The following is a 57671-nucleotide window of genomic DNA, read 5'->3' on the forward strand; positions in this document are numbered from 1 at the left end:
TGCGCGCCGGGACAGCAGCCCGACCCGGTCCTCGCCCGGTTCCAGACCGGCGGCACGCAGCACGGCCTCCTCGCCCGCGTACTGTTCGAGGCACCCGCGTCCGCCGCACGGGCACTCCGGTCCCTCCGGACGCACCGGAACATGCCCCAACTCGCCCGCGAAACCACGGGTCCCGCGCAGCAGCCGCCCGTCCACGAGCACCGCGGCGCCGATGCCGATCTCCGCGGACACGTGCAGAAAGTCTCGCGGGGTCGCGTCACCGAGCCAGAGCTCCGCGAGACCGCCGAAGTTCGCCTCGTTGTCCACGGTCAGCGGCAGCTCGGAGGGCAGCAGCTCACCGAGGTCCGTGTCGTGCCAGTCGAGGTTCGGGGCTCGCACCACGGTCCGGCCGTCGCGGGCCACGAGTCCCGGGACGGCGACGGCGAGGCCCGCGGGCCACAGCCCTTCCCGGTCGGCTTCGGCGATCACCTGACGCACCAGCGCCGTCAGCTCCTGGATCACGGGCCCGGCCGGCCTGCCGCGGTTCGTGCCGTGGCGTACGGCACGGGCTCGCACCGCGCCGCGGAGATCGACCGCGCACACGGCGAGATGGTCGACGCCCACCTCCGCTCCGATTCCGGCGGGGCCGTGCCCGCTGACGGCGAGGGCGGAGCCGGGCCGCCCCACCGTGCCCGGACGCTCGGGTCCGAGCTCTTCGAGGAGCCCGGCCCGGATCAGCTCGTCGACCAGAGTGGACACGGCCGCCCGGGTCAGACCTATGTGGGAGGCGACGGCGGCACGCGACAACGGTCCCTCGTCGCTGACGGTGTGCATGACCCGGGAGAGGTTGCGGCGGCGCATCCCCTGCTGGGTGTCGGGCAGTCGTCGGCCGGAACCGGTCGGGTGGGCTTCGTGCAGTGGTGCGGTCATGCCTCCGTCAATCCTCGTCCGGCCGGCCCCGCCGGCCTCTCTCGGCGCCGGTCGCCACGGGGCGGTCCCGCGTCGCACGGAGCCCCACCGGGCCCCGGCCGGTACCGCTCTCGCGGGACGCCATGCGTGAGAGCCGGTCCCGCCGGGACGGCACGGTCGGTCCTGGTCAGTTCGTGTTCGGCTCCCGTTCGAGCAGAGGGGCCGCGTCGGAGAGTACCCCGGTGATCCTCGCGAGCGTCTCCTCGTCCCGCTCCACGGCGTCGAGCACCGGCCCGCGGGCGGTTCCCCAGCGCCGGGCGACCGCAGCCGGGTCCTCGCCCGTCAGCAGACCCGCCGCCTGGGCGGCGGCGCCGAGCGCGACCAGTTCCCTGGCCTCGGGCACCTGAACGGGCCGGCCCGAGAGCCGGCGTACGGTCTGCTGCCAGGCCTTGCCCCGCGCCCCGCCGCCGATCAGCAGCACCGGCGCCGAGCGATCGGCGTCCGCGTCCAGTACCAGGTCGAGGGCGCCCAGCAGGGAGTGCACGGCGCCGTCGTACGCGGCCTGGAGCAGTTGCCCGCCCGTCGTGTCGTGCCGGAGTCCGTGCAGCAGTCCCGCGGAGTGCGGCAGGTTCGGTGTGCGCTCGCCGTCCAGATAGGGCAGCAGCGTCACCGAGGCGCCCGGCTCGACGGCTTCGCGGTCCAGGCCCAGCAGCGCGGCGATCCGGTCGACGGCCAGCGTGCAGTTCAGCGTGCAGGCCAGCGGGAGCCAGTCGCCGCGCGCGTCCGCGAAACCCGCCACCGTGCCGGTCGGGTCGGTCGGTCGGTGCGTCGAGACGGCGTACACCGTGCCCGAGGTGCCGAGGCTCACCACCGGGGTGCCGGGGCGCAGCCCGAGGCCGAGCGCGGCGGCCGCGTTGTCCCCGGTGCCGGCCGCCACCAGGGTGCCCCTGGAGAACGGCAGCTCACCCCTGGCGTGCACCGTTCCGGCCACCTCGCCCGGCCGGGCGACGCGGGGGAGCAGAGCGGGGTCGAGACCGATGTGCGCGAGGACCTCCTCGTCGTACGCCTCGCTCCCGGAGGCCCACCAGCCGGTGCCGGAGGCGTCGCCGCGGTCCGTGGTGCCCTGCCCGGTGAGCCGCTCGGTGAGGTAGTCGTGGGGCAGCCGGACCGCTGCCGTCGCCCGGACGGCGTCCGGCTCGTGCTCGGCCAGCCAGGCCCACTTCGTGGCCGTGAAGGACGCCGCCGGCACGCTGCCGGTCCGCTCGGCCCAGGATTTCGGGCCGCCGAGCTCCTCGACCAGCCGACGTGCCTGCGGCGCCGAGCGCACGTCGTTCCAGAGCAGGGCGGGTCGTACGGGTTCGCCCCGGGCGTCGAGCGTCACGAGCCCGTGCTGCTGCCCGCCGATCGACACCGCCGCCGCTTCGTGCGCGGCGTCACCGCACTGGCGCAGCGCTTCGCACAGCGCGTCCCACCACTGGCGGGGGTCGCTCTCTCGGCCCGCCCCCGTCGAGACGGTGTGCGGCGCCTGTCCGCTCGCCACCACCAGCCCGGTCGAGGCGTCGACGACCAAGGCCTTGGTGGACTGGGTGGACGTGTCCACGCCGACAACGAGCGGACCCTCGGCTGCTGACATCGAGCTCTCCCTCTTCCGCGGCTTTGCGGAATCTGTGCTGGTCACGGGGCCATCCGGACCGTCACGGCCAGGGCCCCGCAGTTCGTCCCTGGACCGATGTGACCAGGGTTTCCTACTTCGTCTCTTCCCAGAGTCGCGTCCGCATACTAATTTGTAAACCGCCATGACGAAATCGTCGGAGCTAGCAAGGAGCCGCGAAATGAACTACCAGCCCACCCCCGAAGACAGGTTCACCTTCGGCCTGTGGACCGTCGGCTGGCAGGGAAGGGACCCGTTCGGCGACGCCACCCGGCCCGCTCTGGACCCGGTCGAGACCGTGCAGCGTCTGGCCGAGCTCGGCGCCTACGGCGTGACCTTCCACGACGACGACCTGATCCCCTTCGGGTCCTCGGACAGCGAGCGCGAGTCGCACATCAAGCGCTTCAGGCAGACCCTGGACGCCACGGGCCTCAAGGTGCCGATGGCCACCACCAACCTGTTCACGCACCCCGTGTTCAAGGACGGCGCGTTCACCTCGAACGACCGCGACGTACGCCGCTACGCGCTGCGCAAGACCATCCGCAACGTCGACCTGGCGGTCGAGCTCGGTGCCGAGACGTACGTCGCCTGGGGCGGCCGTGAGGGCGCGGAGTCCGGGGCCGCCAAGGACGTACGCGTCGCCCTCGACCGCATGAAGGAGGCTTTCGACCTCCTCGGCGAGTACGTGGTCTCGCAGGGTTACGACCTGAAGTTCGCGATCGAGCCCAAGCCGAACGAGCCCCGCGGCGACATCCTGCTCCCCACCGTCGGCCACGCCCTCGCGTTCATCGAGCGCCTGGAGCGCCCGGAGATGTACGGCGTCAACCCGGAGGTCGGTCACGAGCAGATGGCCGGCCTGAACTTCACGCACGGCATCGCGCAGGCCCTGTGGGCGGGCAAGCTCTTCCACATCGACCTCAACGGCCAGTCCGGCATCAAGTACGACCAGGACCTGCGGTTCGGCGCGGGCGATCTGCGGTCCGCGTTCTGGCTGGTCGACCTCCTGGAGAGCGCCGGTTACGCGGGCCCGAAGCACTTCGACTTCAAGCCGCCGCGGACCGAGGACTTCGACGGGGTCTGGGCGTCGGCGGAGGCCTGCATGCGCAACTACCTGATCCTGCGCGAGCGTGCGGCGGCGTTCCGGGCCGATCCCGACGTCCAGGCGGCGCTGCGCGCCTCGCGTCTGGACGAGTTGGCGCAGCCCACCGCGGCGGACGGTCTGTCGGCGCTGCTCGCCGACCGTGCCGCCTTCGAGGACTTCGATGTCGAGGCCGCGGCCGCGCGCGGGATGGCCTTCGAGCAGCTGGACCAGCTGGCGATGGACCATCTCCTGGGCGCGCGAGGCTGATCGGGGCGCACCCAAGGGCACGGACCCGCCTCAGGCGGGTCCGGTCCGCCCTCCGCGGCTGCTGATCCGCGCGTGGAATTTCCCGGAATCATGCGATCCATGGCATGAGTCCGTATCAACTTCCCCACAGGGGTCGCGCGATGAACCGGTTCGAGGCGACTCTTGGCGGTATGGCCATGCCGCCCGAACCGCCTCAGCCTCCACGGTCGCAGGGAGATACACACCCTCCTGGGGGTGATGTCCAGGGCCCGCGTTCCGGGAGCTACGGCCCGCCTGCCTCCGGCGGTTACGGTCCTCCGTCCTCCGGCGGCTACGGCCCGCCTGCCTCTGGGGATTACGGAACGCCGTCACAAGGCGGCGATTGGCCTCCCGGGCAGAGCGGCGGGGGTTGGCCGCCGCCACCACCTCCGCCACCCGGACCGCCGGACGGGCCCGGCGGCCACCGTGGAGGGCGGCGCCGCAACACCCTGCTCCTCGTCATCGCCGCGATCGTCGGCGTCGGCGTCATCGTCGCCGTGGCCGTGGCGGCCACGGGCGGTGGCGGGAAGGGCAAGAAGTCCCCCACCGAGAGCAGTGGGCGGTCGCCCAGCCCCTCGCTGAGCATCCCGTCCGAACTGCCGTCGCTGCCCTCGGGCCTGCCCAGTGTCGTGCCGTCGCTGCCCTCGGACCTGCCAACAGGGCTGGTGCCCAGCGACCTGCAATCGTTGTTCCCGTCCCTCGCGGACGACGAGTTGCCCTACTACATGCTCCGGAAGGGCGATTGTTTCGACACGGACGACAGTCTGCCCGGACAGGCCGCCAAGCGCCGGTGCACCCAACCGCACGACGCCGAGGTCGTGAAGGTCTCCGAACTCAACGGCACCTACACGACCGACTCCGCGCTCAAGAAGGCCGCGTCCGCGCTGTGCAAGGCTCCTCTGGAGCGAAAGGCGGCCGCCCAGGCCGCCGGTACGGTGCGCGACACCGTCGTGCAGTACCCGGACACCGGTGGCTACAAGACGGGGTTCGACAAGGTCGCGTGCAGCCTGTCCGCGGGCGTCGGCAAGGGCACCCACAAGCTCACCGGGCCGCTGAAGTGAGCGGCACGCGTGCGTGGCCGCTGTCCGTCGTCCACGCACGCGTGCCGGGCTCATGGGGTTCCGGGATCAGATCCCGCGCGGCAGCCGCACATAGGTGACGGTCGTCTCGATACCGCTGTCCACCAGCCGGCCCTGCGTGTCGAAGGCGCCCGACCCGTCGGTCATCCCGAAGTCGTTGTCGTTGATGAGGGCGAGAGTGCCGTGGTCAACGCGTGCGACGCCCTCGATCTTGCCAGGCACCCCCGCGACGGTGCCCAGGTCGACGACGAGACGCTTGTCCAGCACCGGAACGCCGGACGACGCCGGGTCGTCCAGCTGCTCCAGCGAGGGCGACGTGGTGTCGCTGTCCCAGGGGCCGCCGAGGATGTTCGCGTCGCGCGTGAGCCGTACCGACTGCAGACGGGCCGCCTTGTCGGTGCGCTCCTCGACGAGCAGCCGGTCGCGGCCGACAGCCACCACGGAGGAGATCTTCAGCTCGGACGTGTCGTCCTCGCTCGGGTCGACGACGTTCACCGGGTCGAAGCGGTACGCGTATTCGGCGGTCACCGCGCGCTTCTTGGGCGAGAAACGCAGCAGCCGCGTGTTGCGCGACACGTCCCCAGCGTCCCCGTCCGGCAGGGAGAGCGGGCTCTGCAAGGCCATCACCAGGTCACCGTCGGGGAGTTGGGCGAGTCCTTCGAGGCCACGGTTGATCTTGCGGTGGAGCAGGACGGCGGGCAGCGCCTCGACGACCGGGTAGTCCGTGCCGGTCAGGTTGAGACCCTTGGGCACGTAGCGCGTGAGCACCTTCCCGCGCGCGGAGACATGGACCAGTGACGGGCTGTACTCGTCGATGAGCCAGAACGAACCGTCCTTCGCCCGCACGATGCCCTCGGTGTCCAAGCCGTTCGGGTTGTACGCGAGCGGGGCCTGCGCGTCGTAGGAGTACGGAGCCTCGTCGCGTCCCGCCTGGTTGGACAGGCCGGTGACCGGCTTCTCCGACGAGGTGGTGATCGGGATCGCGTCGATCACCTCCACGGCGTCACCGCGCACCCGGATCTTCACGATCGCCGGGTCGAAGCCCGGTACCGGGAACGTCCGGCGCTTCTTGCCGTCCACCTTGATCTGGCCGTTGGGCCCCCGGTCGGTGATCGTCCAGAACTCGCCCTTGCGACCGGTCGGGTAGATGTCGCTGCCGATGCCGCCGAGGTCGACACCGCGGTCGTTGTCCACCGTGCCGGGCAGCAGCGCGTTGCTGAACGCGCCGAGGGGGAGGTTGCCGAGCGTCGCGGTGTGCGTCACCCGCGGCTGCGCGGGTCCGGACGTCGCGCTCGCGCTGCCGCCCACCAAGCAGGCGGCCAGCACGGCGATCGGCACGCCCAGGGTGACGGACCGGTGGATGTGGCGCCGGCCGACGGCATGCGGGGACATCAGGCCTCCAGAGTCACAAGTTCGTTGCCAGCGGCCAGAGTTGGCCCTGGCGTCGAACGGATCGCGACCTGAAGGTGAACGCAGCGCGTCAAGCAATCATCGGGTCTCCTTCGGTCGTGGCGAGGGCGGTCGACGGGGTCCTCGCCGCCGGCCTCGCACGGGTCTCAGGCCTCCGCATGCGCCGCGCTCATCTGCGCCGGCGTTCAACCCCTGGTGCGCGTGCGCTGTCTGGAGTTGGGTATTCCCTGTGCGGAGACCGGGCTCGTCGATTGCTCCCGGCGGCCCTGTGCCCTGCGCTTGAGGCCGGGGACCCTCTCAGGGTCGAGTAGGGGGCACGGGTCAGGGACGTATCAGGGTCGCGGTCCGGAACCGTGGGACGCGGGGACCCGTTCTCAGGACAGAGAGCGGCAGCAGCCGCGGAGGAGGCGACACATGTCGAAGAACGCGAAGATCGCCGCAGGAGGTGTGGCGGTCGGCCTGATTCTGTTGATCTGGCTGCCCTGGTGGGCCGCCTTCCTGATCGTGCTGGGAGTTCCGGCGGCCGCGTATCTGGCGCTGGACCCCTCGCAGCGGCGCAGGCTGCGCCGTGCCACCCGCAAGGAGATCGGCCGCTGAGGAGCGACCGTCCAACCGTTCGGCCCCTCTCGGCTCGCCGCGGCCGGTGAGCGCAGGAGAGACCGACACAGGGGACTGACCAAGGGCCGCGTCACCGGGATTCCGTGTGACGCGGTCACTCAGCTGGGGCGGACCGCCATCTTGTCCAGGGCCTCCAGGAGCCCGGGCAGTTCCGGTCCGCGACCGACGGGCAGGACCTCGCCGGGTTCCTCGTCGAGCAGGACGAACGCGATGTCATCGGTCCTGGCGACGAAAGACCACCCGGGGCCGTCGGCGCGCAGGGTGCGAGCGTCGCCCGTGGCGAAGGACGAGCGGACACGGCCCAACGGGGGCGGTGTGTCCACGTACGAGCGCGCCTCGGCGAGAACGCGGCGGACGCCGACGCGGTTACCACCCTCGCCGTCCTTGTCCGGAGAGTTCTCGGTGTCGTCCGAGGCCTGCCCCGCACCGTCCGAGGGGGCGAACTCGCTGTCGTCGATCTGCTCGCGCCACATCGCCCACTGGAGCGCGATCTCGTCCGCGCCGAGGCGTCGCTGGGCCGGTCCCCAGGTCGAGGTGTCCGGAGGGCTGAGCGGTGGCCGGTCCGTGAGCTCGGTCGACGGATCGTGCGGAGCGGGCACCCCGGGGGCCGAGACGGCTACCTCGAGGGGCCAGCCGGGCAGTGCGGCGACAACCGTCCGCTCGTCCGGAGACAGCTCGTGCTCCATCCCGCAGTCCCAGGACGCGATGGCGACGGCGACCAGGGAGACGTCGTCGATGACGACGGTCCAGCGCGCGCCCTCACTGTCCTGGCCGAGCACCAGCCCGTACCCCTCCGCGAGGGGTGCGAGGTCGAGCGTCGCACAGGCCTCCGGGTAGTCGTCGCCGAGAACGCTGGGGAACTTCGCCGGTGTCAGCAGCACCGCCGTCAGCACATACAGCGCGTCGTCGTCCCCGGTGGCGACGGCGTCTTCGTCCGTCCCGGCCATTCCAGCCTCCCGATCGCTCCATCTGTCGGCGCACCCTAAGCGACCGGAAGGCGCTTGTCACGGGCCCGAAACGCATGCGGAGCTGCAGCTATCCGGCTGGACAGGGGCGAAACGCCCTCCCGGGCCCGTCCAGGTCAGGCCGCGGGCAGTCCGAGCAGCGTGCGGGCGACCGCTTGGGGCGACTCGTCGCGTTCGCGGGCGAGAGCGACAACGGCCCGGCAGGCAAGCTCGTTCACCCCGAAGGACAGCGCCTCAGGCGACACCCAGGTGGCCGCCTCGTCGATCTGCTCCTGGTTGTCCTCCGCACACGCGGACACGTACACAGCAGCCGCCTCGAAGAGGTTGTATGTGCGCTTTCTCTCCTTCGGTGTCGTCTTCTGCGGGTGCCCCTCGGGCCGTTCGGCCGTCTTCCCGCGCCCCATCGTGCGGAGCCTGCCGAATATGCCGGACATCAGGTCACCATCCCCCTGCGCTCGCTGATCGTGCGGTTGCTGCTACTCAACGTAGAGATGGAGTCGCGGCGACAGAAGAGGGACGGTCCGGTGAAGGTCTGCCCCGTCTCAGCGGCCGACCGCGTCGAGGGTGTCGAGAGTGGTCCGCAGCCAGGTCGGTTCGGCCTGGCTGGTGGCCCGCGCGATGGTGAGGATGCCGCGCCGGAAGGGGTCGTCCAGCTCCTCGGCGCGCAGCGGCCGGTCGCCTTCGTGGAAGAAGCTCGCGGGTTCCTCCAGGAAGGCCAGCCTGCGCCGCAGTACGGCGGCCTGCGCCTCGGGGTCCCGCAGGCGTCCGAGGAAGGCGAGCACCGTGAACCAGCGGTTCTCGTCCGTGATGTCCCGCCGTGCCGCGTTGGCCAGTCTGCGGCGCAGCTCGCGGCCGCCTTGCTCGGTGAGAGTCAGGACGTGACGCGGGGCGGCCACCGAGCCCGGCTGTGTGGCCCGTTCCAGCAGGTGCGCGTTCTCCAGCCGCTCGATCGCGGGATACAGCGTGCTCCCCGCCGGTGCGCGTCGTGACCGTGCCGGGTGCCGGACACAACATCATGTTCGACAACCCCGACGCGTTCGCGGCGGCCGTCGCCGGCACGGCCTGACGACCGATCACCGGATCCAGCCGGCGGTCATCCCCGGCGTAGGGCCAGCGCGAGGAATCGGGAGTCCTCGTCCACGTACGAGGTCATGTCCCAGCCCGAACAGGCCAGCAGGGGGCCCAGGCTGGCCTCGGCGCGCAGGTCGTCCGGAGTGATCCGCCGTCCCTGGCGGGCGGCGAGCGCCGCTCGGCCGATGGGGTGGAAGAGGGCCAGGGTGCCGCCGGGCCGCACCACCCGGGCCAACTCCCGCAGATTCTCACCCGGGTTCGGCAGGTGCGCGACGAGTCCGGCCGCGAACACCGCGTCCAGGGATTCCGTACGCAGCGGCAGCCCGGTGACATCGGCCAGCAGCAGCTGCCCCTCGCGGTCCCGTCCGGCCCGAACCGCGGCCTCCAGCATGGCCGACGTCAGATCGGCTCCGACGACCACGCCGGCGCCGCCCACGGCCGTCCGCAACGGAGGCAGGGCGCGCCCGGTGCCGCAGCCCGCGTCGAGTACGCGGTCACCCGCGCGCAACCGCATGCACGCCACCGCGGCCTCGTACGCGGGCCCGTCGTCGGGGAACCGGCTGTCCCAGTCGGCGGCGCGCGCGCCGAAGAACTCCTGGACGTGCGTGTGGTCGTCGCTCATGTGTCGCATGATCTCTCACCGACACGAAGGATGACGCGGCGCACACGTTCGAGCCCGACGCGATCGCTCAGGTGCACCTCTTCGTCACTTTGCAACAGCTTTCGAAATGCGCCCCAGTCGTGCGCCCCAGCGCGCACTAGCGTCCCTGGGTCATGGGACACCTGGACCACGCCGCCTTCGGCTGGCTGACCCCCGTACTGTCGTACGCGATGGCCTGCACAGGCTCCGCACTGGGGCTGCGCTGCACGGTCCGCGCGCTCGACGCCACCGGACGGTCGCGCCGCAACTGGCTCTTCGCCGCGGCCTCCGCGATCGGCACCGGCATCTGGACGATGCACTTCGTGGCGATGCTCGGCTTCGGCGTCACCGGCACGCAGATCCGCTACAACGTGCCTCTGACCATCTTCAGCCTGCTGGTGGCCGTGGCCGTCGTCGGCGCGGGCCTCTTCGCCGTCGGCTACGGCCGCGACCGGCACCGCGCACTCGTCCTCGGCGGGCTCACCACCGGGTTCGGCGTCGCGAGCATGCACTACCTGGGAATGGCGGCGCTGCGGCTGCACGGCCAGGTGCGCTACGACCCGGCACTCGTCGGGCTCTCCGTCGTGATCGGTGTGATCGCGGCGACCGTTGCCCTGTGGGCCGCGATCTCCATCAGGTCCCCCGTGGCGGTGGCCGTCGCCTCCCTCGTCATGGGCGGCGCGGTGAGCAGCATGCACTACACCGGAATGATGGCGGTGAGCGTACGCGTGAGCCCATCCGGCGGCACACTGCCCGGGGCCACGGCGATGCAGTTCATCTTCCCTCTCGCCGTCGGGCTCGGGTCCTACCTCTTCTTGACGGCGGCCTTCGTCGCCCTGTCCCCGATGTCCGGCCGAACCGAAGCGTCCGCGTCGGCCCAGCGGCCGGTCCAGGGCGTCGCCCGCTGACGGCCCGTCCCGGGGCCGCGCGGCCCGGACGGCACGCCCCGAACCTCTCCGATCGAGGAGGCCATGCGTACACCCCGTAGGACCACCAGAGCCGGCGCCCAGCCACCGCCCCCGGTGCGTGGCCGGCGCGCGCACGCGGGCCCGCCGGCCGACGAGGGCGCGGACCTCGGTGAGCCCGCCGCCGGGCCTTCGCCGGAACAACTCGCTCGCGTGATGCGGTGGCACATCCGGCCCCGCACCGTCCGGGCCAAGATCGTCAGCCTGCTGATGGTGCCGATCGTCTCCCTGCTCGCGCTGTGGGCCTACGCCACGGTGAGCACGGCGCAGGACGTCGCGCGGCTGCGTCAGCAGCAACGCGTGGACTCGACGGTCCGCGCCCCCGTCGACGCCGCGGTCGCCGCGCTCCAGGCCGAACGGGCGGAAGCGGTCCGCTACGCGACCGACCCCGCCACGGTGCCGCCGAGCGACTTCAAGGACCTCGCACGGCTCACCGACCGCGCCGTCGCGAAACTCCGCCTGGGGGACCACGACACCGTCGCCGACGGCGCCGACCTGCCTTCCGGAGCCGCCGGGCGGCTCACCGCTTTCGTCGCCGAGGCGTCGCGGCTGCGGTCGCTGCGCACCGCCGTGCTGGACCGCCGTACCGGATGGGACGAGGCGTACAGCGAGTACACCAGGACCATTTCGACGGCATTCGGTGTCGACGGAGCACTCACCGGCATCTCCGGCGCGGGCCCGCGCTCCGACGCGCGCGTCCTCCTCGAATTCTCCCGGGCGGGGGAGGCGCTCGCCCAGGAGGACGCCGTACTCGGCGGGGCCAGGATCGCCGGGACCCTCGACGGCGAGCGGCTACGGCTGTTCACCGGGGCCGTCGATACCCGCCGCACCCTGACGGAGGCCGCCGCGCCTGATCTCGGCGGGCCCGAACGAGCCGCCTGGAACGACCTCGCGGAGGGGAGCGCGTACGACGACGTGCGCGCCGTCGAGGACAAGGCGCTCGTCTCTCGCCCCGGCGCCAAGGCCCTCGACGCCGCGCCGGAGACCGTCTGGAACATCGCTCATGAGCGCGTGAGCGACGGGATGCGCACGGTCGAGGCCGACGCGGGCCGTGGTGTCGCGGACGGGACCGACCCGCTCGGGCACGCCCTGCTCAGCCCCGCCGGTGCCGCGGTTCTCTTCGGGCTCGCCGCCGTCATCGCCTCGCTGATCATCTCCGTACGCATCGGACGCGACCTCGTCGTCGAGCTCGTCGGCCTGCGCGACAGCGCCCTGGACGTCGCCCGCCGAAAGCTCCCGGCGGCCATGCGCAGGCTGCGCGCGGGTGAGGCGGTCGACGTGGACGACGAGGCCCCGCCGGGACGGCCCTCGGAGGACGAGACCGGACAGGTCGCCCAGGCGCTCAACACCGTGCACCGGGCCGCCCTGCGCGCCGCGGTCGAGCGAGCGGAGCTGGCAGGTGGCATCTCCGGGGTCTTCGTCAATCTCGCCCGGCGCAGCCAGGTACTCGTGCACCGCCAGCTGAATCTCCTGGACGCCATGGAGCGCAGGTCCGAGGACCCGGACGAGCTGAGCGACCTGTTCCGGCTCGACCACCTCACCACGCGGATGCGGCGCCACGCGGAGAGCCTGATCATCCTTTCCGGAGCCGCGCCCGGGCGGGCCTGGCGAAGGCCCGTCTCGCTGACGAACGTGGTCCGGGCGGCGGTCTCGGAAGTCGAGGACTACGCGCGCGTGGAGGTACGGCAACTCCCCGAGGCGGCCGTGGCCGGGGGAGCGGTCGCCGACCTCACCCATCTTCTGGCGGAAGTCGTCGAGAACGCGGCCCAGTTCTCGCCCCCGCACACCAGAGTGCGGATCACCGGTGAACCGGTCGGAAACGGCTACGTGATCGAGGTCGAGGACCGGGGCCTGGGCATGGGCAAGGAGAGGATCGCCGAGGCCAACCGGCGTATCGAGCAGTCCGAGGCGCTCGACCTGTTCGACAGCGACCGACTCGGCCTCTTCGTGGTCAGCAGGCTCTCGGCCCGGCACGGCATCAGGGTGCACCTGCAGACCTCGCCCTACGGGGGCACCACCGCGGTCGTCCTGCTGCCCAAGGCACTGCTGCACGACGGCCCGGCGGAACGTTCCCTCCACAAGGCCGACAGGGACAGGCCGTTGGAAAGGCAGTACGCGCGCGTGTCGGTCGCTCCCGAACACGACGCCGTCCAGTCCGCCACCGAGCGGCCCGCTCTGGTCTCTCCGAGGCCGACTGCCTCCGAAGCCCCGGCGAACGGTTCACAGGAGACCTCGCCTCCGCCGAAGGGTGCGAAGGAGACCGCGCGTCCGGCGAACGGCTCCCGGGAGACCGCGCCTTCGGGAGTCGCCGCGATCCGTCCGCACCGTCCCCCGGACGACTCCGCGGGCTCCGACGAACTTCCACGCCGTGTCCGCCAGGCGAACCTCGCCCCCCAACTGCGCGGACAGCGTTCCGATGAGCCGGCGGAGCCCCCCGCGTCCACAGCGGACGAAGAGCGCACACCCGAACTCGTACGGGCGCGTATGGCCGCGTACCGGGCCGGCTGGGTACGCGGCGGCGGCCGGTCACCCGGCGTCGGCGCCACCCCCGGCCCCGAAGCGGGCAGCGACAGCAGCGAAGGAGACCCCGCATGATCCAGGACCCGAGCACGGGAGGCGCCCAGCGGTCCGGTGAACTCGACTGGCTGCTGGACGACATGGTGCTTCGTGTGACCGAAGTACGACACGCCGTGGTGCTGTCGAACGACGGACTGGCGGTGGGCGCGTCCACCGCCCTGCGGCGCGAGGACGCGGAACACCTCGCGGCCGTCGCCTCCGGATTCCACAGCCTGGCCAAGGGAGCGGGCCGCCACTTCGGCGCGGGCGGGGTACGCCAGACCATGGTGGAGATGGACGAGGGCTTCCTGTTCGTGGCCGCGGCGGGGGACGGTTCGTGCCTCGCCGTCCTGACCGCGGTCACCGCCGACATCGGCCTCGTGGCGTACGAGATGGCGCTCCTGGTCAAGCGCGTCGGCGAGCATCTCCACGCCCCGCCGCGCGTCGCCGCACAGCCGCCCGCGGCAGGATGACCGAGGACGGCCTGTGCGGATGACCGAGGACACACCGGGCGCCCCGCCACAGCCGGGCAGCCAGTGGTACGACCAGGAGGCGGGACCACTCGTCCGCCCCTACGCGATGACGGGCGGCCGCACCAAAGCCGGTCCGACCGGAATGTACTTCGATCTGATCGCCCTGGTCACGCTCGACAGGGCCGCGCCAGGAGCCGACGCGGACACCTCACTCGGTCCGGAGCACCGGACACTGATCGAACTGTGCCGTACCGAGCCCCAGTCGGTCGCCGAACTGGCCGCGGGCGCCGATCTTCCCGTGGGCGTGGTCAGGGTGCTCGTGGGTGACCTCGTGGAACGAAGCTGCGTCACCGTCAGCCGTCCGGTGCCGCCCGCACAACTGCCTGACGAGCGAATCCTCCGCGAGGTGATCGAGGGACTGAGGGCCCTCTAGCTGATCCACATCGGTCGGCGCCGCGGCCACTCGCGTTCACTCCCGGGCACCGAACGGGCGTGTTCCGGCCGCAAGGGGCAATGTGCGGTCCAACACCATTCGTCGGAACCGCAGTTGTCATGATGCTGACTTCCGACTTCGCGCACCCGTACGGACGCACCGATGCCGACGCTTGTCGGCACTCCCGAGAGAAGTGATCGATGGTCTCCGAGAACTCCGATGCCTCGGGTGGCGACTCGACCGCCCTGGCGTTGAAGATATTGGTCGCCGGTGGGTTCGGCGTGGGAAAGACCACCTTGGTGGGCGCGGTCAGCGAGATCCGACCGCTGCGCACCGAGGAACTGCTGAGCGAGGCAGGTCGGTCGGTGGACGACACCGACGGAGTGGGTCAGAAGGTCACCACGACCGTGGCCATGGACTTCGGACGCATCACCATCAGGTCCGGCCTCTCGCTCTATCTGTTCGGAACCCCCGGCCAGGACCGCTTCTGGTTCCTTTGGGACGAGCTGTCGACAGGCGCTCTGGGTGCTGTCGTCCTCGCGGACACCCGCAGACTCGAGGACTGCTTCCCCGCGGTGGACTACTTCGAGCACCGCCGCATCCCGTTCGTGGTGGCCGTCAACTGTTTCGCGGACGCCCGCGCGTACGGGGCCCAGGACGTTTCCCGCGCCCTCGACCTCGACCGGGGTACGCCGGTCGTTCTCTGCGACGCCCGTGACCGCGACTCCGGGAAGGAGGTGCTGATCCGGCTCGTCGAATACGCCGGGAGGGTACACACCGCCCGGCTGCTCGACTCCGTCGGCTGAGGGCGCTCATCGACACCTGTTCAGGCACGGTCCCGCCCCGGCAGCATGGCACGGCTCCCTGCGGCGGCGCCGCCGCCCGCGCCCGCTCGTCGGCCATCTTCTCTGCCATGCCGCCCGTCCGCCTTGCCCGGACGGCTGCTGTGGTGAAGGCTTGTTGGTCGAATCCTCCGGCCAGGGGGAACGACACACGGGGAGACCGGATCATGGAGCAGAACACGGGACTTGGCTGGTTGCTGGACGACCTCACCCAACGCGTCCCGCACGTTCGGCACGCGCTGGTGCTGTCCAACGACGGGCTGGTGACGGGCGCGAGCACAGGACTTCGACGCGAGGACGCCGAACACCTCGCCGCGGTGTCATCGGGACTGCACAGCCTGGCCAAGGGCTCCGGCCGGCATTTCGGTGCCGGACAAGTTCGGCAGACGATGGTCGAGTTCGACGACGCGGTGCTCTTCGTCACCGCGGCCGGCGCGGGCAGTTGTCTGTCCGTCCTCAGCGGTGCGGAGGCGGACATCGGCCAGGTCGCCTACGAGATGACCTTGCTGGTGAACCGCGTCGGCGAACACCTGCGCGTGGATGCGCGACAGCCGGAAGGCAAGCCCGCTTCAGAACTCTGACCTGGCGGTATGTCGTCGCGGCCGGAGTTATCCACAGGCTTGCCACGATGTCCGACGAGCCGGATACGGTTTTTCCCGAGGCGAGCGCACACCGGCGCGAGCCTCCGACACCACAGGGGAGACCGTCATGCCCGGCAGCGCCATCACCCAGTCCGCCACCTCATCACTCAGCCGAGCCGCACGGGAACTGGAGCTCAGGCGAGGCGAGTTCGACCTCGCTCTGCACCTCGGCTGTGTGCGCTCGGTTCCTGACGAGGGAGGCGGGGGACGCCGGGTCGCCCGCGCCGAGATCGACCGGGTGCGCGCCGAAGCCGGCTTCCCGGAATCGCTGCGCGAGCGGGTGAAGGCCGTCGGCACCACGGAGGGCGCCGCTCTCATGGACGTCACGAGCACCCGGTTCACCCGCCTCGCGCGCCTGGGACTGGTGGTGCCGGTGAAATTTTACTTGAATCGCTACCGGGTAGTCGTCTGGCTCTACCTCGCCGACGAACTGCGGCAGTTCGCCGCCGACCAGCAGAACGCGCCGCTGATGAGGGGTCGGACGCCGGAAGGTCTCCGCGATCAGCTGGGCGAAGGCATGGACCTCCGTCCTCGCAACTGGCGTGGCCGTCACATGGGGTTCCTGCTGAGGCAGACCGAGGATCCCTGGGCCCGCGCCGCGGTGGTGGCGTCCCTGCTCGACCCCGTCCAGGTGGCCGGGACCGTCAAGGACCCGTACGAACGCGCCCATCTCAACCGCCTCCGGCCCGCGCCTGTCTCACAAGCCGCCCCGGACTCGCCCGGAGCCCGGATCGCCGAGCGCATCACGACGGCGGACGACCCCGACGAGATCAGCTGGCTCAGGGCCGACCTGGGGCAGAGCGTGTCCGAAGCCAGGGAAACTCGCCCGGCGCCCCGTCCGACCTTGGCGGCCTCGTCCGGCACAGCCCCGAGGCCGGCCGCCACATCGTCGGCGGGCCGATCGGCGGGGGCACCACGGTCAGCGGCCCCGCCGTCACCGATCGGTGCTCCGCGCGCCCCGCGAGAACGGCACGCCGCCGTGGACGACCAGCTCATGCCGCCGGAGTCCTCGCGTTCACGGCGGCTGCTCGGATGGCTGCGCCGCAGGAACCCGGACGCGCGTCCGCCTACAGCGCCCTGAAAAGGCCCTCCTGCACGACCGAGACGAGCAGGCGTCCCTTCAGGTCGTAGATGCGCCCGCGGGCCAGACCGCGGCCACCCGTCGCGATCGGCGACTCCTGGTCGTACAGGAACCACTCGTCCGCGCGGAACGGCCGGTGGAACCACATGGCGTGGTCCAGCGACGCCATGTCGAAACCGCGCTGACCCCACAGCGGTTCCACCGGAATGCGGACAGCGTCAAGCAGAGTCATGTCGCTCGCGTAGGTGAGAGCACATGTGTGCACGAGCGGGTCGTCGCCCAGCGGTCCGACGGCGCGCATCCACACCGCGCTGCGCGGTTCGGCGTCCTTGGTCTCCTCGGGCGTCCAGCGCAGCCGGTCCACATAGCGGATGTCGAAAGGCTGGCGTCGCGCCATCCGCTCCAGCGCTTCGGGAAGAACACCCAGATGGTCCTCGATCTCCTGCGTCAACGTCGGCAGGGACTCGGGGTCCGGCACCTCACGCGCCGGCGGCAGCTGGTGCTCGAAGCTCCCTTCCTCAGGCTTGTGAAAGGAGGCGGTCAGATTGAAGATCGTGCGGCCCTGCTGCACAGCGGTGACGCGGCGGGTGGTGAACGACCGTCCGTCCCGCACCCGTTCGACCTGGTACACGATCGGGACGCCCGGGCGGCCCGGACGCAGGAAGTACGCGTGCAGCGAGTGCACCGGCCGGTCGCGCTCGGTGGTGCGGCCGGCGGCGACCAGTGCCTGGCCCGCCACCTGGCCGCCGAAGACCCGCTGCAGGGACTCCTGCGGGCTGCGGCCCCGGAAGATGTTGACCTCGATCCGCTCCAGGTCGAGCAGGTCGACGAGCCTCTCGGCCGGGTTCGTCATCGGTGGGATTCTCCTGTGCTCACAGCTGTCCGACGTCGGTGACCTTGACGATGGCACGACCCTCGGCGTCGGAGGCCGCGAGGTCGACCTCCGCGCTGATACCCCAGTCGTGATCGCCGTTCGGGTCCGAGAACGTCTGCCGGACGCGCCACAGTCCGTTCTGCGGCTCCTCCACGATCGACAGCAGCTTGGGGCCACGGGCGTCAGGCCCTGTACCGAGGTCCTCGTACTCGTCCCAGTACTTGTCCATCGCCTCGCCCCACGCATCGGCGTCCCAGCCGGATTCGCCGTCCATCTCGCCGAGTTCGACGACGTTGTCCAGAGCGGCGAGCTCGACCCTGCGGAACATCGCGTTGCGCACGAGGACACGGAAGGCACGGGCGTTCGACGTGACCGGCTTGACCTGGTCGGCCTTTTCCTGGGCCTCTTCGGCCGTCATCACCTCGGGGTTGGCGAGCTGTTCCCACTCGTCGAGGAGGCTGGAGTCGACCTGTCGCACCATCTCGCCCAGCCAGGCGATCAAGTCCTCCAGGTCCTCGGACTTGAGGTCGTCCGGGACGGTGTGCTCAAGGGCCTTGTACGCACTGGCCAAGTAGCGCAGGACGATGCCCTCGGTACGGGCGAGCTCGTAGAAGGAGACGAACTCCGTGAAGGACATGGCCCGTTCGTACATGTCACGGATGATGGACTTCGGCGACAGGGGGTGGTCGCCGACCCACGGATGGCTCATGCGGTAGGTGTTGTACGCGTGGAAGAGCAGTTCCTCCAGCGGCTTGGGGTACGACACGTCCTGGAGCCGCTCCATGCGCTCCTCGTACTCGACGCCGTCGGACTTCATCGCGGCCACGGCCTCGCCGCGGGCCTTGTTCTGCTGGGCCGCGAGGATCTGCCGCGGTTCGTCCAGCGTGGACTCCACGACGGACACCATGTCCAGGGCGTACGACGGGGATTCGGGGTCCAGCAGCTCGAAGGCCGCGAGGGCGAACGTCGACAGGGGCTGGTTGAGGGCGAAGTCCTGCTGGAGATCGACGGTGAGCCGCACGACGCGGCCGGTCGGGTCGGGCTCGTCGAGCTTCTCCACGATGCCGCCGTCCAGGAGCGAGCGGTAGATCGCGATGGCCCGCCGGATGTGCCGCAACTGCTGCTTGCGCGGCTCGTGATTGTCCTCCAGCAGATGCCGCATCGCCTCGAAGGCGTTCCCGGGCCGGGCGATCACCGAGAGCAGCATGGTGTGCGTCACGCGGAAGCGCGAGGTCAGCGGCTCGGGGTCGGAGGTGATGAGCTTCTCGAAGGTGGCCTCCGTCCAGCCGACGAAGCCCTCGGGAGCCTTCTTGCGCACCACCTTGCGGCGCTTCTTCGGGTCGTCGCCGGCCTTGGCGAGCGACTTCTCGTTCTCGATGACGTGCTCCGGCGCCTGAGCGACGACGTAGCCCGCCGTGTCGAATCCCGCGCGCCCGGCCCGGCCGGCGATCTGGTGGAACTCGCGGGCGCGCAACGTGCGCACCCGCGTGCCGTCGTACTTCGTCAGCGCGGTGAACAGCACGGTGCGGATGGGCACGTTGACGCCGACACCGAGGGTGTCCGTACCGCAGATGACCTTCAGGAGACCGGCCTGGGCCAGCTTCTCCACCAGCCGACGGTACTTGGGCAGCATGCCGGCGTGGTGCACACCGATCCCATGGCGTACGTAGCGCGAGAGGTTCTGGCCGAACTTGGTGGTGAAGCGGAAATTGCCGATCAGGTCGGCGATCCGGTCCTTCTCCTCGCGCGTGCACATGTTGATGCTCATCAGCGCCTGCGCCCGCTCCACGGCCTGCGCCTGGGTGAAGTGCACGATGTAGACCGGGGCCTGCTTGGTGGCGAGCAGTTCGGTGAGCGTCTCCGTCAGCGGAGTGAGCATGTACTCGTAGGACAGCGGGACGGGCCGGGTCGCCGAGCGGACCACCGAGGTGGGGCGGCCGGTGCGTCGCGTGAGGTCCTTCTCGAACATCGAGACGTCGCCGAGCGTCGCCGACATCAGGATGAACTGCGCCTGGGGAAGTTCAAGGATCGGGATCTGCCAGGCCCAGCCGCGGTCGCCCTCGGCGTAGAAGTGGAACTCGTCCATGACGACCTGACCGACGTCGGCGTGCTTGCCGTCCCGGAGCGCGATGGACGCCAGGACCTCGGCGGTGCAGCAGATCACCGGTGCGTCGGCGTTCACGGAGGCGTCGCCGGTGAGCATGCCGACGTTCTCGGTGCCGAACATCTTGCACAGCTCGAAGAACTTCTCCGAGACGAGCGCCTTGATCGGCGCTGTGTAGAAAGTGACCTCGTCCCGGGCGAGCGCGGCGAAGTGCGCACCCGCGGCGATCATGCTCTTGCCCGAGCCGGTGGGCGTCGAGACGATCACGTTCGCACCCGAGACCACCTCGATCAGCGCCTCCTCCTGATGGGGGTAGAGCGTGAGACCGCGTTCCCCGGCCCACGACTCGAAGGCTTCGTAGAGGGCGTCGGGGTCTGCGGTCTGCGGCAGCTGATCGATAAGGGTCACGCCCCCATCTTGCCTGTCGATGCATGGGATGGGGGAATCGGATGTTCGGGGGAAGATCACGACCGCTACGCTGTGGCGCCGGCGACGCGTCAGCGCGCACGGACAACTGGACAGCGGTACAAGAGGAATGGGGCGGGGAACGGCCATGATGGGACCAGCACACTCACTGTCGGGGGCTGCGGCCTGGCTGGGCGTCGGAGCGGCGGCCGCGGCGGCCGGCCACACGATGCCCTGGCCGGTCCTGCTCGTCGGCGCCCTTATCTGCGCGGGCGCCGCTCTCGCCCCGGACCTGGACCACAAGGCCGCCACCATCTCGAACGCCTTCGGACCGGTGTCACGAAGGCTCTGCGAGATCGTCGACAAACTCTCCTACGCCGCCTACAAGGGGACCAGGAAGCCGGGCGACCCCCGGCGCAACGGCGGTCACCGCACGCTGACCCACACCTGGCTGTGGGCGGTGATGATCGGATCGGGTACCGCGGTGCTGGCGATCACCTGTGGCCGCTGGGCGGTCCTGGCCATTCTGTTCGTGCACATGGTGCTCGCCATCGAGGGTCTGCTGTGGCGGGCCGCCCGCGGTTCGAGCAGCGACATCCTGGTCTGGCTGCTCGCCGCGACGACCTCGTGGATCCTCGCCCAAACCCTGGACAAGCCGGGCAACGGCGCGAACTGGCTGTTCACGGCGCCGGGCCAGGAGTATCTGTGGCTCGGCCTGCCGGTCGTCCTCGGCGCCCTGGTGCACTGCATCGGGGACGCGCTGACGGTGTCCGGCTGCCCGATCCTGTGGCCCATCCCGGTCGGCCGCAAGCGCTGGTATCCGATAGGCCCGCCCAAGGTGATGCGCTTCCGCGCGGGCAGCTGGGTCGAGCTCAAGGTGCTGACGCCGGTGTTCATGCTGCTGGGCGCGGTGGGCTGCGCGGCCGCGCTGAACTTCATCTGAGTTCGGCGCCCCCCGGGGCGCACCGGCGCTCGTTTGCCGCGGGGCCAGGTGGGCGCTCGGCTCTTCCCGGGCCACGTCGGCGCCCGGTGCCTCCCCGGCTGCCTCGGCGCTCGGTTTTGTCGGTCTCGCGGGCCGGCACCGGGCGGCTCGCGCCCGCAGTGGCCGTCTGCGGTGGCGGGAGTGGCGGTCCGTCCGGGTGTCCGGCTCGGGCGGCGGCGGGACGTCCTTGGCTCAGGGGAGGGCGCCCGTCGCGCTCAGCCGTTCTCCCCCGCGCCCGCGCCCTGCTCCCCGCCTCCGAACCGTCGCTCGAACTGGGCGATGCGGCCCTCCGAGTCCACTGTGCGGGCCTTGCCCGTGTAGAAGGGGTGGCTCTCCGAGGAGATCTCGACATCCACGACCGGGTAGGTCTCGCCGTCGTCCCAATCGATGGTCCGGTCACTCGTCGCGGTCGAGCGCGTGAGGAAGGCGTAGCCCGCGGTGCGGTCGCGGAAGACCACGGGGTGGTAGTCGGGCTGCTTGTCCTGCTGCATGGGAGCTCCTTGGGGGAGACGCCGGACGCGTGCCGGTCAGCCGGACACGGCGTCCTCGTCGACGATGTGCATCGCGGCTTCCTCCGCCGAGGCCGCGGCGCCGTCGATGCCGATGTCCGTGGCGATGAGCCCGCTCTCCTCGTCCTCGTGCGCGCCTTCGTTCGGGGCCACCAGACGGCCGGAGCGGAGGGCGCCCACCTCGTTGTCGAGGGGCTCTCCGTCGGTGCCCTGGCAGTCGCCGATGCCGTCTCCGTCGGGTTCGGCGATGTCGGGCATCTCGTCGGCGAGACGCTGATCCAGGCTCTCGCCCGCCCGGCGTTCCGAGGCGGTCACACCGCGGTGCTCCACCGCCCATGGCCGGTCCGGCGGGGACCAGCCACGGTCCAGGGGGTCACTGACGCCGTCGGTCACCAGAGTGTCCTCGGCGTCGAGCAGCCCCGCGTCGTCCTGTACCTCGGATCCGTCGGGCTGGTAGACGTCGTCTCCCCATCCGTCGGCGCTGTCCACGGGTACCTCCAGGGGGTGCGGACGGGACCGGAGCCGCCGTACTCGACGGCGGGCGCGCGGGCCCGAGGACACAGGCGTCGCCCCGCGCGAACCGGGTGGTTCCCGGGAGTCCCCCGAGCGGGTGCCCACGTCCAGACTTCCACCCCCCTTCGGCACCGCGCAACGCCACAGAGGCTGACCGGCGGCGCCACAAGGGCTGACGTCCGGCCCGCCCGGCCTCTGGCGGGGTGTGCCGAGGGCGGCCGCGACCCCGCGCTCGGCGACCGGTGGGACGGCAGCGGCCGAGCCCGTCACAGGGGCCGGGCACCGTCGACCCACACCGCTGAGCTGCGGGAGGACACCGGCGCACTACGCCGAGCGGACGGTTCCGCGCCGGTCCGGTCCGCCGTGGCGGCGGGAGCGGTCCAGCGCGTCGTGGGGGCGGGTGCGGACCGGCGCGACGGCCGCACGGCCTGGAGGCCCCGGCCGGCACCCTGCTCACGCGCGGCGGCCAGATGGCCCCGCTCGGCCCTCCTCTCGCGCGCGGCGGCCGAGTGGTCCCCGCCGGCACCCCGCTCACCCGTGCCAGGACCTCCACAGGGCCGCGTACGCGCCGTCCGCGGCGACCAGCTGCTCGTGGCTGCCGAGTTCACTGATGCGGCCGTTCTCGACGACGGCGATGACGTCCGCGTCATGGGCGGTGTGGAGGCGGTGGGCGATGGCGACGACGGTTCGGCCGTCGAGAACGCGGGCCAGCGAGCGTTCCAGGTGGCGGGCCGCCCGCGGATCCAGGAGCGAGGTCGCCTCGTCCAGGACCAGGGTGTGCGGGTCGGCCAGCACCAGCCGGGCCAGCGCGATCTGCTGGGCCTGGGCCGGAGTGAGCGCGAACCCGCCCGAGCCGACCTCGGTGTCCAGACCGTCGTCCAGGGCCCGCGCCCAGCCGTCCGCGTCGACCGCGCAGAGAGCCGCCCACAGCTGGGAATCCACGGATCCGACACCTTCGGCCGGAGTCGCGGTCCGAGTTCCGGCCGACGCCTCCTCGTCCGTGCGCTGCCGGGAGCGCGGGACGGCGAGCAGCAGGTTGTCGCGCAGGGAGCCCACGAAGACGTGGTGCTCCTGGTTGACCAGGGCCACGTGCGAGCGGACCGCCTCGGCGGGCATCCGGGACAGTTCGGCACCGCCGAGCGTGATCCGGCCGTCCCGGGGCGCGTAGATCCCGGCGAGCAGCCTGCCCAGCGTGGACTTGCCCGCGCCGGACGGGCCGACCAGGGCGAGCCGGGTGCCGGGCGCGACCGCCAGGGAGACCTCCCGCAGTACGTCCACGCCCGCGCGGTAGCCGAAGTGCACCCGGTCCGCGTGGACGTCGCGTCCGTCCGGCGCCACGCCCGGGTCGCCCGCGTCCGGCTCGATGTCCCGGACACCGACCAGCCGCGCCAGCGAGACCTGGGCGACCTGCAGCTCGTCGTACCAGCGCAGGATGAGTCCCACGGGGTCGACGAGCATCTGAGCGATCAGCGCACCCGTCGTCAGCTGGCCCACCCCGATCCAGCCCTGGAGGGCGAAGAACCCGCCGATCATCAGGACCGAGCAGAGCACCGTCACATGCGTGACGTTGACGACCGGGAAGAGAACCGACCGCAGCCAGAGCGTGTACCGCTCCCACGCCGTCCACTCCCGGATCCGGCGGTCCGACAGCTCGATGCGGCGCCTGCTCAGACGGTGCGCCTCGACCGTGCGTCCGGCGTCGACCGTCTCGGCGAGGACGGCGGCGACGGCGGCGTATCCGGCCGCCTCCGAGCGGTAGGCGGCCGGCGCGCGCTTGAAGTACCAGCGGCAGCCGACCACCAGCACGGGAACGGCGACCAGCACGGCGGGGGCGAGCGCCGGGGCGGTCACGGCGAGCCCGCCGATCAGCAGTGCCGCCCACACCACACCGATGGCCAGCTGCGGCACGGCCTCGCGCATCGCGTTGGCGAGCCGGTCGATGTCGGTGGTGATGCGGGACAGCAGGTCGCCCGTCCCGGCCCGTTCCAGGACGCCGGGCGGCAGACCGACCGACCGTACGAGGAAGTCCTCGCGCAGATCGGCCAGCATCCGTTCGCCGAGCATGGCACCGCGCAGCCGCACCTGCCGTACGAACAGGGCCTGGACGACGAGCGCGACGACGAAGAAGGCGGCGGTGGCCCCGAGATGGAGTTCGCGCGTGTGGTCCGAGACGCGTTCGACGACCGAGCCCAGCAGATAGGGCCCCGCCATCGAGGCCACGACGGCCACGGTGTTGACGGCGACCAGGAGCAGGAAGGCCCTGCGGTGCCGTCGGAACAGTTCGGTCACGTAGGCGCGTACGGTCGCGGGCGCGCCGACGGGCAGCGTGTTCGCCGTCGTCGGGGCGGCCGGGTCGTACGCCGGTGGCGCCACGCCGATCATGCGGTCTCCTCGATTTCTTCCAGTACGCCGTCAAGAACGGCCTCGTCGTCCACGGTCACGCCGCCGAGAACGGCCTGGGCGTCCGCCGGCACGGTGCCGGGAGGGGCCTCGGCGCCCACGGGCACGGCGTCCGGAGCGGTCCGGTGCGGGGCTTCGCCGGGGACCTCCTCCTCGGGGTCCCGGGTCACCACGGCCCGGTACCGCGGTTCGCTGTGGATCAGTTCGCGGTGCACGCCGACCGCGACGACCTCGCCCTCGTGGACCAGGACGACCCGGTCCGCCTGGTCCAGGAGCAGCGGTGAGGAGGTGAGGACAACGGTCGTGCGGCCGGCGCGCAGGGAGCGCACCCCGTCGGCGATCCGGGCCTCGGTGTGCGAGTCGACCGCGGACGTCGGCTCGTCCAGGACGAGTACCTCCGGGTCCGTGATCAGGGACCGGGCCAGAGCGAGCCGCTGGCGCTGGCCGCCGGACAAGGAGCGCCCGCGTTCGGTGATGCGGGCGTCCATCGGGTCCTCGGCGTCCAGTGAGCCCTGGGTGAGCGCGTCCAGCACGTCGCCGCACTGCGCGGCGGACAGGGCCGCCTCGGCGCTCACGAGGCCCGACGCGGGTACGTCGAGCAGTTCGCGCAGGGAGCCGGACAGCAGCACCGGATCCTTGTCCTGGACAAGGACGGCGGTACGGGCGCACTCCAGGGGCAGTTCGTCCAGCGGTACGCCCCCGAGGAGCACCGAGTTGCTGGTCGGCACGCCCTCGACGAGCGTCTCCTCGCCCCGCTCGTCGGCGTGGCCGCCGAGCCGCTCGGCCAGCAGCCCCGCCGCGTCCGGGTCGCCGCACACCACGGCGGTGAGCCTGCCCGCGGGAGCGAGCAGCCCGGTCACGGGGTCGTACAGATCGCCGCCCGGGACCTCCGCGGCGAGCGATCCGGCGCTGTCCATGGCCCGTTCCAGGGACAGGACCCGGGCGGCCCGCCTGGCCGACGGACGCGAGAAGGAGTAAGCCATGGCGATTTCTTCGAAATGCCGCAAAGGGTACGCGAGCAGCATCACCGCGCTGTACACGGTGACCAGTTCGCCGATCGTGATCCGGCCGTCGCGGGCCAGCTGCACACCGCGCCAGACGACGGCGATCATCAGCAGACCGGGCAGCAGCACCTGGATCGCCGAGATCAATGACCACATACGGGCGCTGCGCACGGCGGCGCGGCGGACCTCCTGGGAGGCGCGGCGGTAGCGGTCGAGGAAGAGCTCCTCGCCGCCGATGCCGCGCAGCACCCGCAGGCCCGCGACGGTGTCGGAGGCCAGCTCGGTGGCGCGGCCCGCCTTCTCCCGCTGGAAGTCGGCGCGGCGGGTGGCTCGGGGCAGCAGCGGCAGCACGGCCACCGCCAGGACGGGCACGCCCATGGCGACGATCACGCCCAGCGCAGGCTGGTAGACGACCAGGGCCACGCAGACCAGCACCACGGTCACGGCGGCCGCCGTGAACCGGGACATGCCCTCCACGAACCAGCCGATCTTCTCGACGTCGCCGGTGGAGACCGCGACCACCTCACCCGCCGCGACGCGCCGCGTCAGCGCGGAGCCCAGCAGCGCGGTTCTGCGGGCCAGCAACTGCTGCACGCGCGCGGCCGCGGTGATCCAGTTGGTGACCGCGGTGCGGTGCAGCATGGTGTCGCCCAGGGCGATGCACACGCCGCACAGCACCATCAGCGCGCCGGTCAGGGCGAGCCGGGTGCCTGAGTGGTCGACGACGGCCTGGACGGCCAGGCCGACGCAGAACGGCAGCGCGGACACGGCCAGGAAATGCAGCAGACCCCAGGCGAGGGCCTTGAACTGTCCGCCGAGCTGATTCCGCCCGAGCCACCACAGAAATCGGGAACCTGAGCGCACGTCGGGCACGCCAGGGTCGGGATACGGAAGGTCTTGGATCTGCATGACGTCCCAGTGGCTCGTGTCAGGGGATGGAGGGAGCCGCGGATTTCGGCAACCGTCCGGCCGCGGGGGCCGGTAGCAAACCGTGAAAGGTTCGCGTCGCAGCGTGGTCGAAAGCAAACGATTTTCCGCTACGAGGCGTGGAGCCGGCCGGGAATCGGCCGGGAGTGACCGCGACTGGCCAGGGAACCCGGGGGGAGGATGATTCGCCCGATACGTGATGCGAGGATGGGCGGCATGCGAAAGAACGGTGCGATGCGTACGGGGTTCGCCGCCATGGTGTGCGGGGCCGTCGCCGTCACACTCTCGGCCTGCGGTGGCCCGGAGGGGGGAGGCGGGAGCGGTACGAAGGGGCACTCGGGAGCCGGTGGCGCGGTCGCCCGAACGAGTGCGCCCGTGGTCGACCCGAAACGCATCCCCGACGTGGGCGACCGGCTCCAGCGCCGGATCCCGTCCGACTCCCGACAGGTCCTGGCGGTCTACGGCGACGGCAAGGACTCCGCGGACTCCACGGCCGTGCTGTACACGAAGTCCGGCGCGACCTGGGAGAAGACGCGCAGCTGGACCGCGCACAACGGGAAGAAGGGCTGGACCACCGACCATCACGAGGGCGACAAACGCAGCCCTGTCGGGGTGTTCACGCTCAGCGACGCCGGTGGTGTGCTCGACGACCCGGGCGCCCGGATGCCGTACACGCAGTCGGAGACCTTCCAGGCGCCGCACTACTGGGCGAAGTCGTACTGGCACGACTTCGACTACGTCATCGCCATCGACTACAACCGTCTCAAGGGCAATCCGCCGGACGACCCGACCCGCCCGTGGGGCGACGACAAGGGCGGCGGTATCTGGCTGCACATGGACCACGGCAGCGGCACGTCGGCGTGCGTGAGCCTGCCCAAGCCGGCCATGGAGTACCTGCTGCGCACGCTCGACCCGGAGCAGCACCCCGTCGTGTTGATGGGGGACAAGGCGGACCTCAAGGCCGCCTAGCCACAGGCGCGGTGCCCCGGTGCGCCATTGCGGTCGGCTCAACTGCCCCGTAGAACACCGCACATGAGTAGACCGGTCATCATGTCCATGCTTGCCGGAGCGATCCTCGTGGCGAGCGCCCTCCTAGGGGCGGGCCCGGCTCCGGCGGCCACCGCACCCGGCGCGGTTCCTGTGTCCGCGGCCTCCGCCCCCGCCGCCGCTCGATCAACCGACGTGCCCGCAGAGTTCGGCAGCGACTGGAACGACCCTGTCACCGCCGCCCCGCCCGTCGCGAGGCCCACCGTGCCGTCCTGTGAGGTGACGCTCGCCGAGGCGCAGTTCCGCGACTTCACGCCCTACACGGGTACGTACACCCCGTCGAAGGGCTGCGGCGACCGCTGGAGCAAGGTCGTGCTCCGGCTCGAGGGCAAGGTCGAGGGGCGCCAGTTCGACCGCCTCGGGTATCTGCACGTCGGCGGCGTGGAGATCCTCCGCACCTCCACCCCGGAGCCGTCGCCCGACGGGATCGCGTGGTCCGTCGAGAAGGATGTGACGCGCTACAGCGACACGTTCCGCCGGAGCCGGGACGTCGAGATGCTCATCGGGAACGTCGTCGACGACACGTACACCGGCGTTCTCGACGTCAAGGCCACGCTGACGTTCTACGCGGGCAGGCCCGTCGCGACTCCCGACCGTGTCCTGACCCTCCAGGACGGCACGCTGACCACCCCGCGCAACAGTGAGCGCGTGATCGCCGAGGTGTACGCGACCGGGTCAGGCGGCGGCTGCGAGGAGTTCTGGTATCTGACGGTCCCGGACACGGCACCGTATTCCTGCAAGGCGGACAACGGCCCCTACCGCGAGGTGCAGATCAAGGTCGACGGCCAACTCGCCGGAATCGCCGAGCCGTTCCCGACCGTGTGGACCGGCGGCTGGTCCAACCCCTTCCTCTGGTACGTGATTCCGGGGCCCCGCGCCTTCGACGTCAGACCCGTCGAGTACGACCTGACCCCGTTCGCCGGACTCCTCGACGACGGGCGCCCGCACCGGATCGACGTCTCCGTCGTGGGAGTTCCCGAGGGGCGGACCGGCTGGAGTCTGCCGGTGAATGTGCTCGTCTGGCAGGACGCGCGGCGCGCCCACGTGAGCGGTGCCCTCACCCGGGCCGACGCGGGCGACCTCGCCAACTCCTCCACGTACACGCCCGGTTCGGAGAACCGGGTCGACACCAGGGGAAGGCACCGGCTGACGGTCGCCGGATACCTCGACACCTCGCACGGCCGGGTGCTGACCACCGTCAGCCGCACCCTCGCGCAAAGCTCCGCGCACCACTGGACCGACGGTGAGAACACGGACGGCCTCGAAGCGACGTGGACCGACGACGAGGCGGTGACCGTCGACGGACGCGGACCCGCCGCGACGACGCTCACCCGGCGGACGTACACGATGGACGGCACGACGACCCTCGACGCGGACGACCGGCTGCGGACCGTGCTGACGCTCGGCGACCGGGCCGTCGTGGCCGAGGCGCGGGGCGGCCGGCGGACGGCGTGGTCACGACTCGACGACACCTACACGGGCGACGCGACGTACACGGCGAACGTGCCGCGCGACCAGCGTCACGCGGTCGCCACGACGAGCGAGCGCTTTCGCCTGTACGGCTCGTCCGGCTGCTACGACCGCTCCCTGGTCACCGTGCAGGGGGTGCTCACGGAGGGCCGAGCCGGCTGCTGAGCCCGGTCGTCCGCGGTGTGCGGGACATCGCGGACGTCGGCCGCCCGCGTCGGCGGCCCGGGCTACTCACCGGAGTCCGGGGCGAAGGCGAGGAGCGGACACCGGCGTCCGCTCCGGTGTCCGGCGGCCCGGCTGGTCATCAGGACCGGTCTGCCGGCCGGGTGCCGGGGCGGGTCGCGTGCTCCAGCGCCAGCAGGGCGGAGTAGTAGCCGCGGCCCGTCGCGTGATCCATGCCCACCTCGCACATGCGGTTGGCCGACAGATGCGCGTCGAACTCGCGGGAGGCCACGAACTCCGCCTCCTTGCGGGTGGCCGACTCGGTGAGTTCCCTGTGGAGCATGCCCCGGTCGCCCGCGAACGCGCAGCACCCGGCGTCGTCGGGCACCACCACCTCGTCGGCACACGCCTCGGCCACCGCGCGCAGTTGCGCCTCATCGTCCAAGTGCCGCATGGAGCAGGTCGGGTGGAGAACAGCGGAGCCGAGCGTGCGGTGCACGGTGAGGTGGGGGAGAAGTTCCCCCGCGGCCCACACCAGCGAGTCGACGACCAGCAGCCCGTCGTGCAACTCCCGGTTGTCGGCGGTCAGATACGGTACGACCTCCCGCGCGATGCCGAGCGTGCAGGACGAGGCGTCCACGACGAGCGGCAGTCGGCCACCGGCGGTCCAGCCCCAGGCCGCCTCGACGATGCGGTTGGCCATCACGGCGTTGCCCGCGTCGTACCCCTTGGAGTGCCAGATCGTCGCGCAGCACGTCCCCGACACATCGTCCGGGATCCACACCGGCTTTCCCGCGCGTGCGGAGACCGCGACGACGGCCTGCGCGAGCGACACGTCTCCGGGACCGCCGAAGATGCGGTTGACGCAGGCCGGGTAGTAGACGGCGACCGCCCCCACGCGCGCGGTGCCGGGAAGGGCGGAGGCGGCGGCGCCCGGCATCCGGGGCAGCCACTCGGGTACGAGATCGGGGCGTACGACCTTGCGTACCGCCCGCGTCACGGCGTTCACCCGCCGGTCGCCGATCCGGTCCACGGCGGCGACGGCCAGCCGCGCGGAGCCTTCGAGCGCGCGGAAGTGCCGCGCGGCCAGCGCGGCCGCCTTCTCCTCGCGCGGCGAGTGCCGGGCGTGCCGGAACTCCTTCATCAGGGCGCCCGTGTCGATGCCGACCGGACAGGCCAGCTTGCACGTCGAGTCGCCCGCGCAGGTGTCCACGGCGTCGTATCCGTACGCTTCCAGGAGCCCTTCCTCGACGGGGGAGCCGCAGGGCTGGCGCATCATCTCCCGCCGCAGCACGATCCGTTGGCGGGGTGTGGTCGTCACGTCCTGGCTGGGGCAGGTCGGTTCGCAGAAACCGCACTCGATGCAGGGGTCGGCGATCGCCTCCACCCGCGGGATCGTCTTCAGGCCCCGGACGTGCGCGCGGGGATCACGGTCCAGCACGATGCGCGGAGCGAGCACTCCGTCCGGATCGATCAGCCGTTTCGTGCGCCACATCAACTCCGTTGCCCTGGGGCCCCATTCGAGTTCCAGGAAGGGCGCGATGTTGCGCCCGGTGGCGTGCTCGGCCTTCAGCGAGCCGTCGAAGCGCTCGACGGTGAGCCGGCAGAACGCGTCCATGAAGGCGGCGTACCGCTCCACATCGGCCGGCCTGGACGCGTCGAAGGCCAGCAGGAAGTGCAGATTGCCGTGCGCGGCGTGGCCCGCGACGGCGGCGTCGAAACCGTGCCGGGTCTGGAGTTCCAGCAGCGCCTCGCAGGCCTCGGCGAGCCGCCCGGGCGGCACCGCGAAGTCCTCCGTGATCAGCGTCGTGCCGGACGGACGCGCACTGCCGACCGCCGTGACGAACGCCTTGCGGGCCTTCCAGTAGCCGGCGACGGTTCGCTGATCGCGGGTGAGGGAGTTCGTCACCGAGGGCACGGGCGACACCAGGGGGAGCCCCTTCAGCACCGCGCGGGCCCTCTCCTCGTACGTCTCCTGCGCGGCCTCGTCCGGGGCGCGGAACTCGACGAGCAGCGCGGTCGTCGGACCGGGCAGCCCGGCCCAGTCCCCGGGCACGCCCTCGACGCTCACCGAGGCGCGCAGCGTGTTGCCGTCCATCAGTTCGACGGCCGAGGCGCCCGCGGCGGTGAACAGGGGCACGGCGGCGGCCGCGGCCGGCAGTGAGCCGAAGAAGAGCAGCGCGGCGGAGACCCGGCGGTCCAGCGGCAGCGTGTCGAAGACGACCTCCGAGATGAAACCGAAGGTGCCCTGCGAGCCGACCATCAGACCGCGCAGGATCTCGACGGGTGTCGCACCGTCGAGGAAGGCGTCCATGCGGTATCCGTTGGTGTTCTTGATCGCGTACTTGGCCCGGACGCGCTCGACCAGCCCGGCGTCCGCCTCGATCTCCGCCTTGAGCTCCATGAGCCCCGCGCACAGGGCCGGTTCCGCGTGAGCCAGTCGCTCGTCCGCGTCCGGTTCCGCCGTGTCCACGACCGTGCCGGTCGGCAGCACGAACGTGAGTGAGGCAAGGGTGACGTAGGCGTTGCGGGTGGTGCCCGCCGTCATGCCGGAGGCGTTGTTCGCGACCACACCGCCGACGGTGCAGGCGATCGCGCTGGCCGGATCGGGACCGAGCACACGGCCGTGCCGGACGAGTGCGGCGTTGGCGCGGGCGACGGTCGTGCCCGGAGCGATACGGATCCGCGCGCCGCCGTCGAGGACCTCGACCCCCGTCCAGTGCCGGCGTACGTCGACGAGGATGTCCTCGCCCTGCGCCTGGCCGTTGAGGGAGGTCCCTGCCGCGCGGAACACCACCTCGCGGCCCTTGCCGTGCGCGTACGAGAGCACGGCCGAGATGTCGTCGATGTCCTCGGGGACCACGACGACCCGCGGCACGAAGCGGTAGGGGCTGGCGTCGGACGCGTAGCGCACGAGGTCGGAGATCCCGGTCAGTATCTTGCCGGCGCCGAGCAGCGCGGTCAGGTCGCCGCGCAGTGGCTCGGGGGTGCCCCCGGCCCGGTCCTCGGGGACCCGGTCGGCCGCGGGGGCTTCGGGGGGCGCGTCGGGTCGCAGCGCGTCGGGGTCGGGCTCCAGCAGAGGCATCGCGCACCACTCCTCACGGGCTCACCGAGCGGCGCTGCCCGGTCGGCCGCCTGCCGCAGCCGACCGGTGGCGGGCGGCGGGCGACCGAATCGGCCGCCCGGCCGTTGGCCGGCGGTGGCGCGGTGCGCCGTGCTCAACCGGTCCAGCGGCGGCAACTCCGCCCTGAACCGCTTCAGCGGCCGTGCACCGCCCGAGCCGTCGCGGCAGGCGGTGCACCGTGCCGGGCCGGCTCAGCGGCGATGTTCCGCCCCGGGCCGTCTCAGCAGCGGTGTTCCGCCCTCGGCATGCCGTCCACCAAGGTGTCCAGCAGCCCGCCGAGCACCTCGCGCTGCTCGTCCGTCAATGGAGCCAGGATCTCCTCCGCGGCGCCGCGGCGCGCGGCGCGCAGTTCCCGCAGCGCCTTGCGCCCCTCCTCCGTGACCTCGATGCGGATCACCCGGCGGTTGGTGGGATCGGGTGCCCGGCGCACCTTGCCGTTCGCCTCCAGACCGTCGACCAGCGTGGTCACGGCCCGCGGCACCACTTCCAGGCGCTCCGCGAGATCGGCCATGCGGGGCGGTGAGCTGTAGTGCGCGAGAGTGCGCAACAGCCGAGACTGGGCGGGGGTGATGCCCAGCTCGCGCTGCTCCAGATGGCGCTTCTGGATGCGGTGCACGCGGCGCGTCAGACGCAGCAACTGCTCGGCGAGCAGGCCGTCGGCATCGGGGGTGGTCATGCGGGAACAATATCAGGATGCCGTTCATTGTGAGTATAGGTAACAATGAGCTAGGCTCCGTCAGTCGTCGGATCCTCACTGATGTCCTCGTAGTCCGATTTCCTCAGTCGTCCCGTTTTCCTAGGAGTCCATTGCGTCCCGAACAGCCGACCTGGAGCCCCCCGCCTGCCGACAAGGAACAGCCACGGCAGGTGCGCCGCATCCTGAGTCTCTTCCGGCCCTACCGCGGCCGCCTTGCGATCGTCGGCCTGCTGGTCGGCGCCGCGTCCCTCGTGGGCGTCGCCACGCCCTTCCTGCTCAGGGCGATCCTGGACACGGCGATCCCCGAAGGGCGTACGGGTCTGCTGACCCTCCTCGCGCTCGGCATGATCCTGAGTGCCGTCCTGAGCGGCGTCTTCGGCGTCCTGCAGACGCTGATCTCCACGACCGTCGGCCAGCGCGTGATGCACGATCTGCGCACGGCGGTCTACGGCCGCCTCCAGCGCATGTCGCTCGCCTTCTTCACGCGGACGCGCACGGGCGAGGTGCAGTCCCGCATCGCCAACGACATCGGCGGCATGCAGGCGACCGTCACCTCCACCGCCACCTCGCTGGTCTCCAACCTCACCAGTGTGATCGCCACGATCATCGCGATGGTGGCCCTGGACTGGCGCCTGACCGTCGTCTCCCTGCTCCTGCTGCCGGTGTTCGTGTGGATCAGCCGCCGGGTCGGCAACGAACGCAAGAAGATCACCACCCAGCGCCAGAAGCAGATGGCCGCGATGGCCGCCACCGTCACCGAATCGCTCTCCGTCAGCGGCATCCTGCTCGGCCGCACCATGGGCCGGGCCGACTCGCTGACGAAGTCCTTCGCGGAGGAGTCCGAGGGCCTCGTCGACCTCGAAGTGCGGTCGAACATGGCGGGACGCTGGCGCATGTCGGTCATCGGTATCGTCATGGCGGCCATGCCCGCCGTCATCTACTGGACCGCGGGCGTCGCCCTTCAACTCGGCGGCCCGTCCATATCGATCGGCACGCTCGTCGCCTTCGTCTCCCTCCAGCAGGGCCTGTTCCGGCCGACGGTCAGCCTGCTGTCCACCGGTGTGCAGATCCAGACCTCGCTCGCGCTGTTCCAGCGCATCTTCGAGTACCTCGACCTGCCCATCGACATCACCGAGCCCGAGAACCCCGTCCACCTCGACGAGGTCAAGGGCGAGATCCGCTTCGAGGACGTCGAGTTCCGCTACGACGACAAGGGCGCCCCGATCCTCGACGGCATCGACATCACCGTCCCGGCCGGCGGCAGCCTCGCCGTCGTCGGACCGACCGGCTCCGGCAAGTCCACGCTCAGCTATCTGGTGCCGCGGCTGTACGACGTCACGGGCGGGCGCGTGACCCTCGACGGGATCGATGTCCGCGACCTCGACTTCGACACCCTCGCGCGCGCGGTCGGCGTCGTCTCCCAGGAGACGTACCTCTTCCACGCCTCGGTCGCCGAGAACCTGCGCTTCGCCAAGCCGGACGCCACCGACGAGGAGCTCCACACGGCGGCGCGGGCGGCCCAGATCCACGACCACATCGCGTCACTGCCCGACGGGTACGACACGGTCGTCGGTGAGCGCGGCCACCGGTTCTCCGGCGGCGAGAAGCAGCGCCTCGCCATCGCCCGCACGATCCTGCGCGACCCGCCCGTGCTCATCCTCGACGAGGCGACCAGTGCCCTGGACACCCGCACGGAGCATGCCGTCCAGGAGGCCATCGACGCCCTGTCGGCCAACCGCACCACGCTCACGATCGCGCACCGGCTGTCCACGATCCGGAGCGCCGACCAGATCGTGGTCCTCGACTCGGGTCACGCGGTCGAGCGCGGCACGCACGAGGAACTGCTGGCCCAGGAGGGGCGCTACGCCGCCCTCGTCCACCGGGACGCCCAACTGGAGCCGACAAGATGACGATATGCCGGGTTTGTGTGCATTAGAGGGCTACCGTGCCCGGTATGCAGATGAACACTCCGCCACGGAGAACGATTCGACTGACGCGCCGGGGCCGGGTCGCCCTCATCGCGACCGGAGCCGTCGTGGCGGCCGCCGCCGTGGCGGTGCCGCTGCTGAGCATGAGGAACGACGCGCGCCCGACGTCGCTCGTCGTTCCGGAGGGCTGGCGCTCCGGACAGGTCTACGCGGCCGTCGACAAGGCTCTCCGGGTGCCCGCCGGCACCACCAAGAAGTCCCTGGCCAAAGCCGACCTCAAGCTCCCGAACGACGCCCGGGGCAACCCCGAGGGCTATCTCTTCCCGGCGACGTATCCGATCGGCGAGAAGGCGACTCCGGAGTCGTTGCTGACGTTCATGGTCGACACCGCCAACAAGAGGTTCAACGGAGCGCCGATCGCCGCGGGCGCGCAGCGCAACGCGATGAACGTCTATCAGGCGGTCACCATCGCGAGCATCGTGCAGGCGGAGGCCGCGACCAAGGCGGACATGGGCAAGGTGGCCCGGGTCATCTACAACCGCCTGGAGCGCGGTATGCCGTTGCAGATGGACTCCACCATCAACTACGCGCTGAACCGCTCCACCCTGAGCACCAGCCAGGCCGACACGAGGCTCAACAGCCCGTACAACTCCTATCGGCGCATGGGCCTGCCGCCCACACCGATCGCCAACCCGGGCGAGGACGCGATGCGCGTCGCGATCAACCCGCCCCCGGGTGACTGGCTGTACTTCGTCACCGTCAAGCCGGGCGACACGCGCTTCACGGCCAGCTACGAGGAGCACCAGCGCAACGTCGCCGAGTTCAACCGGAACCACAGGAGCGCGTCCCCGGCGGAGTCGCCCTCGGCGTCCCCCGCCGAGTCGCCCACGGACTCGCCCGCGGCCTCTCCCACGGTCCCTCCCGCGCCCTCTGTCACGGTCCCTCCCGTGGCCACTCCCGCGGTCCCTCCCGTGGCTGCTCCCACGATCCCTCCCGTGACGTCTCCGCCGGTCACGCCCGCAGTCACCGTCACACCCGCGGTCACCCCCACGAACTGACACGAACCGAGTGGCGTACGGGGCATCACACGGCGACCGGCGCGTCAGACGTGAGCGGTGCGACCGGCGCGTCCGCCAGCAGTCGCCTGATGTCCCGTACGGCGGCCGGTCCGGCCCGGTTGGCGCCGATGGTGCTCGCCGACGGCCCGTAGCCGACCAGGTGGATCCGTGGATCGGCGACCGCGCGCGTCCCCTCGACGCGGATGCCGCCGCCCCGCTCGCGCAGCCGCAGCGGGGCCAGATGGTCGATGGCGGCCCGGAAACCGGTCGCCCACAGGATCACGTCGGCGTCCACGCGCCGCCCGTCCGCCCACTCCACGCCGTCCGGGGTGATCCGGTCGAACATCGGCAGCCGGTCCAGCACACCGTCGGCCAGTGCCCGCCGGATCGCGTCGTTCAGCGGCAGTCCGGTGACCGAGACGACGCTCCGGGGCGGAAGCCCCTGCCGGACCCGCTCCTCGACGAGCGCGACGGCGGCCCGGCCGAACTCCTCGGTGAACGGGCCCTCGCGGAAGACCGGGGGCCGCCGGGTGACCCAGGTGGTATCCGCCGCGTGGGCGGCGATCTCCATCAGATGCTGGGTGCCGGAGGCGCCGCCGCCCACGACGACCACGCGCCGCCCGGCGAACCACTCGGGGCCCGGATACCGCGCCGTGTGCAACTGCCGTCCGCGGAAGGTCTCCTGGCCCGGATAGCGCGGCCAGAACGGGCGGTCCCAGGTGCCCGTCGCGTTGATCAGCGCCCGGGCCGACCACGTACCGTCGCCGGTCTCCACGAGCAGCCGCCCGCCGGGCCCCTCCCGGACCGCCCTGACATCGACCGGCCTCCGTACCCGCAGGTCGAAGGTGCGCTCGTAGGCGTCGAAGTACTCCGAGACGACCTCGGAGGAGGGGCGGGCGGGGTCGGCGTCCGTGAGGTCCATGCCGGGCAGGGAGTGCATCCCGTGCACCTTGCCGTACGTCAGCGACGGCCAGCGGAACTGCCAGGCTCCGCCGGGGTGCGGCGCGTGGTCGAGCACGACGAAGTCCCGCTCGGGCTCGAAGCCGGTGCGCCGCAGATGGTAGGCGGCGGCCAGACCGGCCTGGCCCGCGCCGATGACGACCACATCGACCTCGCGCACGCTTACCCAGGTGTCGTTCACGCTTCTACCAACCGGACCGGGTTCCGGGATCTTCCCGTCGGACGCCGCACTGTGAGCCACCCGACGAACCCGCCCCAGCGGCTGCCCCCGACCGGCCGCCCCCGACCGGTCGGACGGACCGTCGCCGCAGGCCGGGACCAGACCTCCGGCGACATCGTGCGCGAGAGCCCGTGCCGCCCGCAACACCGGCGGGGCGCAGGGGAACCGGGCGGGCCCGCGGCGGCCTCGATCGGGTGCGGAATCCGGCGTATGGGAGAGGATTGAGGCATGTCCGATGCCTTCACCACGCAGGTCCTGAACATCTCCTCCGGTACGTCGGAGACGGTCGTCGACCTCACCCGCGACTGCGAGGCCTTCCTCCGCGAGGTCGCGGCGGGCCGCGACGGTCTCCTGAACGTCTTCGTCCCTCACGCCACCGCCGGAATCGCCATCATCGAGACGGGCGCCGGCAGCGACGACGACCTCCTCGCCGTGCTGCACTCCCTGCTCCCCGCTGACGACCGCTGGCAACACCGTCACGGCAGCCCCGGCCACGGCCGCGACCACGTCCTCCCCGCCATCGTCCCGCCGCACGCGACCCTGCCCGTGGTGGACGGAAGCCTGGAGCTGGGGACGTGGCAGTCGGTCTGTCTGGTGGACACGAACAGGGACAACCCCAACCGTCACGTGCGGTTGAGCTTCCTGGGATGAGCTGGATCGTCCTGGGGGTGGCCGTCGGCTGCTGGGAGTGCGTCGGCTGTCGCGGTGGAAGGCGGCCACGTCCTCCCCTGAGCGGCAGCGTGACGACGTTCTCACGGCGGCGGAAGCGGTCGGTGGACATCATCGGCTGGGCGGACGACTGGGAGGTCTCGGGAGCCACCGATTCCGTGCGGCGGCCCAAGTCCCGGAACCGCCGAAGTCCGGTGCGGGGAGGCGTGGTTCAGCGGGTGGGGGGGGGCGACGGGTGAAGGCGGCCGCGCTATCGTGAGGGCTCGGCTGGGCGGGTGGGACGGGCGGTCCGCACCGTAACCCCGGCCGGGTCACGCGCTCAGCGCGGACCACCTCCGGGGTCGTCCTCCGGCTGCCGGGGGACCTGGGTCATCGAACGGTCGTGGCCGTGCGCCATGCCGTGTTGCGGAGCTGCCTGCGTCGTCGCGTCGGCGGTTCTCTCCGGTCTCGGCATGCCGTGCGTCCACGGGCATCTCTCCGCACGTCATGCCCGACGACCACAGGAAGGCCCTCCCGTGCACGCCTCCGCCCCTGAGGAGACCGCCGCCCCCGCACCCCGGCCGGCTACTCGCTCTCGCTTCCTGTCCTGGATCCCCGGACTGCTGTACGACACCGCGTTCCGCCGCTACTGGACGGCGCAGACGGTGTCGTACCTCGGCGACCAGGTATCCGCCCTCGCCATCCCCCTCATCGCCGTCACCGTCGTGCACGCCGACGCGGCCCATATCGGCTATCTCGGTGCCGCGGTCTGGCTGCCGCACCTCCTGTTCGGGCCCTGCGCCGGACTGTGGGCGGACGGTCGCAGGCACCGCCGCCGTGTCATGATCGCCGCCGACCTGGGCCGCTTCACCCTGCTCCTCGGTCTGCCCCTCGTGTACGCCCTCGGCACGCTGACGTTCACCGTCCTCTTCACGGTGGCCTTCGGCGTCGGCCTGCTGTCGGTACTTTTCGAGGTGTGCAATCCGCCGCTGTTCAAGGCGCTGGTGCCGCCGGGCGATTACGTGGCCGGCAACGCGCTCGGCAGCGGCAGCCGGGCCATGGCGAAGGTCGTCGGGCCCAGCGCCGGTGGCTTTCTGGTGCAGCTGTCTTCCGCGCCGATCGCTCTGCTCGTGGACGCGCTGTCGTACCTCGTCTCGGCGGCGTTCCTGGCCCGTATCGCCCCGCAGGAGGCGCCGCCCTCGCAGAACCGCGTACGACTGCGGACAGCAGGCCGGTTCATTGCCCGCTCCCGGGCCATCCGGGCGGCGCTGGCCGCCACGGCCACGCTCAACTTCTTCTGCTTCGTCACCACCACCCTCTTCGTCCTGTACGCCACCACCACCCTGGGCCTCGGCGCTGGGCTTCTTGGCACGGTGCTGGGCGCGGGAGCCGTCGGCGCGGTGGTGGGGGCCGTCTCCGCGACCCCGCTCACCCGCCGTCTCGGGGTGGGCCGGACCCTTCTGCTCGGCTGCCTGGCGACCCCCGCTCCACTGCTGTTGATCCCCGCGGCCCACGGGTCCGGACCCGCGGTCCTGCTCATGCTCGTCGGCGCCCAGTTCGGTTCGGCGATGGGCGTCATCTGGATCGACATCACCGCAGCCACCCTGCTGACCTCGCTGGTCCCGGACGCCATGCGGTCCAGTGTGTTCGGCGCCTACCAGGGAGTGAACCTCGGTATGCGGCCACTCGCCGCGCTGCTCTCGGGTGCTCTCGCCGGACCACTGGGACTACGGGCCACGCTGTGGATCGCGGCGGCCGGGGCACTCACCGCCTGCCTGTGGATCCTGCCCTCGCCACTGTCCCGCGTGACCTTGCCTGCCGCGGGCCGGGAGGTGTGAGTGGCGCGACCCGTGTCCCGAAGTGCCGCTCAGAGTGCCTGTGACAGTGCCGTTCTGGCTGTCCTCGCGCGGTTAGTGTGACCACACCGATCGATGATCGCCCTCGCACACACCCTCCCTCCGGGACGTCCGCCCACGTCCACCCATGTCTGCCCGCAACCGCCGAAGCAGGGAGACCGGGACGACAGACCGGCTCCCTGCCGGCTCTGTGGTCATCGCCCGTCCGTCACCGCCCTCATGGAGATTTCCGTGACACCAGCAGATCCCGGACATTTCCTCGACACATTCCTGCGCCAGGCAGCCGCGACCCCCGACCTCCCCGCGGCAGAACTCGGCGACCACCACCTGACCCACGCCGAACTCACCGCCCGCGTCAGCGGCTCGCGGACGGCGAGGCCGGCAGCGCCCGCCCTGTGAGCCTGCGTGAGCGCCCGGCCGCGCGGTCCTCCTCACTCATGAAAGGCACCCCTGTGAGACCGTTCGCCACCGACACCCTGAACCTCCTCAGCGACCGCGAGCTGGAAGTGCTCGGCCATCTCGCCGAGGGACACACCTACACCTCCATCGCGCGCCGGATGAACCTGAGTCCGCACACGGTGGACACCTATTTGCGCCGTATCCGCGGCAAGGCGGGCGTCAGCAACCGGGCGCACCTGATGCTGCTGGCCCTGCAGGCCACCCGGCTCCACGAGTTCGGTCTCACACAGATCTGAGTCTCTCCACCTGTACGAAGGCCGGGGGCACAGGCGGTGTTCACCGTCACCGCCCCCGGCCTTCGTGCAGCGCATCCCCCGGGTGACACGATCTCAGCCGGCCACCAGCGCCGGCCGTCCCCTCCGTTCGACTTCCTGGCGCACCAACGGCAGCAGCGACCTCCCGAACTCCTCGGCGTCCCGCAGCGGTTCGTAACCACGCAGCAGGAATGTGGTCACGCCGATGTCGACGTAGTCCAGCAGCGCCTGCGCCACTGTCTCCGGAGTGCCCACCAGGGCGGTGGAGTTGCCGGCCGCTCCGGTGGCGGCCGCAGGCGCCGTCCACAGGGCGCGATCGTGCCGCTCGCCCATCGCGGCAGCGGCCAGCAGCCGCTGTGATCCGGTGTTCTCCGGGCTCGCCGACGGGCCGAGCGGCAGCGGCGGACGGCTGCGGTCGAAGAAGGAACCCGCGGTCCCCCGCTGCCGGATGGTGTCCAGAATGCCGTAGGCCCGCTCCCAGGCCTCGTCCTCGGTCCGGCCGAGGATCGGCCGGAACGACACACTGATCCTGGGCGGCTCGGCGCGTCCGGCCGCCCGGGCCGCGGCCTGTACGGCGGCGATCTGCTCGGCGGTCTGCGCCAACGGCTCGCCCCACAGCGCGAACACATCCGCGTGCCGGCCGCCGACGCGCAGGGCAGCGGCCGACGAGCCCCCGAAGTACAGCGGCACACGCGGCCGTTGCAGGGGCCGGACCTCGGAACGGAAGTCGTCGAAGCGGTAGAAGCGGCCCTCGTGGCCGAAGCCTTCCGGCTCGCCCCACGCGCCCTTCAGCACGTCGAGGAACTCGTCCGTACGGGCGTAGCGGTCGTCCTTGTCCAAATAGTCCCCGTCGCGCCGCTGTTCGGCGTCGTTTCCGCCGGAGATGACGTGAACGGCGAGCCGGCCGCCGCTGAAGTGGTCAAGAGTGGCGAAGGACCGGGCGGCCATGGTGGGCTCCACCACACCCGGACGGTGGGCCAGCAGCAGACCGAGGCGCTCGGTGCGGGCCGCCACATAGGCGGCGATCTGCGCGCCGTCGGGCGAGCTGGAGCTGTGGCCGATGAGCACGCGGTCGAACCCGGCGTCCTCGTGCACGCGTGCAGAGCGCAGCGTGAACTCCGGGTCCACGTCGGGCCCGTGCGGACCGCTCTCGGAGTCCTTGGTTCCGATCATTCCGATGAATTCGATGGGCATGAGGGTCTCCACTTCGTGTGGTGGGGTTGTCAGGGGATGGAGACCCGGGCGGCGCCCGGGTCCCGGCCGCCGGTGCGCGCCGCCACGAGGGCGGTCCGGTCGAGCTTGCCGTGCGGGGTGACCGGGAGCCGATCGAGATAGTGCAACGCCTGCGGCAGCATGTGGACGGGCAGCCGCCCGGCGAGCAACTCTCGTACCCGCGCCGGAGGGAGCGTGTCGCGGTCGGCGACGACGAAGGCGGCGAGTGCGGGTGTGCGGCCGGCGTCGTCGACCAGGCAGGCGGCTCCGAGCACCCCGGGCAGCGCTCGCAACGCGGCTTCCACCTCGCCGAGTTCGATGCGGAAGCCGCGCAGTTTCACCTGGCCGTCCATCCGGCCGACGTAGTGGAGGAAGCCCTCGGCGTCGGCGACCGCCCAGTCGCCGCTGCGGTAGCGGCGACCGCCGCCCTCGGGGGCCCGGGGGAAGCGTTCCGCGGTCAGTTCGGGCCGGCCGAGATAGCCGTGGCTCACGCCGGCACCGCCCACCCACAACTCGCCACGCTCTCCCGGTGGCACCGGCCGGCCGGTCTCGTCACGGAGTTGGACGTCCAGATGCTCCAACGGTCGTCCGATCGGGGTGCGTCCGGGACCGGCCTCGCGGAGTATCTCCGGGGTCAGCCGACAGTGGGTGACGTGCACCGTGGTCTCGGTGATCCCGTACATGTTGGTCACCGCCGCGCCGGGTGCGACGCCGGCCGCCCACCAGCGGCGGATGTCGTCGGGGACCAACGCCTCGCCGCCGAGGACGACATGGCGCAGCGCGGGCAGCCGCAGACCGCTCGCGGTCGCCTCGGTGACCAGGTTGCCGAACGCGGAGGGCACCTGGTCGAGCACGGTGACCCGTTCGGCCGCCAGCAGGGCCGCGAAGGCGTCCGGATCCGTGGCTGTCTCCTGGTCGACCACGACCGCCCGGCCGCCGTACAGCAGGGCGCCCCAGATCTCCCAGACACTGAAGTCGAAGCTCCACGAGTGGAACAGGGACCACACGTCGTCGGCCCCGCTGCCGAAGAGCGGCACGGCCGCGTCCAGCAGGGCGAGGACCTGGGCGTGCCCGACGACGCACCCCTTGGGGACACCGGTGGAGCCGGAGGTGTAGATGATGTAGGCCGTGTCGGGTGGGAGCACTGCGGAGCCGGGCACGGGCGGCCGGGCGGCGAGCCGGAGCGGTCCCAGTTCCGCCAGCGGTGTCTCGTCGGGTGCCAACGCCCCGTCGGTGACGACGAGTTGGGTGCCGGAGTCCTCCAGGAGGTGGCGCCGCCGTTGTTCCGGGTAGCCGGGGTCTATCGGCAGATAGGACGCTCCGGCCCCCAGGATGCCGAGGAGCGCGGCCAGGGCGTGCCGGGAGCGGCCCGCGCGCAGCGCGACAGGCTGCCCGGGAGCCACCCGGTCGCGCAGGGCACGGGTGACGGTGGCGGCCTGCTCGGCCAACTCGCCGTAGGTGAGCGGGCCGTAGGTGTCCGTAACGGCGGTACGGGCGGGTCCGCGGGCGGCCACCGCCCGGAAACGGGAGTCGAGGCGGTCGGTGGGGGCGGGGCCGCCTGCGCGGCGGGGCGGGGTCATACGGCGTCTCCGATCCGGGCCCGCGTGCCCGCGGCGACCTGGCCGTCACGGGCCGCGGTGAGGGCGTGGGTGAGATAGCTGGCAACGTCGTCGGGGGTCGTTCCGCGGCCGAAGACCCGGTCCGCGCCTATCTCGGCGGCCATCGCCGGATCGAAGCGCGGTCCGCCGACCACGAGCAGCGGCCGGGTGCGGCCCGCGAAGGCCACGTCCAGTTCCGCGCCGAGTTCGCGCACATTGGCCAGGTGGGCGTCGCGCTGGGTGACGGCCTGGGAGACCAGGACGGCGTCGGCGCCCTCGCTCACCGCCCGGCGCGCCAGGTCGGCGACCGCGACCTGCGCGCCGAGGTTCACCACGCGCATCGAGTGGTAGTACTCAAGGCCCTTCTGGCCCGCGAAGCCCTTGATGTTGAGGATGGCGTCGATGCCGACGGTGTGGGCGTCGGTGCCGATACAGGCGCCCACCACGACCAGTTCTCGGCCCAGTCGCCCGTGCAGCGTCTCGTCGACCTCCTGGGCGGACAACAGCGGGTACTCCCGCTCCATGACGTCCACCGAGTCCAGTTCCACCCGGTGCACGACGGGGCCGTAGACGACGAAGAAGGTGAACTCGGCGCCGACCGGGCGGGCGTGCACCAGCAGCGGGCGCTCCAGGCCCATCCGGCGCGCCAGTTGGAGAGCGGTCGCCTCGGCGAGCGGCCCGTGCGGCAGCGGGAGGGTGAACGACAGCTGAACCATGCCGTCGTCGGTCGTGTCGCCGTAGGGGCGGACCGCGGACGGTGGACCGGCGGGTGTGGTCATGGCTGGTCTTCCCCTTCGCGTTCACAGTCGAAGTCCGCGGACTTCTCCAGCAGTTCGATAGCGGGATTGCGGTATCCCGGGGCCCGTTCGGCGACTCCGTCCCGGCCGCGGCCGCCGTCGACGGGCCGGCGCATGCCGCCGAAGGTGCCCGCGGCGATGGCGTCCAGCAGGCCGCGGTCGCAGATCCGTTCCAGCAGGTCGACGGCCTCGCGCAGCACGTGGTCGGCACGGCGGGCGATCATCCCGCCGGGGGCGGGGCGGAAGTCCTCCTCCAGGGCGCCGGCGGCCTCCCTCACATAGCGGACGTTCTGCAGCGCCAGGTCCCGGTCGGAGAGGAACGGTGTGACGACCGCCTCGGTCATCATGCCGACGAGCAGGATGTCCTGCCGGGTCAGCGCACCGGCCAGGTTGAAGAACCCGTTGAGCAGGTAGCCGCGGAAGACGTCGCCCGTCATGTGCCGGGTCGGCGGCATCCACTTCAAGGGGGCGTCGGGGAACAGCTCACGGGCCAGCAGGGCGTGGGACAACTCCATGCGGAACGAGTCCGGCAGGTCCGGATCGATCTCGAAGGCGTGGCCGAGGCCGAGTTGGGCATCGCTGAGCCCGGCCTCCTTGCCGAAGTACTCGTTCAGCAGCTGACTGGCCGTCACGGTGTGTGCGGCCTGCACGGCGTCGGCGGTGGTGAGGTAGTTGTCCTCGCCGGTGTTGATCACGATGCCCGCGCGTGCGTGCAGTTGGCGGGAGAACCGCTGGTCGACGAAGGTGCGGACGGGGTTGATGTCGCGGAAGAGGATGCCGTACATCGAGTCGTTGAGCATCATGTCGAGGCGTTCGAAACCCGCCAGGACGGCGATCTCCGGCATGCACAGCCCCGACGCGTAGTTGGTCAGGCGGATGTAGCGGCCGAGTTCGGCGGAGACCTCGTCGAGCGCGGCCCGCATCAGGCGGAAGTTCTCCTGGGTGGCGTAGGTGCCGGCGTAGCCCTCGCGGGTGGCGCCGTGGGGCACGTAGTCGAGCAGCGACTGCCCCGTGGAGCGGATGACCGCGATGACGTCGGCGCCGCCGCGGGCCGCGGCGGCCGCCTGGCGGATGTCCTCGTAGATGTCGCCGGTGGCCACGATCAGGTAGACGAGCGGTCCGCGGGCCCCGCCCCATCGACTCACCAGGCGTTCGCGTTCCCGGCGGCGGGTGTCGATGACGCCCAGTCCGCCGGCCATGGCCCGGTGGGCGGTCCGCACGGCCGCGGTGGCCTCGGCCCCCTCGGGCAGCCGGAAGGACACGTCCCGGGCGGTGGCTCGGGCGGCGAGGTCGGTGAGGTCACGGCCCGCGCCGGTGCGCAGCGCGTGCCACACCGGCAGGGCGACACCGTGTTCGAGACCGACCTGGTCGCGTACGGCGTCCACCAGGCGGTTGGCCCAGGGGATGCCCTCGGCGTCGGCGCCGGAGAGCCCCGCCAGGCGCAGCGCGGCCCGTTCGACGGCGACGGTGGTGTGGGACCGCGCGAGGTCCACCACCGGGCGCCCGGCGCGAACCGCCAACTCCCGCGCACGGCTCACCAGCTGAGGATCGAGCCCGAGCTTGCCGGTGGGGGTGGCGGGCCGGTGGGCGACGGAGTCGAGGGCGGAGCGGGACTCAGCGGACCGGGACACGGCCGGGGCCCCGACCGGGGGGTCCTCGCGTCGCAGCCGCCGGTCGAACAGCCCCCGCACACCCGGGTTCGTGCGCACGAGGTCCAGCGCCTGCTGGGCGTGTCCGGGCTGGTAGCCGTTGCCGATGAGCATGGTGACGTCGGCCCGCAGGCCCTCGGCGCCGAGCGCGGCGGCGGGGAAGGACGTCGCCATCGAGAAGAAGATCACGGTGCCGCCGTCGCGGGTGGCGAGGATCGCCGCGTGTTCGCAGCCGGGGACATCGGTGCAGACCACGGTGATGTCGACCGGGCCGCCGCAGTCCGCCAGGCGCTCGCCGAGCGCGACCGCGTCGCGGGCATCGGCCCGCACGACCGTGTCGGCGAGGCCGGAGCGGGTGAGCGCGGCCTCTTCGGCCGCGTCGGGCACGACCCCCACGAGACGGCGGGCACCGGCCCGGCGGGCCGCCGCGAGGGCCAGGCTGCCGGACTTGCCGGCCGCGCCGAGTACCGCGACCGTGGGCGTGACACCGGTGCGGGCGGTGTGGTCGGCGACGGTGCGGGCGGTCAGCGCGGGTGCTCCGCACACGTCCAGGACCGCGAGGGACAGTTCGTCGGGCAGGTCGGCGGGGAGCGCGGCGGCGATCGAACGGCCGAAGAGGACGGCGTGCCCGCGGGCCGGTGCCCGCTCGCTCAGCCCGTCCCAGTCGCGCAGCCCGTCGGTGAGCGTCAGCGGGGTCAGGGTGAGCGAGACCAGGCTCGCCACCCGGTCGCCCGGCTTGAGGCCCAGCGGGGAGCGCGGTCCGGTCTCGGCCACGGTGCCGATCAGCATTCCGCCGGAGCCGGTCACCGGGTTGTGCATCTTGCCGCGCTCGCGCACGATGCGGCACACCGCCTCGCGCACGGCCTCCCCGTCACCGCCGTGGGCCTCGTGGAGCTGGCGGTAGGAGGCCGCGTCGAGGTTGAGGTGCTCGACGTCGACGCGCACCTCGTCCTCGTGCAGCGGGGCGTCGGGGTCGAGCCGGCGGGCGGCCTGGGGCAGCACCCCGGCCGGTTCCACGACCCGGTGCAGTCCGAGGGGCGAACTCGGCTCGCGAGCGGCGCCGTTCACCGGTCGTCCCCCGGCTGCCACTGCGCCCAGTGCGCCTGTCCCGCCTCGGGCAGGGTGTGCAGCGGGTCGTAGTAGTGGTGGACGCGGCGCAGCGCCTGCGGGTCGCCGTGCTCGACCGAGGTCAGGTAGTTCTTCGACCAGTCGGAGATGCCGAGTTCGCGGTCGTAGCCCTCGGCCTGGTGCACCCAGCGCTTGCCGACATAGGGCACGTCGCAGACCAGGCGGGGGGTGGCGAAACCGGGCAGGTAGCCCATGATGGCGTGCTGCAGGCGCTGGGCCTCGGCGAGTGGGAGCCGCCAGTGCTCGGCGGACGGCACGATGTCGCAGAGGTAGAAGTAGTACGGCGTGATCTGGGCGCTGTCGAGGAGCGCGAAGCACAGGTCGAGCAGGGCCTCGGGCGTGTGGTTGACGCCGTGCAGCAGGACGCCCTGGTTGCGTACGTCGCGCAGTCCGGCCGCGAGCAGTGCGCGGGACGCCTCGGCGACCAGGGGGGTGACCTGCTGGACGTTGTTGGCGTGGGTGTGCATGGCCAGGGAGACACCGCGCACGGACGCCTTGGCGGTGAGTTCGGCCATGCCGTCGAGGACGTCGGGGGCGAGCCAGTGCTGGGGCAGTCCGATCAGGCCCTTGCTGGCGAGCCGGATGTCGCGCACGTTGTCCAGGTCGAGCAGCCGGTCGACGAACGAACGCAGCCGCGGCCAGGGCACGTTGGCGACGTCCCCGCCGGAGACGACGACGTCGCGGACCGCGGGGGTGGCCTTGAGATAGGCGATCATCCGGTCGAGGCGGTCGGTGGGGCGCAGTACGAAGCGGTACTTGTCGACCTGTGGGGTGGAGGTGCCGACCAGGTCCATGCGGGTGCAGTGCCCGCAGTACTGGGGGCAGGTGGTGACGAGTTCGGCGAGGACCTTGGTCGGATAGCGGTGGGTGAGCCCCTCGACGACCCACATCTCGGCCTCGTGCAGGGAGTCGCGGGAGGCGAGCGGATGGCTGGGCCACCGGGGGTGCCGGTCGCTGGCGACGGGCAGCATGTAGCGGCGGACGGGGTCGGCGTACCAGGCGGCCGCGTCGGGTGCGGTGAGCGGGGCGACGGTGTTGAGGACCTGCGGGGTGAGCAGGATCGGCATCGTCGCGAACTGCTGCTGGTCGGTGGCGAGATCGGCATAGAAGGTGTCGTCCAGCCCGGCTCCGGCCACCTCGCGCAACTGTCGTACTCCCTTCACGCAGTGCGCGCGTTGCCACTGCGGGTCGCGCCATTGCGCGGCCGTGACGTGCCGCCAGGCGGGGAAACGGCGCCAGTCGGGCTCGATCGCCTCGTGGCGCCGGTAGCCGTAGGGCTGGGTCGGCGCGTCGGCCGCCTCCAGGGCGAGCGGCGGGGATGCGGTTCTCACGGATGCCTCGGTTTCTCCCGGCCGCGGGCGGCGGGTGGATCGGGGGCGGGCGCCGTGCGCCGCCGGGCGGTGGCGCACGCGGGTGTGCGGCGCCACCGGTAAGTCGTGGACTGGTGACCCGTCAGCCGGTGAGGGCGTACACGAGCGTGCCGTCGCGGTCCGGGCGGCGGTCGAACCCGGCTCGTTCCATGACTCGTTGGGAGGGAACGTTGTCGGCGGTGGTGGTCGCGAAAACGGTGTCGACACCCGGGTCACCGAGCGCCCGGTGGGCGAGCGCCGCCAGGGCCTCGGTGGCATAGCCCCGGCCGCGGGCGTCGGGATGCAGGTCGAAGCCGATCTCGACCGACCCGTCCTGCGGCGGACCGTGGAAGCCCATGCCGCCGACGACGAGGCCGTCCTCCTGCCGGATGAGTGCGTACATGCCCCAGCCGGGGCGGTGCAGTCCGGCCGCGTGGGCTCGCACGAGCAGACCCGCGGCCTCCTGGGAGCCCTCTCCGGGCGTGCCGCCGAGCCAGTCCAGGCCGGCGGCGCGCCCCTCCTTCAGCTCCTCGGCCTCGGCGGGCTGCACCTCGCGCAGCCGAAGACGGTCGGTGGCGAGGGCGGTGGGCTTGATCACTGGTGCTCCTGAGGGGGGTTGAGGGGTACGGCGAGGGGGGCGACGGTATCGAGCGCGTCCAGCAGGCGGCTCTGCTGCGGCGCTTCGCCGACGGAGATCCGCAGGTGACCGGCGAGACCGAAGCGGCCGGCGTCGCGGACGAGGATCCCGTGGTCCTGTTCCAGCAGCCGTTCGGCGGCCGCGGAGTCGGACACCGGCACGGCGAGGAAGTTGGTCACGGAGGGCAGGGCGTGCCGGCCGCGCGCGGCGAGGCCGGCCCGGAACCGCTCGCGGGCCACCGCGTTGTCCCGCCGTACGCGCTCCAGGTGGCCGCGGTCGGCGAGCGCGGCGACGGCGGCGGCCTGCGCGGCCCGGTTGACGCTGAACGGCATGGTGCCCTGGACGTCACGCAGCCGTGCGACCAGATCGGCACGGCCGACGGCGTAACCGATACGCAGCCCGGCCAGACCGTGCGCCTTGGAGAAGGTGCGCAGGGCCAGCACCGGTGCGCCGCTGTCGAGATAGTCCAGGACCTGCGGGGTGCCGGGCGGGGCGAAGTCCAGATAGGCCTCGTCCACCACGAGCGGGGTGCCGGTGGCGCCGGCGCGCTCGACCAGCAGGTCGAACGCGCCCCGGTCCAGGACGCCGCCGGTGGGGTTGTGCGGATTGCAGACGTAGGCGATACCCGCCGTGCCGAGGGCATCGGCCAGAGCGGCGACGTCCGGTGACGGGACCTCGCGGCAGCCGCGTCCGACGTTCTCCAAGCAGATCCGGTAGCCGGGGAAGGTGCCCGCGGTGGTGACCCCGGGGCGCTGCCGGTCGCCGAGGGACAGCGCGCTCAGCAGGACGAGTTCGTCGCTGCCATTGGCGACGGCGACCTCGTCGGCCCGTACGCCCAGCAGTTCGGCGATGGCCCCGGCGGGCGCGGCGCGCGTGGGGTCGGGGTAGACGCCGGTGGCATCGATCGCCTCGTGGGCCGCGCGCAGGGCATGCGGGCTCGGGCCGTAGGGGCTCTCGGACAGATGCAGCCTCAGCACCGTGCGGGGCACGGCGGGGGCGGTCACCGTGCACCGCCGAGCAGCAGGCCGAAGCAGTAACTCCCGGGCTCCGCCGCCAGAGTGAGGAAGCGGTGCTCGGCGCCGGCCGGGACGCGCAGCAGGGCGGGCGAGGTCAGCTCGTGCCGCTCGCCGTCGACGAGGACCTCGATGCGCGCGCCGCCGGCGTTGGGCGAGACGAGGAAGTAGATCTCGTCGACCTGGTGCCGGTGCGGGTCGGCCACAGGCCTGCCGACGAGGTGGGTGATGGAGCCGCCCGCGAGCTCGACCGGGACGCCGCCGAACATGTCGGCGGTGAGGTAGAAGGGCGCCGGGTCGTGATGCCCGGCCACCGGAAGGAAGCGCGGTATGTCGGTGCGGACTTCCGCTCCCGGGGGGCGGGCGGTGCCGTTCGGCGTCTCGGTGGTCATCGGGGGGCCTTTCGTCGGTCGAGGGGGCCGGAGGGTCGGCGGGCGCCGAGCTCGTGGGAGCGCAGGCTGCGTTCGCCGGGGCCCGCGGGAGCGCCGGCGAAGGTGTAGGTGAGCGCGTCGAGGGCCTTGTCGAGCACGTCGACCATCGCGGCGTGGGTGGCGGCGATGCCCCACAGGACCGCCAACTCGCCACTGGCGACACCTGGTTCGACGAGGGTGCCGGGTCGCACCCGGGTCTCGTAGCCGTCGAGGCCGGGCAGGGCGAGTGCGTCGGCGACCCCGTCCACGCGGGTCAGCAGACCGCCGTCGGCGGGTGTCGGCACGGCACGGGCGAACACCACCCGGTCCTGCGGCACCCATGTCGTGGGCGCGGGTCCGCCGAGCGCGAGGCCGGCCGCAAGGGCCACCGGGTCCAGCCCGCCGGCGAGCCGCCCGAGCCCGGCCTGGAAGCCGCCCAGGCGTCCGTTGACCTCGATCAGCCGCGGGCCGTCCGCCGTCAGCTTGACCTCGGTGTGGGTGACGCCCGTGCGCACACCGAGCGCCCCGACCGCACGGCCGGCGAGGTCTGCCACGGCAGCCTGCTCGTCGGCCGCGAGCAGGGCCGGCCAGTAGTGCCCGACCTCCCGGAAGGGCGGCGCCAAAGGGAACTTTCCGGTGACCGCCCAGTGCGTGACCCGGCCCTCGACCACCGCGCTCTCAACGGAGACATGGTCGCCGAACGGCGCGCGGTCGACTCCTGCCAGGTACTCCTCCAGTACGAGGGCCCCCTCGCCACCGGGGCCCGCGAGCAGGCGCTCGGCAAGCGCGGAGCCGGTGGCGGCGTCGCGCACCAGATGGGTGTTGCGGCTGCCCTCGCCGCGAGCCGGTTTGAGGACGGCCGGGAGACCGACCGCGGTGAGCGCGGGCGCCCAGTCCCGGGGGGTGCGCAACAGCGCCGTGCGGACCGGGTCCACACCCCGCTCGCGCAGCCTGCGCCGCTGCTCGTACTTGTCCGTCAGCAGTCGTACCGTCGCCGCGTCGTGGTACGGCAGCCCGAGCCGAGCGGCGAGTTCCGCCGTGACGGCCAGCCTGCGCTCGCTGTAGGTGAGCACGGCGGCCGGACGGTGCGCGCGCAGCCGTGTCGCGGCCTCGTCGAGATCGGCCGCGTGGTCTCCGTCGAGCTGGACCACGGCTGTCAGATCCCTGAGCAGCGGGGCGAGTTGTTCGGTGTGGGCCGAGCGGCACACGGCGAGGACGACGTCGCCGAGCGGTTCGAGCCGGTCCACGATGTCCGCGGGCGCGACGGAACCGAAGTCGTAGACGACGGCGATGACGGGGCGAGGCATACCGGGTTCCTCAGGCGTCGATGTGGTCGGGGTCGGCTGCGAAGCGCACGCCGGACAGCACGGACGCCAGGGCGGGCGCGGCAGTCGCCGGCGGGCTCGCGGGTGCGTCCTGGTCCCCGGGTATGCCCGCGGCGCCGAACATGGCGAGCGCCGGCGCCAACCCCCCGATGTCCGCGTGGATCTGACGGTTCGCCTGCCAGACGTCCCGGTGCAGCCGGTAGCGGTCGCTGACGACCCGCTTCCCGCGTACGGCGTTGACCTGGGCGCCGTCCTGGGTGAAGCCGAACTTGCGGCACACGGCCTGCGAGCCCTCATTGCCACGTCGTACGACGGAGAAGGCGTCCTGCGCGCCCAGCCCGGCGAAGGCGAGCTCCAGGGACGCGGCGCGGGCGTGGCCGCCGAGGCCGAGTCCCTGGTGGCGCAGGCCGAGCCAGGAGGTGAGGAGCACCTCGCGGGTCGCCGCGAAGTCCCTTGCGCCGAGCGACTGGGAGCCGACGACCTCGCCGTCGTGCACCACGACCAGGTACAGAGTCCAGTCCGCGGGGCTCCAGTTGGCCATGGCGTTCCAGTGGCGTTGCAGGACGCGGCGGGCGACGGTGGCCGGATCGCCGTCCGTCCACTGCGAGAAGAAGGGCATGAAGCCCGGCGCGTGCACGCCCGTGGCGCCCAGGTCGGCGAGCGCCTCGAGGTCCTGCGGGGTCGGCCAGCGCAATTCGACGAGAGGGGTGCGCACGGTGATGCCGCTCAACGGCCAGTGCTGCATGACGGATACCTCCTGGGTCGGCGGTCGGTGGTCACGGGGTGGCGGCCACGGCGGCGGCATCGAGCGCGGTCCCGGCGTCGGCTCCGCTCTCCGCCGGATGCGGGTCCGGCAGGTCCGCGTCCCTCGGCAGGACGCGGCGCAGGGCCGGTCCCACCACGGCCACGGCCGTACTCGCGGCGACCAGCAGGACGACCAGCGGCAGCCCGTGGGCATGGGGCAGCGCGATGCCGGCGAGCAGGGGGCCGGCTACCGAGCCGGTGGAGACGGCGACCGACAGCATGGCGTTGACCCGGCCGCGGGCGCGGTCGTCGGCGAGATCGTTCAGCAGCCCGGTGACGACGGGGAAGACCAGCGCCTCGCCCACCGACAGCAGGAGGACACCGGCCATGGCCAGTACGGTCGCGGCGGTTCCGTGCTGGCGTCCGGCGACCAGCACGAGGGCCCAGGCCGCCGCCCAGAGGACGCCGGTCACGCCGAGCACCGTGCTGCGCCGTACCCGCTGCACCCGTTCGCCGAGGAGAACCTGGGTGACCACGGCGACGACGATGTTGACGGCGAACGTGCCCGAGAGCCCCTCGGCGCCGACCGCCCCGCCGGCCGTGAGATAGCCGGGCAGACCGCTCCTGAGCTGCCCGTACGACACCAGCGAGCACAGCGTGAGGGTGGCCAGCAGCACCGCGAGGGAGCGCTGCCCCAGCACCTCCCGGTACCCCACCGAACCCTCCGCCGCCTTCTTGGCCCCGCCGGCGCGCTCGATGCGGGGCAGCAGCAGGAGGAAGGCGGCGCCTGCCACCAGGAAGGTGGCGCCGTCGGCGACGTACAGCGCCATGAACCGGGCCGCGCGCGAACCGGGTCCCGAGGCTGCGGCCACACCGCCGACGAGAACGCCCAAGCCGGTCATCGCGTTGAACACCGCGTAGTCGGCGGAGAAGGCGAGGCCGCGCTCGCGGGCCGTGGCGGCACCTGCGTACAGGTAGCGCATGACGGTACCCACGCCGCTGATGCCGAGGCCGTAGACGACCGCCGCGGTGAGCGCCAGCGGTGCGGTCGTGGCGACCGCGTACAGCGCGGTGCCCACTCCCGCCACGCCCATGACGAGCGTGACGACCGGCCGGGGGGCGACGCGGTCGAGCACGGCTCCCCAGACGAGGCCGCCGGCCACCGCGGTCGCCGCCTGAACGGCGAGGGTGGCGGCGGGGATCCAGGACGCGAGACCGCGGACCTGGCTCAGGTAGATCCACAGGAACGGCAGGACCAGGCCGCCGCCGAAGGAATTGACCGCGTTGACGGCGAGCACCGCCCGGGTCCGGGAGGAGAACTCCCGCACCACCGCGAACGGGTTGGCGCTCATCGAGCCTCCAGCACGTAGAGCCACGAGTGCGGGGTGCCGAACGCGACCGTGCGCAGGGGGTGCAGGCCGGCTGCCGCGAACAGCTCCTCGTACGTCTCCTTGGTGTGCAGCGGAACGCCCATGAGCGCGTGCGCGAGTTCGTAGCCGAGGGAGAACACCGGCAGGGTGGCGGAGTCCTCGGCGCCGGGCCGCAGCATGGTGTCGGCGAGGACGAAGGTGCGGGCGGCCGGGAACGCCTCGCGCATCCGTGTGAACAGCTGCGGCCGGGTCTCGGGGTCGGCGAGCAGGTCGTGCAGCAGGAAGAAGCTCATCACCGTGTCCACCTCGGCGAGGGCGTCGCGATGGGCGGCACGGTGGCAGACGTCGAGGACATCGGCCTGGACCGCCCGGACCCGGTCATCGAGTCCCGCGTCGGCGATGGTGCGGTGGCCCAGCTCGGTGGCCGGTCCGCTGATGTCCAGGCCCAGGCCGCTGGTGCCGGGGCGGCCGCCGACGACCCGGCTGACCCGTGCCGAGATACCGCTGCCGAGGTCGGCGATGGTGTGGAAGTCGACGCCTTGGAGGACGTCGTCAAGAGTGCCGGCCATGAAGGAGCGGTCGTTCTGCCCCGAGCCGAGGGCGACCATCGCCTCGTCGCGCAGCAGGTCGGCACCGAACGTGGCCTCGCCGGTGGCGAGTCGGGCCGCGCCGGAGAAGAGGCCGCTGTATCCGCCGACCGCCCAGGTGAAGTAGCCGCGCATCCGGACCGTCTCGCGTCCCGCGTCGGTGAGGACCGCGGTGTCGCCGTCGTCCTCCAGACGCAGCCAGCCGCACACGGCGGCGGCCCGCAGCACCTCACGGACGACGCGCTCGCGCACCGCGGGCCCGGTCGAGCGTATGAACTCCGGTACATCTAGGGTCTGTTGCTCGGCAAGTCGGTCCAGGACGCCGAGCCGGTCCAGGGTGTGGACGACGGTGGCGGCGACGTAGCCGTTGAATGCCTGGTCGACTCCGATCGGGGCGGGAGCGCTGCCGTACCAGTCGGCGGGCAGGATGCTGGGTGGGGTGTGCAGGAGTGTCATCGTGATCCGATCTGCCGTGGATGCGGGCGGTTCTGGGGCGGGTCAGGCGGGCTGGGCCTGCGGCGGCCGGGTGACGGCGCCGAGAAGAGCGGTGAGTTCGTCGAGGAGCTGCCGCGGGTCTGCCGTGGTGGTGAGCGGTTCGTAGACGGCCAGGGCCAGCGCCCAGTGCGCGGGCCCGCCGCGCAGGCAGCAGCGCACCAGGGGCTCGTCGCGCAGCCGCATCGGCTGCCGGGCCGCCTTGAGCACCGCCTGCCGCAGATCCTCGGGGCCGCCGTCCGGATCGTCGACGAGGAGCACGGGACGGGCGCCGGCGTCGGGCAGGATGCGGGCCTGCCAGCGGCCGCCGGGTTCGCCGAAAACGGTGCGCAGGGCCGGGTGCCGGCGCTGGAGTTCGGCGAACGCCTCACGCAGTACCTCGGGTGCCGGCGGCTCTCCCGCCCGCACGCCGGCCACAGCCGCGTTGTGGTCCCCCGAAGAGCCGTGCCGCACCAAGTCGTAGAACAGCCAGCGCTGTTCGTACGGCGTCAGCGGCCGGTACGGCGCGGCGCCGACGGCCGCGGGTCCACCGGGGCCGCGGCGGCGGAAGGGGTGCCCGGGCAGGCGGACGCGGCGGCCGGGCCGGCCGAGCGTGGTGTCGACGTCGTAGCCGAGGCACCACAACCGGGCGAGCAGGTGCGCGGGCGAATCGGGATCGGCGGGGTCGAGGCCGAGCGGACCGGATGCCCCGATCCGCACCACCGGGACGGCGGGTACGGCGTCCGTACCGGCCGGTGCGTCGGCGTCCACGGCGAACGGGCCGGACTCGGTTTCGGTGGTCTCGGGGGGTCCGGCGGCCGTGCGCAGAGCGTCGGCGAGGGAGTGTTCCGCGCGGACGGCGGCTGCGGCGACGGCCCCGGCCCCGGTGCCGTGCACGGCGCGTGGGGTGACGAGGCGGGTGCGCAGCCACTGCGCCAGCCCGTACTGCACAGCGACGGTCCGTACGGTGTCCGTGTCGCCGTACTCGCCAGCCGGACGCAGGGCCTCGGCGACCTCGGGGAGATCGACGGGGGCACCCGTGAGGGGTGTTCCGTCGAGCAGGAGCAGGGGCCCGTCGCCCGGAGCGCGTACGGGGGTGGGCTCGGCCGCCTTCTTCTCCCGCAACAGGAGCGCGAGTTCGGCGGGCGAAGTGCCGACCACGGCGTCCCGGCAGGCGAAGCGTTCGCGGCCGGTCGCCAGGGTCAGGGCGACGCCGTCCAGGTCGGCGTCCGGCGTGTGCTCCAGCCATACGGCGAGGTTCTCGCGCAGTTCGGCCAGTGCCTCGGGGTCACGGGCGGACAGTGCCAGTACGCGCGGAGGGTTCTTCGGTGCGGTCACCGCGGGTCACATCCCTTTCGGTCGGGGGAAGCGGGCGGGCGACGGGACGGCCGTCTGCTGCACCACGATGTGTGCGTTGGTGCCGCCCACGCCGAAGGAGCTGACCCCTGCCGTGCGCGGTCTGCCTGCCTCCTCGGTCCAGGGACGGCCCTCACTCAGGAGGGTCAGCCGCGACGCGGGTCCGCTCAGTTCGTCGATGGGGTCGCCCACGTTCGGAGTGCCCGGCAGCCGGCCGTGGTGCACGGCGAGTACGGCCTTGATGAAGCCGGCGATGCCCGCCGCGGTGTTGCAGTGCCCGATCGACGCCTTGACGGAGCCGACGGCCACGGGTGGTCCGTCCGGCCCGAGGGCGTCGGCCAGAGCGGTCGCCTCTATGGCGTCGCCGAGCCGGGTGCCGGTGCCGTGCGCCTCCACGAAGCCGACGTCGGCGCCGCTGACACCCGCGGCGGCGAGCGCGTCGCGGATGACGCGCGCCTGGCCCTCGACGCCGGGTGCCGAGTAGCCGATGCGGGCCTTGCCGTCGTTGTTGACGGCGCTGCCGCGGATGACGGCGTACACGGGGTCGCCGTCCCGCTCGGCGTCGGCAAGGCGGCGCAGCAGGACCGCTCCGGCGCCGAAGCCGCCGACCGTGCCGGACGCCTTTTGGTCGAAGGGGCGGCACACACCGTCGTTCGCGTAGAGGAAGCCGGGGCGGTAGCGGTAGCTGCCGTCGAAGGCCGGGTCGAGGGAGACCGCGCCGGCGAGGGCGTAGTCGCTGCTGTGGGTGAGCAGGCTGCGGCAGGCCAGGTGGACCGCGTACAAGCCGGTGGAGCAGGCGGTGTCGAGCAGCAGGGCCTCGCCCCACAGGTCGTGCAGGTAGGCGAAGCGGGAGGCGACGAACGTGGGGTCCGCGTTGACGACGTCGTCGACGCGGGCCTCGGGGTCGGTGCCGATGACCTTGGCGCAGCCGGCGTAGAGGCTGGTGCGGGAAGCGATCTCGGACAGCCGCAGGGAGGCGTCCTCCACAGCGGACCACAGCGCTTCGTGCAGCACACCCTGCTGGGGGTCGCCGTGGCTGAGGTCGTCCTCGCTGAAGCCGAGGAGGTCGGCGTCGTAGCGCGAACCTTCGGCGCACATGCCCCACCGTGCCACCCGCCTTTGCCCGCCCGGCAGTTCGGTGACGACCGGGCCGGGGCCTTCGGCGAAGCTGTCGCGGTCCTGACGCAGGTTGTCCCAGAAGGCGGCCAGGTCGGACGCGCCGGCGAAACGGGCGGCCATGCCGACGACGGCGATCGCGTCGTCGCTTGCCCGCGTCGGCCGGGTCGCGGACCTCGCGGCGGACCGGTCGCCGACGCCGGGTCGGGCAGGGGCGGGGAAGGCGGGCCGGGCGCCGGCCTCGTCGCCGCCGAGGAGCCGGGTCTGGGCGCGGACCGTGGTGTGCCGCAGCAGGTCGCCGATGGAGGGACGGGTACCGGTGGCGCGGCGCAGCGCGGCCTGGAGCCGAACGAGCAGCAGTGAATGTCCGCCCACGTCGAAGAAGTTGTCGTCGGGGCCGAAGGCCCGCCCTCCGAGGATCTCGCCCCACACGCCGTGCACCGCCGCATGCAGGCCGGCTGTAGGGGGCGCGGGTACCGGTGCGGCGGGCGGGGGTTCTGCCGGGGCCGGTGCGGAGGCGATCCCGGGCTGCGGCAGGCGCGCCCGGTCGATCTTCCCGTTGGGGGTGAGCGGGAGTTCGCCCAGGGCCAGGAGGTGGGTCGGGACGGCGAAGGCGGGCAGGCTCGCCC

Annotated in this window: 47 protein-coding genes and 3 pseudogenes (2 of these 50 cut by a window edge); 20 read left to right on the top strand and 30 right to left on the bottom strand. The window is 72.1% G+C overall.

Annotated elements, in window-relative coordinates:
* Both ACZ6KY_RS18820 and xylB read right to left on the bottom strand, forming a co-directional pair.
* A protein-coding gene (locus ACZ6KY_RS18820; protein WP_469311388.1) for an ROK family protein crosses the window boundary here: on the bottom strand, positions 1–909 show its 5' portion. The gene continues 315 nt to the left of window position 1, outside the view; 909 of the gene's 1224 nt are visible here — the first part of the coding sequence; its start codon is at positions 907–909; its stop codon lies off the left edge, out of view.
* 166 nt (positions 910–1075) lie between these two features.
* Positions 1076–2521: a xylulokinase gene (gene xylB / locus ACZ6KY_RS18825; protein WP_469311389.1), complete on the bottom strand. Its 1446-nt coding sequence runs from the start codon at positions 2519–2521 to the stop codon at positions 1076–1078.
* Between the two features lie 199 nt (positions 2522–2720).
* On the opposite strand from xylB, the gene xylA reads away from it, so the two are divergent.
* Entirely contained in the window at positions 2721–3887 is a 1167-nt protein-coding gene (gene xylA / locus ACZ6KY_RS18830; protein ID WP_469311390.1) for a xylose isomerase, read from the top strand.
* Between the two features lie 515 nt (positions 3888–4402).
* Positions 4403–4966: a hypothetical protein gene (locus tag ACZ6KY_RS18835; protein ID WP_469311391.1), complete on the top strand. Its 564-nt coding sequence runs from the start codon at positions 4403–4405 to the stop codon at positions 4964–4966.
* A gap of 66 nt (positions 4967–5032) precedes the next feature.
* Here the strand turns inward: ACZ6KY_RS18835 and ACZ6KY_RS18840 are convergent, their stop codons facing one another.
* Complete coding sequence (locus ACZ6KY_RS18840; protein WP_469311392.1) at positions 5033–6376, bottom strand: esterase-like activity of phytase family protein; 1344 nt, start codon at positions 6374–6376, stop codon at positions 5033–5035.
* 432 nt (positions 6377–6808) lie between these two features.
* Between ACZ6KY_RS18840 and ACZ6KY_RS18845 the strand changes: the two genes are divergently transcribed.
* Positions 6809–6991 carry a hypothetical protein gene (locus ACZ6KY_RS18845; RefSeq protein ID WP_469311393.1) on the top strand — a complete coding sequence of 61 codons (183 nt, stop codon included), beginning with the start codon at positions 6809–6811 and terminating at the stop codon, positions 6989–6991.
* Positions 6992–7110: 119 nt separating this feature from the next.
* Here ACZ6KY_RS18845 and ACZ6KY_RS18850 read toward each other — a convergent pair whose 3' ends face one another.
* The 3 genes and pseudogenes from ACZ6KY_RS18850 to ACZ6KY_RS18860 form a co-directional block, all read right to left on the bottom strand.
* Positions 7111–7959 (bottom strand): hypothetical protein, encoded by an 849-nt coding sequence (locus tag ACZ6KY_RS18850; protein ID WP_469311394.1) that lies wholly within the window; start codon positions 7957–7959, stop codon positions 7111–7113.
* 134 nt (positions 7960–8093) lie between these two features.
* Positions 8094–8381 (bottom strand): hypothetical protein, encoded by a 288-nt coding sequence (locus ACZ6KY_RS18855; RefSeq protein ID WP_469311483.1) that lies wholly within the window; start codon positions 8379–8381, stop codon positions 8094–8096.
* A 138-nt stretch (positions 8382–8519) separates the two neighbouring features.
* Positions 8520–8960: pseudogene (locus tag ACZ6KY_RS18860) on the bottom strand (PadR family transcriptional regulator); the annotation flags it as partial.
* Here ACZ6KY_RS18860 and ACZ6KY_RS18865 point away from each other — a divergent pair.
* Positions 8954–9043 (top strand): annotated as a pseudogene (locus ACZ6KY_RS18865) (alpha/beta fold hydrolase); the annotation flags it as partial. The pseudogenes ACZ6KY_RS18860 and ACZ6KY_RS18865 sit on opposite strands and share 7 nt — an antisense overlap.
* 27 nt (positions 9044–9070) lie before the next feature.
* Here the strand turns inward: ACZ6KY_RS18865 and ACZ6KY_RS18870 are convergent.
* Complete coding sequence (locus ACZ6KY_RS18870) at positions 9071–9679, bottom strand: class I SAM-dependent methyltransferase (protein WP_469311395.1); 609 nt, start codon at positions 9677–9679, stop codon at positions 9071–9073.
* Positions 9680–9822: 143 nt separating this feature from the next.
* On the opposite strand from ACZ6KY_RS18870, the gene ACZ6KY_RS18875 reads away from it, so the two are divergent.
* The 7 genes from ACZ6KY_RS18875 to ACZ6KY_RS18905 all read left to right on the top strand — a co-directional run bounded on the left by ACZ6KY_RS18875 (position 9823) and on the right by ACZ6KY_RS18905 (position 16679).
* Positions 9823–10596, top strand: coding sequence for an MHYT domain-containing protein (locus tag ACZ6KY_RS18875; RefSeq protein ID WP_469311396.1), 774 nt, complete (start codon positions 9823–9825; stop codon positions 10594–10596).
* Positions 10597–10659: 63 nt separating this feature from the next.
* Positions 10660–13248, top strand: coding sequence for a sensor histidine kinase (locus ACZ6KY_RS18880; protein WP_469311397.1), 2589 nt, complete (start codon positions 10660–10662; stop codon positions 13246–13248).
* On the top strand, positions 13245–13682 hold the full coding sequence (locus ACZ6KY_RS18885) for a roadblock/LC7 domain-containing protein (protein WP_469311398.1): 438 nt from the start codon (positions 13245–13247) through the stop codon (positions 13680–13682). Before ACZ6KY_RS18880 ends, ACZ6KY_RS18885 begins: the two co-directional genes overlap by 4 nt.
* 19 nt (positions 13683–13701) lie before the next feature.
* Entirely contained in the window at positions 13702–14115 is a 414-nt protein-coding gene (locus ACZ6KY_RS18890; RefSeq protein ID WP_469311399.1) for a DUF742 domain-containing protein, read from the top strand.
* Positions 14116–14315: 200 nt separating this feature from the next.
* Positions 14316–14921, top strand: a complete 606-nt coding sequence (locus ACZ6KY_RS18895) for a GTP-binding protein (protein WP_469311400.1) — start codon at positions 14316–14318, stop codon at positions 14919–14921.
* Between the two features lie 203 nt (positions 14922–15124).
* Positions 15125–15538: a roadblock/LC7 domain-containing protein gene (locus ACZ6KY_RS18900; protein ID WP_469311401.1), complete on the top strand. Its 414-nt coding sequence runs from the start codon at positions 15125–15127 to the stop codon at positions 15536–15538.
* A 127-nt stretch (positions 15539–15665) separates the two neighbouring features.
* Entirely contained in the window at positions 15666–16679 is a 1014-nt protein-coding gene (locus ACZ6KY_RS18905; protein WP_469311402.1) for a DUF6397 family protein, read from the top strand.
* Here ACZ6KY_RS18905 and ACZ6KY_RS18910 read toward each other — a convergent pair.
* On the bottom strand, positions 16666–17532 hold the full coding sequence (locus ACZ6KY_RS18910) for an acyl-CoA thioesterase (RefSeq protein ID WP_469311403.1): 867 nt from the start codon (positions 17530–17532) through the stop codon (positions 16666–16668). The two genes, ACZ6KY_RS18905 and ACZ6KY_RS18910, sit on opposite strands and share 14 nt — an antisense overlap.
* 19 nt (positions 17533–17551) lie before the next feature.
* Positions 17552–20065, bottom strand: coding sequence for a DEAD/DEAH box helicase (locus tag ACZ6KY_RS18915; RefSeq protein ID WP_469311404.1), 2514 nt, complete (start codon positions 20063–20065; stop codon positions 17552–17554).
* A gap of 145 nt (positions 20066–20210) precedes the next feature.
* Here ACZ6KY_RS18915 and ACZ6KY_RS18920 point away from each other — a divergent pair, with 145 nt between their 5' ends.
* The gene (locus ACZ6KY_RS18920; protein ID WP_469311405.1) at positions 20211–21005 is read left to right on the top strand and encodes a metal-dependent hydrolase; all 795 of its coding nucleotides are present in this window, start codon (positions 20211–20213) and stop codon (positions 21003–21005) included.
* A 254-nt stretch (positions 21006–21259) separates the two neighbouring features.
* On the opposite strand, the gene ACZ6KY_RS18925 is transcribed toward ACZ6KY_RS18920, so the two are convergent.
* From ACZ6KY_RS18925 to ACZ6KY_RS18940, 4 genes are all read right to left on the bottom strand, one after another.
* On the bottom strand, positions 21260–21535 hold the full coding sequence (locus tag ACZ6KY_RS18925) for a type B 50S ribosomal protein L31 (RefSeq protein ID WP_469311406.1): 276 nt from the start codon (positions 21533–21535) through the stop codon (positions 21260–21262).
* 36 nt (positions 21536–21571) lie between these two features.
* Positions 21572–22042, bottom strand: coding sequence for a DUF5709 domain-containing protein (locus tag ACZ6KY_RS18930; RefSeq protein ID WP_469311407.1), 471 nt, complete (start codon positions 22040–22042; stop codon positions 21572–21574).
* A 555-nt stretch (positions 22043–22597) separates the two neighbouring features.
* On the bottom strand, positions 22598–24448 hold the full coding sequence (locus ACZ6KY_RS18935) for an ABC transporter ATP-binding protein (RefSeq protein ID WP_469311408.1): 1851 nt from the start codon (positions 24446–24448) through the stop codon (positions 22598–22600).
* Positions 24445–26379, bottom strand: a complete 1935-nt coding sequence (locus tag ACZ6KY_RS18940; protein WP_469311409.1) for an ABC transporter transmembrane domain-containing protein — start codon at positions 26377–26379, stop codon at positions 24445–24447. The genes ACZ6KY_RS18935 and ACZ6KY_RS18940 overlap by 4 nt, the downstream gene beginning before the upstream one ends.
* Positions 26380–26613: 234 nt before the next feature.
* Between ACZ6KY_RS18940 and ACZ6KY_RS18945 the strand changes: the two genes are divergently transcribed.
* Both ACZ6KY_RS18945 and ACZ6KY_RS18950 read left to right on the top strand, forming a co-directional pair.
* Positions 26614–27366 carry a L,D-transpeptidase family protein gene (locus ACZ6KY_RS18945; RefSeq protein ID WP_469311410.1) on the top strand — a complete coding sequence of 251 codons (753 nt, stop codon included), beginning with the start codon at positions 26614–26616 and terminating at the stop codon, positions 27364–27366.
* A 63-nt stretch (positions 27367–27429) separates the two neighbouring features.
* Positions 27430–29079, top strand: a complete 1650-nt coding sequence (locus ACZ6KY_RS18950; RefSeq protein WP_469311411.1) for a peptide-N4-asparagine amidase — start codon at positions 27430–27432, stop codon at positions 29077–29079.
* A gap of 139 nt (positions 29080–29218) precedes the next feature.
* Here ACZ6KY_RS18950 and ACZ6KY_RS18955 read toward each other — a convergent pair whose 3' ends face one another.
* Together ACZ6KY_RS18955 and ACZ6KY_RS18960 are read right to left on the bottom strand one after the other, a co-directional pair.
* Positions 29219–32161: an FAD-binding and (Fe-S)-binding domain-containing protein gene (locus ACZ6KY_RS18955; protein ID WP_469311412.1), complete on the bottom strand. Its 2943-nt coding sequence runs from the start codon at positions 32159–32161 to the stop codon at positions 29219–29221.
* Positions 32162–32420: 259 nt separating this feature from the next.
* Entirely contained in the window at positions 32421–32876 is a 456-nt protein-coding gene (locus ACZ6KY_RS18960) for a MarR family winged helix-turn-helix transcriptional regulator (protein WP_469311413.1), read from the bottom strand.
* Between the two features lie 131 nt (positions 32877–33007).
* Between ACZ6KY_RS18960 and ACZ6KY_RS18965 the strand changes: the two genes are divergently transcribed.
* The gene (locus tag ACZ6KY_RS18965) at positions 33008–34807 is read left to right on the top strand and encodes an ABC transporter ATP-binding protein (RefSeq protein WP_469311414.1); all 1800 of its coding nucleotides are present in this window, start codon (positions 33008–33010) and stop codon (positions 34805–34807) included.
* Positions 34808–34851: 44 nt separating this feature from the next.
* Positions 34852–35682, top strand: a pseudogene (gene mltG / locus ACZ6KY_RS18970) (endolytic transglycosylase MltG); the annotation flags it as partial.
* A gap of 226 nt (positions 35683–35908) precedes the next feature.
* Here mltG and ACZ6KY_RS18975 read toward each other — a convergent pair.
* Positions 35909–37024 carry an NAD(P)-binding domain-containing protein gene (locus ACZ6KY_RS18975; RefSeq protein ID WP_469311415.1) on the bottom strand — a complete coding sequence of 372 codons (1116 nt, stop codon included), beginning with the start codon at positions 37022–37024 and terminating at the stop codon, positions 35909–35911.
* Positions 37025–37291: 267 nt separating this feature from the next.
* On the opposite strand from ACZ6KY_RS18975, the gene ACZ6KY_RS18980 reads away from it, so the two are divergent.
* From ACZ6KY_RS18980 to ACZ6KY_RS18995, 4 genes are all read left to right on the top strand, one after another.
* Complete coding sequence (locus tag ACZ6KY_RS18980) at positions 37292–37714, top strand: secondary thiamine-phosphate synthase enzyme YjbQ (RefSeq protein WP_469311416.1); 423 nt, start codon at positions 37292–37294, stop codon at positions 37712–37714.
* A gap of 533 nt (positions 37715–38247) precedes the next feature.
* Positions 38248–39549, top strand: coding sequence for an MFS transporter (locus ACZ6KY_RS18985; protein ID WP_469311417.1), 1302 nt, complete (start codon positions 38248–38250; stop codon positions 39547–39549).
* Between the two features lie 249 nt (positions 39550–39798).
* Positions 39799–39966, top strand: a complete 168-nt coding sequence (locus tag ACZ6KY_RS18990; protein ID WP_469311418.1) for a hypothetical protein — start codon at positions 39799–39801, stop codon at positions 39964–39966.
* A 53-nt stretch (positions 39967–40019) separates the two neighbouring features.
* Complete coding sequence (locus ACZ6KY_RS18995) at positions 40020–40262, top strand: response regulator transcription factor (protein ID WP_401331983.1); 243 nt, start codon at positions 40020–40022, stop codon at positions 40260–40262.
* Between the two features lie 93 nt (positions 40263–40355).
* Here ACZ6KY_RS18995 and ACZ6KY_RS19000 read toward each other — a convergent pair whose 3' ends face one another.
* The 14 genes from ACZ6KY_RS19000 to ACZ6KY_RS19065 form a co-directional block, all read right to left on the bottom strand.
* Positions 40356–41474, bottom strand: coding sequence for an LLM class flavin-dependent oxidoreductase (locus ACZ6KY_RS19000; RefSeq protein ID WP_469311419.1), 1119 nt, complete (start codon positions 41472–41474; stop codon positions 40356–40358).
* A gap of 29 nt (positions 41475–41503) precedes the next feature.
* The gene (locus tag ACZ6KY_RS19005; protein ID WP_469311420.1) at positions 41504–43072 is read right to left on the bottom strand and encodes an amino acid adenylation domain-containing protein; all 1569 of its coding nucleotides are present in this window, start codon (positions 43070–43072) and stop codon (positions 41504–41506) included.
* Positions 43069–43869, bottom strand: a complete 801-nt coding sequence (gene kamE, locus ACZ6KY_RS19010; protein ID WP_469311421.1) for a lysine 5,6-aminomutase subunit beta — start codon at positions 43867–43869, stop codon at positions 43069–43071. The genes ACZ6KY_RS19005 and kamE overlap by 4 nt, the downstream gene beginning before the upstream one ends.
* The gene (gene kamD / locus ACZ6KY_RS19015; RefSeq protein WP_469311422.1) at positions 43866–46604 is read right to left on the bottom strand and encodes a lysine 5,6-aminomutase subunit alpha; all 2739 of its coding nucleotides are present in this window, start codon (positions 46602–46604) and stop codon (positions 43866–43868) included. The genes kamE and kamD overlap by 4 nt, the downstream gene beginning before the upstream one ends.
* Positions 46601–47995 (bottom strand): KamA family radical SAM protein, encoded by a 1395-nt coding sequence (locus ACZ6KY_RS19020; protein WP_469311423.1) that lies wholly within the window; start codon positions 47993–47995, stop codon positions 46601–46603. The genes kamD and ACZ6KY_RS19020 overlap by 4 nt, the downstream gene beginning before the upstream one ends.
* Before the next feature lie 121 nt (positions 47996–48116).
* Complete coding sequence (locus ACZ6KY_RS19025) at positions 48117–48611, bottom strand: GNAT family N-acetyltransferase (RefSeq protein WP_469311424.1); 495 nt, start codon at positions 48609–48611, stop codon at positions 48117–48119.
* Positions 48608–49654 (bottom strand): pyridoxal phosphate-dependent aminotransferase, encoded by a 1047-nt coding sequence (locus ACZ6KY_RS19030; RefSeq protein WP_469311425.1) that lies wholly within the window; start codon positions 49652–49654, stop codon positions 48608–48610. The genes ACZ6KY_RS19025 and ACZ6KY_RS19030 overlap by 4 nt, the downstream gene beginning before the upstream one ends.
* Positions 49651–50055 carry a cupin domain-containing protein gene (locus tag ACZ6KY_RS19035; protein WP_469311426.1) on the bottom strand — a complete coding sequence of 135 codons (405 nt, stop codon included), beginning with the start codon at positions 50053–50055 and terminating at the stop codon, positions 49651–49653. Before ACZ6KY_RS19035 ends, ACZ6KY_RS19030 begins: the two co-directional genes overlap by 4 nt.
* Positions 50052–51380: an ATP-grasp domain-containing protein gene (locus tag ACZ6KY_RS19040; protein ID WP_469311427.1), complete on the bottom strand. Its 1329-nt coding sequence runs from the start codon at positions 51378–51380 to the stop codon at positions 50052–50054. Before ACZ6KY_RS19040 ends, ACZ6KY_RS19035 begins: the two co-directional genes overlap by 4 nt.
* Before the next feature lie 10 nt (positions 51381–51390).
* The gene (locus tag ACZ6KY_RS19045; protein ID WP_469311428.1) at positions 51391–52143 is read right to left on the bottom strand and encodes a GNAT family N-acetyltransferase; all 753 of its coding nucleotides are present in this window, start codon (positions 52141–52143) and stop codon (positions 51391–51393) included.
* 31 nt (positions 52144–52174) lie between these two features.
* Entirely contained in the window at positions 52175–53494 is a 1320-nt protein-coding gene (locus tag ACZ6KY_RS19050) for an MFS transporter (protein ID WP_469311429.1), read from the bottom strand.
* Positions 53491–54555: an SAM-dependent methyltransferase gene (locus tag ACZ6KY_RS19055; protein WP_469311430.1), complete on the bottom strand. Its 1065-nt coding sequence runs from the start codon at positions 54553–54555 to the stop codon at positions 53491–53493. The genes ACZ6KY_RS19050 and ACZ6KY_RS19055 overlap by 4 nt, the downstream gene beginning before the upstream one ends.
* Positions 54556–54597: 42 nt before the next feature.
* Entirely contained in the window at positions 54598–55908 is a 1311-nt protein-coding gene (locus tag ACZ6KY_RS19060; RefSeq protein WP_469311431.1) for a CurL C-terminal domain-containing protein, read from the bottom strand.
* Positions 55909–55914: 6 nt separating this feature from the next.
* Positions 55915–57671, bottom strand: partial view of an amino acid adenylation domain-containing protein gene (locus ACZ6KY_RS19065; protein ID WP_469311432.1) — the end only. The gene runs 2740 nt beyond the window's last position; the window shows 1757 of its 4497 coding nt (coding positions 2741–4497); the start codon falls outside the window, past its right edge; the stop codon is at positions 55915–55917.

It is taken from the genome of Streptomyces sp. NPDC042002 (genome assembly GCF_055588305.1).

Excerpts from the sequence above, each read along its gene's own strand:
- ACZ6KY_RS18935 (WP_469311408.1), bottom strand. The coding sequence starts at position 24,448 with ATGATCGGCGTGGCGCCACCGGCGTACGACCCGGCCGCCCCGACGACG.
- ACZ6KY_RS19050 (WP_469311429.1), bottom strand. The coding sequence starts at position 53,494 with ATGAGCGCCAACCCGTTCGCGGTGGTGCGGGAGTTCTCCTCCCGGACC.
- ACZ6KY_RS18925 (WP_469311406.1), bottom strand. The coding sequence starts at position 21,535 with ATGCAGCAGGACAAGCAGCCCGACTACCACCCCGTGGTCTTCCGCGAC.
- ACZ6KY_RS18875 (WP_469311396.1), top strand. The coding sequence starts at position 9,823 with ATGGGACACCTGGACCACGCCGCCTTCGGCTGGCTGACCCCCGTACTG.
- ACZ6KY_RS18855 (WP_469311483.1), bottom strand. The coding sequence starts at position 8,381 with ATGGGGCGCGGGAAGACGGCCGAACGGCCCGAGGGGCACCCGCAGAAG.
- ACZ6KY_RS19055 (WP_469311430.1), bottom strand. The coding sequence starts at position 54,555 with ATGACACTCCTGCACACCCCACCCAGCATCCTGCCCGCCGACTGGTAC.
- ACZ6KY_RS18890 (WP_469311399.1), top strand. The coding sequence starts at position 13,702 with ATGACCGAGGACACACCGGGCGCCCCGCCACAGCCGGGCAGCCAGTGG.
- ACZ6KY_RS18945 (WP_469311410.1), top strand. The coding sequence starts at position 26,614 with ATGCGAAAGAACGGTGCGATGCGTACGGGGTTCGCCGCCATGGTGTGC.
- ACZ6KY_RS18960 (WP_469311413.1), bottom strand. The coding sequence starts at position 32,876 with ATGACCACCCCCGATGCCGACGGCCTGCTCGCCGAGCAGTTGCTGCGT.
- xylB (WP_469311389.1), bottom strand. The coding sequence starts at position 2,521 with ATGTCAGCAGCCGAGGGTCCGCTCGTTGTCGGCGTGGACACGTCCACC.
- xylA (WP_469311390.1), top strand. The coding sequence starts at position 2,721 with ATGAACTACCAGCCCACCCCCGAAGACAGGTTCACCTTCGGCCTGTGG.
- ACZ6KY_RS18880 (WP_469311397.1), top strand. The coding sequence starts at position 10,660 with ATGCGTACACCCCGTAGGACCACCAGAGCCGGCGCCCAGCCACCGCCC.
- ACZ6KY_RS18980 (WP_469311416.1), top strand. The coding sequence starts at position 37,292 with ATGTCCGATGCCTTCACCACGCAGGTCCTGAACATCTCCTCCGGTACG.
- ACZ6KY_RS18905 (WP_469311402.1), top strand. The coding sequence starts at position 15,666 with ATGCCCGGCAGCGCCATCACCCAGTCCGCCACCTCATCACTCAGCCGA.
- ACZ6KY_RS19035 (WP_469311426.1), bottom strand. The coding sequence starts at position 50,055 with ATGACCACCGAGACGCCGAACGGCACCGCCCGCCCCCCGGGAGCGGAA.
- ACZ6KY_RS18900 (WP_469311401.1), top strand. The coding sequence starts at position 15,125 with ATGGAGCAGAACACGGGACTTGGCTGGTTGCTGGACGACCTCACCCAA.
- ACZ6KY_RS18885 (WP_469311398.1), top strand. The coding sequence starts at position 13,245 with ATGATCCAGGACCCGAGCACGGGAGGCGCCCAGCGGTCCGGTGAACTC.
- ACZ6KY_RS18895 (WP_469311400.1), top strand. The coding sequence starts at position 14,316 with ATGGTCTCCGAGAACTCCGATGCCTCGGGTGGCGACTCGACCGCCCTG.
- ACZ6KY_RS18845 (WP_469311393.1), top strand. The coding sequence starts at position 6,809 with ATGTCGAAGAACGCGAAGATCGCCGCAGGAGGTGTGGCGGTCGGCCTG.
- ACZ6KY_RS19000 (WP_469311419.1), bottom strand. The coding sequence starts at position 41,474 with ATGCCCATCGAATTCATCGGAATGATCGGAACCAAGGACTCCGAGAGC.
- ACZ6KY_RS18950 (WP_469311411.1), top strand. The coding sequence starts at position 27,430 with ATGAGTAGACCGGTCATCATGTCCATGCTTGCCGGAGCGATCCTCGTG.
- ACZ6KY_RS18940 (WP_469311409.1), bottom strand. The coding sequence starts at position 26,379 with ATGCAGATCCAAGACCTTCCGTATCCCGACCCTGGCGTGCCCGACGTG.
- ACZ6KY_RS19005 (WP_469311420.1), bottom strand. The coding sequence starts at position 43,072 with ATGACCCCGCCCCGCCGCGCAGGCGGCCCCGCCCCCACCGACCGCCTC.
- ACZ6KY_RS18920 (WP_469311405.1), top strand. The coding sequence starts at position 20,211 with ATGATGGGACCAGCACACTCACTGTCGGGGGCTGCGGCCTGGCTGGGC.
- ACZ6KY_RS18870 (WP_469311395.1), bottom strand. The coding sequence starts at position 9,679 with ATGCGACACATGAGCGACGACCACACGCACGTCCAGGAGTTCTTCGGC.
- ACZ6KY_RS18840 (WP_469311392.1), bottom strand. The coding sequence starts at position 6,376 with ATGTCCCCGCATGCCGTCGGCCGGCGCCACATCCACCGGTCCGTCACC.
- ACZ6KY_RS18955 (WP_469311412.1), bottom strand. The coding sequence starts at position 32,161 with ATGCCTCTGCTGGAGCCCGACCCCGACGCGCTGCGACCCGACGCGCCC.
- ACZ6KY_RS19045 (WP_469311428.1), bottom strand. The coding sequence starts at position 52,143 with ATGCAGCACTGGCCGTTGAGCGGCATCACCGTGCGCACCCCTCTCGTC.
- ACZ6KY_RS18910 (WP_469311403.1), bottom strand. The coding sequence starts at position 17,532 with ATGACGAACCCGGCCGAGAGGCTCGTCGACCTGCTCGACCTGGAGCGG.
- ACZ6KY_RS18850 (WP_469311394.1), bottom strand. The coding sequence starts at position 7,959 with ATGGCCGGGACGGACGAAGACGCCGTCGCCACCGGGGACGACGACGCG.
- kamE (WP_469311421.1), bottom strand. The coding sequence starts at position 43,869 with ATGACCACACCCGCCGGTCCACCGTCCGCGGTCCGCCCCTACGGCGAC.
- ACZ6KY_RS19040 (WP_469311427.1), bottom strand. The coding sequence starts at position 51,380 with ATGCCTCGCCCCGTCATCGCCGTCGTCTACGACTTCGGTTCCGTCGCG.